General features: G+C 62.3%; 52 protein-coding genes (1 of these 52 running past the window's edge). 15 read left to right on the forward strand and 37 right to left on the reverse strand.

Annotation, left to right across the window (positions count from 1 at the left end; translation table 11 throughout):
* Positions 1 to 184: 184 nt before the first annotated feature.
* Positions 185 to 1,000 (reverse strand): methyltransferase domain-containing protein, encoded by an 816-nt coding sequence (locus C0617_RS07200; protein ID WP_291316341.1) that lies wholly within the window; start codon positions 998 to 1,000, stop codon positions 185 to 187.
* A 300-nt stretch (positions 1,001 to 1,300) separates the two neighbouring features.
* Between C0617_RS07200 and C0617_RS07205 the strand changes: the two genes are divergently transcribed.
* Positions 1,301 to 2,578: an outer membrane protein transport protein gene (locus tag C0617_RS07205; protein WP_291316342.1), complete on the forward strand. Its 1,278-nt coding sequence runs from the start codon at positions 1,301 to 1,303 to the stop codon at positions 2,576 to 2,578.
* 91 nt (positions 2,579 to 2,669) lie between these two features.
* On the opposite strand, the gene C0617_RS07210 is transcribed toward C0617_RS07205, so the two are convergent.
* From C0617_RS07210 to C0617_RS07245, 8 genes are all read right to left on the reverse strand, one after another.
* Complete coding sequence (locus C0617_RS07210; protein WP_291316343.1) at positions 2,670 to 3,746, reverse strand: hypothetical protein; 1,077 nt, start codon at positions 3,744 to 3,746, stop codon at positions 2,670 to 2,672.
* Between the two features lie 238 nt (positions 3,747 to 3,984).
* Positions 3,985 to 4,179 carry a hypothetical protein gene (locus C0617_RS07215; protein ID WP_291316344.1) on the reverse strand — a complete coding sequence of 65 codons (195 nt, stop codon included), beginning with the start codon at positions 4,177 to 4,179 and terminating at the stop codon, positions 3,985 to 3,987.
* 38 nt (positions 4,180 to 4,217) lie between these two features.
* Entirely contained in the window at positions 4,218 to 4,439 is a 222-nt protein-coding gene (locus C0617_RS07220; RefSeq protein ID WP_291316345.1) for a NifU family protein, read from the reverse strand.
* Between the two features lie 99 nt (positions 4,440 to 4,538).
* Positions 4,539 to 5,711, reverse strand: coding sequence for an SAM-dependent methyltransferase (locus C0617_RS07225; protein ID WP_291316346.1), 1,173 nt, complete (start codon positions 5,709 to 5,711; stop codon positions 4,539 to 4,541).
* A 129-nt stretch (positions 5,712 to 5,840) separates the two neighbouring features.
* Positions 5,841 to 6,485 carry an HAD family hydrolase gene (locus C0617_RS07230; RefSeq protein ID WP_291316347.1) on the reverse strand — a complete coding sequence of 215 codons (645 nt, stop codon included), beginning with the start codon at positions 6,483 to 6,485 and terminating at the stop codon, positions 5,841 to 5,843.
* A gap of 7 nt (positions 6,486 to 6,492) precedes the next feature.
* Positions 6,493 to 6,945 (reverse strand): ferritin family protein, encoded by a 453-nt coding sequence (locus C0617_RS07235; protein ID WP_291316348.1) that lies wholly within the window; start codon positions 6,943 to 6,945, stop codon positions 6,493 to 6,495.
* Between the two features lie 184 nt (positions 6,946 to 7,129).
* A complete protein-coding gene (locus C0617_RS07240) occupies positions 7,130 to 7,651 on the reverse strand; it encodes a peroxiredoxin (RefSeq protein ID WP_363324370.1) in 522 nt (173 codons plus the stop codon).
* Positions 7,652 to 7,733: 82 nt separating this feature from the next.
* Positions 7,734 to 8,627 (reverse strand): tyrosine recombinase XerC, encoded by an 894-nt coding sequence (locus C0617_RS07245; protein WP_291316350.1) that lies wholly within the window; start codon positions 8,625 to 8,627, stop codon positions 7,734 to 7,736.
* A 171-nt stretch (positions 8,628 to 8,798) separates the two neighbouring features.
* Between C0617_RS07245 and C0617_RS07250 the strand changes: the two genes are divergently transcribed.
* The 7 genes from C0617_RS07250 to C0617_RS07280 all read left to right on the forward strand — a co-directional run bounded on the left by C0617_RS07250 (position 8,799) and on the right by C0617_RS07280 (position 14,658).
* A complete protein-coding gene (locus C0617_RS07250) occupies positions 8,799 to 9,644 on the forward strand; it encodes an alpha/beta fold hydrolase (protein WP_291316351.1) in 846 nt (281 codons plus the stop codon).
* The gene (locus tag C0617_RS07255) at positions 9,641 to 10,036 is read left to right on the forward strand and encodes a secondary thiamine-phosphate synthase enzyme YjbQ (RefSeq protein ID WP_291316352.1); all 396 of its coding nucleotides are present in this window, start codon (positions 9,641 to 9,643) and stop codon (positions 10,034 to 10,036) included. The genes C0617_RS07250 and C0617_RS07255 overlap by 4 nt, the downstream gene beginning before the upstream one ends.
* Complete coding sequence (locus C0617_RS07260; RefSeq protein WP_291316353.1) at positions 10,033 to 11,160, forward strand: DUF362 domain-containing protein; 1,128 nt, start codon at positions 10,033 to 10,035, stop codon at positions 11,158 to 11,160. The genes C0617_RS07255 and C0617_RS07260 overlap by 4 nt, the downstream gene beginning before the upstream one ends.
* Positions 11,161 to 11,333: 173 nt before the next feature.
* Positions 11,334 to 12,257 (forward strand): NAD(P)H-binding protein, encoded by a 924-nt coding sequence (locus tag C0617_RS07265; protein WP_291316354.1) that lies wholly within the window; start codon positions 11,334 to 11,336, stop codon positions 12,255 to 12,257.
* Between the two features lie 169 nt (positions 12,258 to 12,426).
* On the forward strand, positions 12,427 to 13,239 hold the full coding sequence (locus C0617_RS07270) for a rhomboid family intramembrane serine protease (RefSeq protein WP_291316355.1): 813 nt from the start codon (positions 12,427 to 12,429) through the stop codon (positions 13,237 to 13,239).
* Between the two features lie 19 nt (positions 13,240 to 13,258).
* Entirely contained in the window at positions 13,259 to 13,741 is a 483-nt protein-coding gene (ybaK, locus tag C0617_RS07275; protein WP_291316356.1) for a Cys-tRNA(Pro) deacylase, read from the forward strand.
* A gap of 83 nt (positions 13,742 to 13,824) precedes the next feature.
* Entirely contained in the window at positions 13,825 to 14,658 is an 834-nt protein-coding gene (locus C0617_RS07280; protein ID WP_291316357.1) for a Sir2 family NAD-dependent protein deacetylase, read from the forward strand.
* A gap of 219 nt (positions 14,659 to 14,877) precedes the next feature.
* Here the strand turns inward: C0617_RS07280 and C0617_RS07285 are convergent, their stop codons facing one another.
* From C0617_RS07285 to C0617_RS07310, 6 genes are all read right to left on the reverse strand, one after another.
* Positions 14,878 to 16,068 (reverse strand): Xaa-Pro peptidase family protein, encoded by a 1,191-nt coding sequence (locus C0617_RS07285; protein ID WP_291316358.1) that lies wholly within the window; start codon positions 16,066 to 16,068, stop codon positions 14,878 to 14,880.
* 50 nt (positions 16,069 to 16,118) lie between these two features.
* On the reverse strand, positions 16,119 to 17,783 hold the full coding sequence (locus tag C0617_RS07290; RefSeq protein WP_291316359.1) for an AMP-binding protein: 1,665 nt from the start codon (positions 17,781 to 17,783) through the stop codon (positions 16,119 to 16,121).
* A gap of 561 nt (positions 17,784 to 18,344) precedes the next feature.
* A complete protein-coding gene (locus C0617_RS07295; RefSeq protein ID WP_291316360.1) occupies positions 18,345 to 18,872 on the reverse strand; it encodes a hypothetical protein in 528 nt (175 codons plus the stop codon).
* A 105-nt stretch (positions 18,873 to 18,977) separates the two neighbouring features.
* A complete protein-coding gene (locus C0617_RS07300; RefSeq protein WP_291316361.1) occupies positions 18,978 to 20,585 on the reverse strand; it encodes a multiheme c-type cytochrome in 1,608 nt (535 codons plus the stop codon).
* A gap of 483 nt (positions 20,586 to 21,068) precedes the next feature.
* On the reverse strand, positions 21,069 to 22,589 hold the full coding sequence (locus tag C0617_RS07305) for a TIR domain-containing protein (protein ID WP_291316362.1): 1,521 nt from the start codon (positions 22,587 to 22,589) through the stop codon (positions 21,069 to 21,071).
* Positions 22,590 to 22,762: 173 nt separating this feature from the next.
* Entirely contained in the window at positions 22,763 to 23,401 is a 639-nt protein-coding gene (locus C0617_RS07310) for a hypothetical protein (protein WP_291316363.1), read from the reverse strand.
* Positions 23,402 to 23,532: 131 nt separating this feature from the next.
* On the opposite strand from C0617_RS07310, the gene C0617_RS07315 reads away from it, so the two are divergent.
* Positions 23,533 to 23,733 (forward strand): cold-shock protein, encoded by a 201-nt coding sequence (locus C0617_RS07315; RefSeq protein WP_291316364.1) that lies wholly within the window; start codon positions 23,533 to 23,535, stop codon positions 23,731 to 23,733.
* 558 nt (positions 23,734 to 24,291) lie between these two features.
* Here the strand turns inward: C0617_RS07315 and C0617_RS07320 are convergent.
* The 9 genes from C0617_RS07320 to nadC form a co-directional block, all read right to left on the reverse strand.
* On the reverse strand, positions 24,292 to 24,696 hold the full coding sequence (locus tag C0617_RS07320; RefSeq protein ID WP_291316365.1) for a hypothetical protein: 405 nt from the start codon (positions 24,694 to 24,696) through the stop codon (positions 24,292 to 24,294).
* A 498-nt stretch (positions 24,697 to 25,194) separates the two neighbouring features.
* A partial coding sequence (locus C0617_RS07325) for a multiheme c-type cytochrome (protein ID WP_291316366.1) occupies positions 25,195 to 26,238 on the reverse strand: 1,044 nt, incomplete at its 5' end.
* 599 nt (positions 26,239 to 26,837) lie between these two features.
* The gene (locus C0617_RS07330; protein WP_291316367.1) at positions 26,838 to 27,557 is read right to left on the reverse strand and encodes a TIGR02266 family protein; all 720 of its coding nucleotides are present in this window, start codon (positions 27,555 to 27,557) and stop codon (positions 26,838 to 26,840) included.
* A 114-nt stretch (positions 27,558 to 27,671) separates the two neighbouring features.
* Positions 27,672 to 28,547, reverse strand: coding sequence for a hypothetical protein (locus C0617_RS07335; protein ID WP_291316368.1), 876 nt, complete (start codon positions 28,545 to 28,547; stop codon positions 27,672 to 27,674).
* Positions 28,548 to 28,647: 100 nt separating this feature from the next.
* The gene (locus C0617_RS07340; protein ID WP_291316369.1) at positions 28,648 to 29,703 is read right to left on the reverse strand and encodes an SPOR domain-containing protein; all 1,056 of its coding nucleotides are present in this window, start codon (positions 29,701 to 29,703) and stop codon (positions 28,648 to 28,650) included.
* A 37-nt stretch (positions 29,704 to 29,740) separates the two neighbouring features.
* Positions 29,741 to 31,819 (reverse strand): elongation factor G, encoded by a 2,079-nt coding sequence (fusA, locus tag C0617_RS07345; protein ID WP_291316370.1) that lies wholly within the window; start codon positions 31,817 to 31,819, stop codon positions 29,741 to 29,743.
* A gap of 119 nt (positions 31,820 to 31,938) precedes the next feature.
* Positions 31,939 to 32,742 (reverse strand): type III pantothenate kinase, encoded by an 804-nt coding sequence (locus tag C0617_RS07350; RefSeq protein ID WP_291316371.1) that lies wholly within the window; start codon positions 32,740 to 32,742, stop codon positions 31,939 to 31,941.
* A 115-nt stretch (positions 32,743 to 32,857) separates the two neighbouring features.
* Positions 32,858 to 33,847, reverse strand: coding sequence for a biotin--[acetyl-CoA-carboxylase] ligase (locus C0617_RS07355; protein WP_291316372.1), 990 nt, complete (start codon positions 33,845 to 33,847; stop codon positions 32,858 to 32,860).
* 18 nt (positions 33,848 to 33,865) lie between these two features.
* Positions 33,866 to 34,690 (reverse strand): carboxylating nicotinate-nucleotide diphosphorylase, encoded by an 825-nt coding sequence (gene nadC / locus C0617_RS07360; RefSeq protein ID WP_291316373.1) that lies wholly within the window; start codon positions 34,688 to 34,690, stop codon positions 33,866 to 33,868.
* A 226-nt stretch (positions 34,691 to 34,916) separates the two neighbouring features.
* On the opposite strand from nadC, the gene C0617_RS07365 reads away from it, so the two are divergent.
* Entirely contained in the window at positions 34,917 to 35,822 is a 906-nt protein-coding gene (locus C0617_RS07365) for an OmpA family protein (RefSeq protein WP_291316374.1), read from the forward strand.
* A 117-nt stretch (positions 35,823 to 35,939) separates the two neighbouring features.
* Here the strand turns inward: C0617_RS07365 and C0617_RS07370 are convergent, their stop codons facing one another.
* The 4 genes from C0617_RS07370 to C0617_RS07385 form a co-directional block, all read right to left on the reverse strand.
* A complete protein-coding gene (locus C0617_RS07370) occupies positions 35,940 to 36,608 on the reverse strand; it encodes a hypothetical protein (protein WP_291316375.1) in 669 nt (222 codons plus the stop codon).
* An 82-nt stretch (positions 36,609 to 36,690) separates the two neighbouring features.
* Positions 36,691 to 37,683 (reverse strand): methyltransferase, encoded by a 993-nt coding sequence (locus C0617_RS07375; protein ID WP_291316376.1) that lies wholly within the window; start codon positions 37,681 to 37,683, stop codon positions 36,691 to 36,693.
* Between the two features lie 32 nt (positions 37,684 to 37,715).
* Positions 37,716 to 39,002 (reverse strand): ParA family protein, encoded by a 1,287-nt coding sequence (locus C0617_RS07380; RefSeq protein ID WP_291316377.1) that lies wholly within the window; start codon positions 39,000 to 39,002, stop codon positions 37,716 to 37,718.
* 9 nt (positions 39,003 to 39,011) lie between these two features.
* Positions 39,012 to 40,940 (reverse strand): ABC-F family ATP-binding cassette domain-containing protein, encoded by a 1,929-nt coding sequence (locus tag C0617_RS07385; RefSeq protein WP_291316378.1) that lies wholly within the window; start codon positions 40,938 to 40,940, stop codon positions 39,012 to 39,014.
* 504 nt (positions 40,941 to 41,444) lie between these two features.
* Between C0617_RS07385 and C0617_RS07390 the strand changes: the two genes are divergently transcribed.
* Entirely contained in the window at positions 41,445 to 44,138 is a 2,694-nt protein-coding gene (locus tag C0617_RS07390) for an Rne/Rng family ribonuclease (protein WP_291316379.1), read from the forward strand.
* Positions 44,139 to 44,171: 33 nt separating this feature from the next.
* Here the strand turns inward: C0617_RS07390 and C0617_RS07395 are convergent, their stop codons facing one another.
* The 6 genes from C0617_RS07395 to C0617_RS07420 form a co-directional block, all read right to left on the reverse strand.
* Positions 44,172 to 44,870 (reverse strand): Smr/MutS family protein, encoded by a 699-nt coding sequence (locus C0617_RS07395; RefSeq protein ID WP_291316380.1) that lies wholly within the window; start codon positions 44,868 to 44,870, stop codon positions 44,172 to 44,174.
* A gap of 73 nt (positions 44,871 to 44,943) precedes the next feature.
* Positions 44,944 to 45,600: a hypothetical protein gene (locus C0617_RS07400; protein ID WP_291316381.1), complete on the reverse strand. Its 657-nt coding sequence runs from the start codon at positions 45,598 to 45,600 to the stop codon at positions 44,944 to 44,946.
* Positions 45,601 to 45,691: 91 nt separating this feature from the next.
* Positions 45,692 to 47,413 (reverse strand): LysM peptidoglycan-binding domain-containing protein, encoded by a 1,722-nt coding sequence (locus C0617_RS07405; protein ID WP_291316382.1) that lies wholly within the window; start codon positions 47,411 to 47,413, stop codon positions 45,692 to 45,694.
* 51 nt (positions 47,414 to 47,464) lie between these two features.
* Positions 47,465 to 49,102 carry a GTPase HflX gene (hflX, locus tag C0617_RS07410; protein WP_291316383.1) on the reverse strand — a complete coding sequence of 546 codons (1,638 nt, stop codon included), beginning with the start codon at positions 49,100 to 49,102 and terminating at the stop codon, positions 47,465 to 47,467.
* A 66-nt stretch (positions 49,103 to 49,168) separates the two neighbouring features.
* On the reverse strand, positions 49,169 to 49,936 hold the full coding sequence (gene fabI, locus C0617_RS07415; RefSeq protein ID WP_291316384.1) for an enoyl-ACP reductase FabI: 768 nt from the start codon (positions 49,934 to 49,936) through the stop codon (positions 49,169 to 49,171).
* 91 nt (positions 49,937 to 50,027) lie between these two features.
* Complete coding sequence (locus C0617_RS07420; protein WP_291316385.1) at positions 50,028 to 50,825, reverse strand: DsbC family protein; 798 nt, start codon at positions 50,823 to 50,825, stop codon at positions 50,028 to 50,030.
* 347 nt (positions 50,826 to 51,172) lie between these two features.
* Here C0617_RS07420 and C0617_RS07425 point away from each other — a divergent pair, with 347 nt between their 5' ends.
* Entirely contained in the window at positions 51,173 to 51,739 is a 567-nt protein-coding gene (locus C0617_RS07425; protein WP_291316386.1) for a manganese efflux pump MntP family protein, read from the forward strand.
* Positions 51,740 to 51,816: 77 nt separating this feature from the next.
* On the opposite strand, the gene C0617_RS07430 is transcribed toward C0617_RS07425, so the two are convergent.
* Together C0617_RS07430 and rlmKL are read right to left on the reverse strand one after the other, a co-directional pair.
* Complete coding sequence (locus C0617_RS07430; RefSeq protein ID WP_291316387.1) at positions 51,817 to 52,158, reverse strand: hypothetical protein; 342 nt, start codon at positions 52,156 to 52,158, stop codon at positions 51,817 to 51,819.
* A gap of 247 nt (positions 52,159 to 52,405) precedes the next feature.
* Positions 52,406 to 54,565 (reverse strand): bifunctional 23S rRNA (guanine(2069)-N(7))-methyltransferase RlmK/23S rRNA (guanine(2445)-N(2))-methyltransferase RlmL, encoded by a 2,160-nt coding sequence (gene rlmKL / locus C0617_RS07435; protein ID WP_291316388.1) that lies wholly within the window; start codon positions 54,563 to 54,565, stop codon positions 52,406 to 52,408.
* A gap of 181 nt (positions 54,566 to 54,746) precedes the next feature.
* On the opposite strand from rlmKL, the gene C0617_RS07440 reads away from it, so the two are divergent.
* The 3 genes from C0617_RS07440 to C0617_RS07450 are packed head-to-tail and all read left to right on the forward strand — an operon-like array spanning position 54,747 to position 56,631.
* A complete protein-coding gene (locus C0617_RS07440; RefSeq protein WP_291316389.1) occupies positions 54,747 to 55,502 on the forward strand; it encodes a hypothetical protein in 756 nt (251 codons plus the stop codon).
* Entirely contained in the window at positions 55,502 to 56,104 is a 603-nt protein-coding gene (locus C0617_RS07445; RefSeq protein ID WP_291316390.1) for a hypothetical protein, read from the forward strand. The genes C0617_RS07440 and C0617_RS07445 overlap by 1 nt, the downstream gene beginning before the upstream one ends.
* Positions 56,101 to 56,631: a hypothetical protein gene (locus C0617_RS07450; RefSeq protein WP_291316391.1), complete on the forward strand. Its 531-nt coding sequence runs from the start codon at positions 56,101 to 56,103 to the stop codon at positions 56,629 to 56,631. Before C0617_RS07445 ends, C0617_RS07450 begins: the two co-directional genes overlap by 4 nt.
* A 6-nt stretch (positions 56,632 to 56,637) precedes the next feature.
* Here C0617_RS07450 and C0617_RS07455 read toward each other — a convergent pair whose 3' ends face one another.
* On the reverse strand, positions 56,638 to 56,738 hold the 3' end of the coding sequence (locus C0617_RS07455; RefSeq protein WP_291316392.1) for an O-antigen ligase family protein. It continues 2,152 nt past the right edge of the window; 101 of the gene's 2,253 nt are visible here — the last part of the coding sequence; the start codon falls outside the window, past its right edge — the gene reads right to left on this strand; its stop codon occupies positions 56,638 to 56,640.

A 56,738-nucleotide genomic window follows, 5' to 3' on the forward strand; every position in this document is an offset into this window, starting at 1 on the left:
GCCCGGCTCCACCCACCTCTTCGTGAAAGCCCTCGGCAGGATCGCCTGGGTCAACCATGCCAGCCTCCAGAAAAGCCCTTCCTTTCCCCCCGGCTTCGGTGTCGAGTTCCTCGAAGTCCACTCCGAAACAATCAAATCGATCGAATCCTGGGTCGAATCGGCTGCCGCGTAGTCGCCGGAGGGGTCAGGACTCGACCAGGGGCCGGCGCCCCCGACAGGCGATCACCGGGGTATAAGTGAAGCGGCGCGGGTCGGAAAAAAACGCCTCATACTCCGCCAGGAACTCATCGTAGCCCCCTTCGTAGTCGGTGAATTCATATCCGATCTTTTTCGGTGCGACCTCCACCTTCTTCATCCAGTTAAAAGCATCGGAATCCTTCAACTCCCCATAGATCACGTGGTGAGCCGAGACATCGACGCCGATATCCTCGAAACCGAGGTCATAAAGATAGGAGTAGAGCTTGCGTCCCACATAGGGATCGAAATTGGCCTTCTCCTCCAGGCTCTTCATGACATCGATAATCACCCGCTCCAGCCTTGCCGGCAGGCCGTAATGGCTGAGGCAGTTATGATCCAGATCGATGAGATACAGGGTGCCGCCCGGCTTGACGATTTTGGCGATGTTCTCCACCAGTTCCCGGCTGTCTTTCCGGTAATACTCCAGGACAAACCGCACCCAGACGAAATCGAACAGACCAAGGTCCTCCAGAGGGCCCCTGGCATCCCTGCATTTGAACTCCAGGCCTTCTTCGCCATAGTGCTCGATAGCATACTCGACCCTTTGTTCGGCCAGATCGACCCCCAGGGCCTGTCCGCCCGGCTGAACGAGTTCGAACAGCTTGGAGGTGGTCTTGCCCGAACCGCAGCCGATGTCCGCCACCCGCATCCCGGGGGCCAGACCGGCCCACAAAGCCTGTTTTTCCGTCATCGCGTTGTCTGTTTTTATGTCCAGGCGACGGACTTCGTCCTGGCCCTCCATCAGGTAATCACCTTTCTTCATGTCTCCCCCCTTATCATTCACTATTTATTAGGTAGGTTTCTCTTTTACCTCGCCATCGTTTTCTTTATAATGTCGCAGGCAAACCGAAGAATCTTTTGAACAACCCGCTGCAGGGCGCAGGTTCCGAAAGCTTCGGCTTATAGCACGGGTCCCTTGGGCCGTCAATCGCCAAGGGTTTCCCGACTGCCGGATTTGCCGTGAAGTAACGGCCCTCAAATACCGATATACCTGTGTTGCGCAAAGAAGCGGCCTTTCGCCGGGGCCAGAGAAGAGTACCACTTTCAGGGAAGAGAGATCTCGATGAACAGACGTTGGGCAAAAAAAAGAAACTGCTTTGTTATCTTCCTGGCCGTTCTGTTTTTCTCCGCCGCCCAGGCCCACTCTTCCGGATATGCGGTCTATACCCACGGCGCAGCGGCGCTGGGCCAAGGCAACGCGGTCACCGCCCATGGCTCCGATCCCTCGGTCGTATTCTTCAACCCCGCCCTGTTGAACGGCTTGGAAGGAACCCAGGTCCTGCTCGGCACGACCCTGATCTTTCCCTCCCGCGAATTCGAAAGCGACCTTTCGGGACGCCGTCTCGAAACCGACAGCACCGTCTTCACCCCCAGCACCCTGTACATCTCCCACAAACTCAATGAGCAATTCAGCGCGGGCCTTGGAGTCTTCAACCCCTTCGGCCTGGGAACAAAATGGGATGAGGACTGGGAGGGCCGTTACATCACCACTGAATCGACACTGAAGACCTTCAATATCAACCCCGCCCTCTCCTACCGAGTCGCCCCCCGCCTGACCCTGGCGGCGGGCCTTGACATCCTTCTCCTCGATGCCACCCTGGAGAAGCGCTTGAAGTCCTCCTCCCTGGGGATTCCCCTCTCCTTCGACATCGGGCAGAAGTTCGATGGGGACGGAACCGGTCTCGGCTACAACCTGGGCCTTGCGCTCAGGATCAACGATGACTTTACCTTTGGCGCATCTTACCGCAGCAAGGTCGAAGTCGACATCGAAGGCGAGGCCACGTTCACCTTTCCCGCCGGACTCCCCGATGGAATCCCCTCCGGGAAACAGCCCCCTGTCGATGGAAAATCGGACATAACCCTCCCCCAGCAGTTCCATGCGGGCATCTGCTATGAAGGGTTGGAGGACCTGACCCTGGAGACCGGCCTGCGCTGGGAGGGGTGGTCCGATTTCGAGCGGTTGAAGATCGCGCTCGAGACCGGCCAGACAGACACCACCGACCGGGACTGGAAGGACGTCTTCGCCTACAACATCGGAGCCCGATATCGGCTCTCGCCCGGAGCCTCGGTTCTCGCCGGGTACCTGTACGGAAACACCCCCGTCCCCGACAAAACCTTCGATCCCACCATCCCCGACAGCGATGCCCACGTCTTCAGCATCGGCAGCGAATTGACCCTGCGCCGGTTCAAGGTCGCCGCGAGCTACGCCTACCAGCTTTTCGAGGACCGGAAAAAGAAGAACGCGGTTCCCCTTTCCTCGGCGGAACCGATCGACAAGGCCGACGGCAGCTACGAATCGGACCTGCACATGCTCGGAGCCAGCGTCACCTACTTGTTCTGAGTGTCGAGGCAATCTCCTCCTGCCGCCTCCCCGCCGTCAAGATACCTGCCCCGGCCAGCCTTTTTTTGCCCTGGGATCCGGGGCGCCGCAATCATTCGCCCTCCCGCTCTCCAAGCAATGCGTCGACCGCCCGCCACAGTCGCCAGCGGCTGAACAGGCCGGGGCGAAGGGTCACGTGGGCCAACCCGTCGGCGAGAAAGAGCCGCGCCTGCCCCTGCGGCAGGGCCCCGGCCAGGGCGACGCTTTCGGTGTAGGGAATGATATCGTCGTCGGTGCCGTGCACCAGGATAAGGCGAGCCGAAAGATGTGACAAGTCCTTGCCGGAAAGATCGAGGGCCTCGATGTCATTGCGGATTCCTGCGGGCAGTCCCTGGAACAGGGAAGCGACCCGATCCTGCTGGCCGTTTGCAACAAAGGCGTAGACCGCCTGCCCTTCGGAGCCGAGCATCGCCTCGAGGTCTGAGAGTTCGGCGCCGAGATCCTCCATCCTGCGCCACGCCATCTCCTCCAGCGCCTCCCGGTCCGCCCGTTCGGATAGCCGCCCCGCGTTGCTCAGCACAAAGACCCACTTGCCGTAGGCGTTGGGTTCACGGTATCCCCATCGCTCCGCCTCCCGGAAATAGCCGGTGGTGAAAAAACCGAGCACCGCCGGAAGATCGTAATACCCCCCGACGGCGTGGACGAACTTCACCCGATGCCGGATCGTCGGGTCCATTGCCGCCAACAGGACTGGCCCGGCCGCGTAGCTGAAGGCCGTGATGCCCGCCCTTCCGCCGGGGACAAGCCCTGCGCGGTCGACCAGCCAGGAAAAGGCGTCGACCACCTCCCCCACGTTGCCTGGCCCCACCCGCAACGCCCGCAAGCTTTCCAGATCCGGCACCAGGACGTTAAACCGGGCCCGGGCGAGGGTGCGGGCGTAGGCCACCAGGCGCGGGTCGTCCTTTCCCTTCTCCGCGGCGCCCGGAACCAGAAGCATCCCGGCCAGGGCCTGCTCGCCCGGCCGGTAGAGATCCCCCCGGTAGCCGCGCCCGTCCACGGCGAAGGCGACGGGGGTCACGCGCGGCTCCGGGGTTGTCCGCTTCAGGAGGCTCGGCTTCTCCCCGGCGGCCATGTCCGCCAGCACCAGGGCCGCCTCGTAGCCGCGCCCCGGGGAGCATCCGGCCAACAAGAGCAGCCCCAGCAGAGCCGAGACGACGCAACCAAACCAAAAAAACTTCGTTGCCTTGGCCGGGAGGCCATAAGGGCCTGAGTGATCAGGAACCGATTCCATCAGCCAACCATTGCCTCGCTCCGACCGCCCCATCGCAAAAGCGGGTAACGGCTTCGGCTTTCAATAAATGTCTCCCCGGAAACAGAAAAGGAGCCCGTCGGGCTCCTTTTCTGTTCTGCGTTTCCTTGATCCGGAGTTACTCCTCGTAGACCAGCACCCGCACCAGGCCGATGGTGGAACCGCCCTCGGTGGTCGGGGCATCGCTCACGGAAATGACCTTTCTGACGCCTTTCTCCGCGATAAATGCATTGACCCTTGCATCGAGTTCGTCGAGTTCTTTGTGGGTCTTGAAGGCCTGAAGCGGTTCGCCGAAGGTTTTCACCCTGACCATAACTCCATCCTTTCAGAAAACGGGTTAGACTTCCTCGATCAGACCTGCACCACCTCTTTGACCTCGGGAATCCTCTCTTTGAGGGTCTTTTCGATCCCCATCTTGAGGGTCATGGTGGACATGGGGCACGACCCGCAGGCCCCGGTGAGCTTGACGCTGACGATGCCGTCTTCGGTGACATCCACCAGTTCAACGTCGCCGCCGTCGGCCTGCAGGGCGGGACGAACCAGATTCAGAGCTTCCTGGACTTTCTCTTTCATGCGTGTTTCCTCCTGATTGTTTTTTTGATTATAGCCGCCCCCCGGGGGCGCGCAAGCCGGTCCCCGCAGGAGCGGGGACGATCCTCTGTGCCGAAGTTTTCAAAACATCCCCGCCGGCAGGGAGATGTCGCCGATCGAACGGCTGCAGAGCAGTTGCGGACGACCGACCCCCTTGCCCTGGACCAGGGCCTTGAAGGTCTCCCCCATCCCCCCATCGGGCATAATGAGGTTCTTGAGAGTCAGGCGCAGGGCCCGCGCCCGTTTCTCGTCGGTCTCCCGCGCCTGCAACTGGAGCAGTCCCTCGACAAAGCCGAGCCCCAGGAGAAACTGGTACTGGTGCCCGAAATAGAGAGAGTCCAGACCCGCCTCCTCGCCTGAGTTCTGCAAAGAGGTGAAATCGACGTGAGCGGTGATGTCCTGCAAGCCGACATTCCGGAGAGGGTCCTCGCTGGTCCTGTGGCGATGGTAACACAGCAGGGTGCCTGACCGGCGCAGGGGGGAGTACAGTTCTGCGGCGGGATACCCGTAGTCGATGGTGAGAACGAAGCCGCGGCCGAGCAGGCCCCCGACACGGCGCATCCAGCGAGTCGACTCCAGGTTGACCTCGGCCCGGTTCCCCTCTGCGAGTTCCATCCCCAGTCCGGTGAAGCGCCCGGCGATATCCGGGGTGGAAGGGGCACGCAATTCCTCTGCGAAGCCGTCCCCCTCGGAGACGACGAACACTTCCCGGAGGGCGCCGTCGCGCTTCTCGACAAGGTGAACGGGGAAGGCATCCACGAGTTCATTGGACAGGAAACAGCCTTCCATCCCCTGCAATTCGTCCAGGGTGCACCACTCGACCCGCTCCCTATGGGCGGCCAGCAGCCGTTCCTGCCGGTCGCGGTTGTCGGGGCTGATCTCCACGAGGCGGTAGCGAAGCGTCCGGTAAAACTCGGGACTCTCCTCGGCGAGAGCGTCCAGAATATCGAGGGCCAGGTGCCCCTCCCCGGCCCCCTGCTCGGCGACGGTGAAACCGTCCCCTCCGAGAAGTTCCCCCATCTGCAGGAACTGGCGGCCGACCAGCCGGCCGAAGAGGGAATGCACGCTGGAGGAGGTGAAGAAGTCCCCCCCCTTGCCGATCCGCTCCCGGGGGGCCATGTAGTAGCCGTACTCGGGGTGATAGAGGCAGTGGCCCATATATTCGGCAAAGGTGATTCCCCCTGCCTCGGCGATGCGCCGGCGGATGAACGCCTCCAGCTCCAGCTGGCCGGCTGCAGCCTGCTCTTGACTCATGCGGATACCCCTTTCGATGCTGGACGAAAGGGGCATATTACCCCAGGGTGGGGGGCGAAAACAAGGACTGCGTTCGATGAAGGATCGAGGCGATCCATCGTGAAATAAGAGGCGCGGGAAAAGTATGTCTCAGGGAATGATGCCGAGGAGTTTGTGGATCTGGAGCAGGTCAGAGGTCTCGCCGATCAAAAGCGTGGGGATGCCGAGCGATTCGGGGAGGGACAGGTCGACCTGGCGACGGTCGCCGATAAAGAGAAAGCTCTCCGCGGGGCCTCCGATGTCCTCCAAAATCCGTTGAAGGGTGTCGGGATCGGGCTTGGGAGTCCAGGCGAACTCGATGGTATAGAGGCGCGCGAACTGCTCTTCGACCCCGAGCAGGGCGAGGATCTTCCCGGCCAGCGCCAGACTGTTGTTGGTGTAGATGTAGAGATCGCAGTGCTCGCGCAACGAATCGAGCAGAGCGCAGAGAACCGGGTCGGGAGAGAGATGGCGTTCGGGGTGGATCTGCTGCCGCAGGGCCCGGTGGAACTCGCGAACCTCGATCCCCATCTCCAGGCAGGTCCGGGTCAGGGTCGGCTCCTGCTCCAGTTCCTCGGCCAACCTCCTGCGGGCGAGGCGCAGCAGCTCCCGCCCCTTGCTGCGGGAGACCCCGCGCGAGTCGGCGACCATCATCTCGGCGGCGGCCTGGATTTCCTCGACAATGGCCGGGGACGTGTACAAGGTTCCGTCGAGGTCGAAAACAATCGAACGCACCTGATCGAGGCTGGTCAGCATGGCGGCACTAGTTTTCCTCCAGCACGTTTTCGTCGTATTCCCCCTCAAGGCGGAACTTGTGCCGATGCTCCTGCTCCAGGAGATAGGTGACGAGCTTGCGCCCCTCCTCGTCCTGAACCTTGGCGAGCAGGTGCTCGTAGAGATGGACGGCCTTCTCCTCCCGCTTCATGGCCATGCGCAGGATCTCGTCGTAGTGCATTGTCTCGGTAAGGGGGGGCTCGACAAGGTACTCGCTGATGCGCAGATCGGGAACGTCCTCGGGGTGGCCTTCGGGAGCCGAGCCGGACCCGAGGCCCAGGAGCAGTTTTCTGTGACCGGCCTCCTCGCCGGCCAGCTCCAGGAACATCTCGCGGATTCCCGAGCGATAGGCCATCCGGGCGGCCTTCTGGTAAAATTTTTCGGACTCCTCCTCCTTGCGGATGGCGACCTGGACGATTTCGGTGAAAGAGAGATCTTTCATGGCGGCAAACTCCTGCAGGAGAGGGAAACAGTTTTCAGTCTACCATGGCGGGCCGCGATGTCAAAGCGTTGACCCTGCCTTTTCCTATTGATTTTGGTGACTTGGAATTGCCGGAACGATCCCCTTCCGAGGCGGCCTGCCCCTTTTGCCCCTGGCCTCCCGTGACTTGTTTCGGAATCCCCGGTCAGCCCTTGCCCAGGGTCTTGATGCCCTGCCTCCAGTCGATCGGGCAAAGCTCCCCGGTCTGCAGCGCCCCCAGCACCCTCAGGGTCTCATCGACACTGCGTCCCACGTTCAGGTCGTGGACGAGTTCGTAGCGCAGGACGCCGTCGGGATCAACAATGTAGAGCCCGCGCAGGCTGACCCCCTGCTGCTCGATAAGAATGCCGTAGTTGCGCGCGACCTCCTTGGTGATGTCCGAAAGCAGGGGGTAATGGAGCTCCCCCAACTCCTGGCTGATCCAGGCGAGGTGGGAGAATTTGGAGTCGACGCTGGCACCGAGGATCTCGGCGCCGAGCTTCTTGAACTCGGGGTAACGCTCGTTGAAACCGACGATTTCAGTCGGACAGACAAAGGTGAAATCGAGAGGATAGAAGAACAAGACCACCCACCTGCCGCGGTAGTCGGAGAGAGAAACCTCCCTGAAGTCCTTGCCGTCCACGCCCTCAAGGGTAAAATCGGGCGCCGGTTGACCAACCTGCAACATAGCCATGAGGCGTTCCTCCTTCGATTTTTTCATGGAGTTTAGCCGGGCGACGGTCCCTGTCAAGAGATGCTGACCTTCTCGGTTACTTTTTCCGGCTCCTGGGGTGGGACTGGTCGTAGACGGCCATCAGGCGGTCGACACTGACCTGGGTGTACTTCTGGGTGGTGGAGAGGGAGGCGTGGCCGAGCAGTTCCTGGATGGCACGCAGGTCGGCCCCGCCGTCGAGCAGGTGGGTGGCAAAAGAGTGGCGCAGGGCATGGGGGGTGGCCGGCTTGGCGATCCCGGCCCGAAGAAGCTGGGTTTTGAGGTTGCGCTGGATGCTGCGAGCGGTGAGGCGCCCGCCCCGGACGTTGAGGAACATCGGCTCCCCCCGTCCCGGGGTTCCCCGGGCCTCAAGGTAAAGGCGAAGGGCTCCCAAAGCCTGGCGCCCGACCGGGACGATCCGCTCCTTGCCTCCCTTGCCGAGAACCCGCACCAGGCTCTGTTCCAGGTCGACGCTTCCGACGTCGAGGCCGGTCAATTCCCCCACGCGAAGACCGCAGGAGTAGAGGGTTTCCAGGATAGCCCGGTCGCGCAGGGTCCGGAGGTCGACCTGCTGCGCCCCGTCAAGGAGGACGAAGGCCTCGTCGACGGACAGGGTCTGGGGCAGGTAGCGCTCCTGGCGGGGCGAAGAGGTCATCTCCGCGGGGTTCGCCTGCAGCACCCCTTCCCGCACCAGGTAGCGCAGAAAAGTCCTCAGGCTCGCCAGCTTGCGGCCGATGGTGCTCTTCTTGTTGCGGCCGTGCAGCTCGGCAAGGTAGCGGCGCAGCAGCAGATGGTCGATCCCGCGCACCAGCTCCTCCCCCCGAGCCTCGAGGTGCTTCTCGGCAAAAACCCGGAAGGCCTCCAGGTCCCTCCGGTAGGCGCAGCGGGTGTGCTCGGAGAGGTTCCTCTCCACCCCCAGGTGCCTGTCGAATCGCTCAATCAGTTGACGCAAGGTTCACCCCCTGACCCATTTCGGGCCAGCTTAACACTGTTGGTACGGATTTTCCAGGCATCGCCTCTGCCTGCTTCCGCGAGAGAAATCGCGCCCGGGACGGCCGAGGTGTCTTGCCGCGTTGACGGCTGATCGCGCCCATGCCATAATCGAATCATCTAAGGAGACGATATGTCTATTCTTTTCAGCTTCTTGAGTGGTGTCATGGGGGTGGTCTTCATTGTCGTGGCGGCTGTCGTTGTGCTGAGCTGCACGATCGCCTGGTACGAATACGCCAACCGGGAGCCGCAGCTGGTCGAAGACCGGTTTTCCGGGGGACGCCTCGCCTTCGCCCTGGGGCTGATCGCCTCCGAGACCCTCTGCCTGGCCGCCTCCGTCCTGGTGCATCCCCTCGGCTGGACCGCCCCCCGGGAGAAAATGGTTCGCGCCGAAGAGCAGACTCCGGTGATCTTTCTCCACGGCCTGTTTCACAACCGCGCCTGCTGGCTGTGGTTGAAGTACCGCCTGCGCCGGCGGGGGGTGAACGCCCTCTACACCCTCAACCTGCCCCCCTGGAAGGACGTGGAGACCCTGACCGAGCGCGTCGCCAAGAAGGTCGATGAACTGCGCCACGCAACCGGAGTGGACAAGGTCAGCCTGGTGGGCCATTCGATGGGCGGCATCATCGCCCGCAACTATCTGCAACTTCGCGGGGGGGCCGACAAGGTGGCGATGTGCGTCCTGCTCGGAACCCCAAACGCTGGATCCAAGCTGGCCCCCTTTGCCCTCTCCCCCCTGGGAAAGCTCGTACTTCCCGGATCCCCCTTTCTGCACCGACTGGCCGAGGCGCCCCTCCCCCCGGAGACCCGGGTGACCTCCATCTACAGCCGTCACGACAACATCATCCTCCCCTTTGAAAGCGCCCGCCTGGAGGGGAGCCGCAACGAGGAGCTGGCCGGCATGGGTCACACCGCCCTGCTCTACCGCTCCCGGGTCTTCGAGACGCTGCTGAACGCGTTGCGAAAGGAAGAGCCATGACCGTCATCGAGGTCGTCAGCCGACAGCAGGTCGAGTTGATCGACGTCACCGCCGAGGTACGCCGTGCGATCAGGGAAAGCGGCGCCCGCTCGGGCCTGGCCGTCCTGTTCGTCCCCCACACCACCGCAGCGGTGACCATCAACGAAAACGCCGACCCCGACGTGGTCCGCGACCTGGCCATGGAACTGAACAAGATCGTCCCCTTCGAGGACAACTACCGCCACGCCGAGGGCAACAGCGCCGCCCATCTCAAAAGCTCCCTCGTGGGAGCCGGCGAAACGCTTCTCGTGGAGAACGGGGAGCCGGTCCTGGGAACCTGGCAGGGGATCTACTTCTGCGAGTTCGACGGCCCCCGCAGGCGCCGGCTTCACATCAAGGTCCAGGCCGGATGAAAGAGCGCGTCTCTCTGCTCGCCGTCCCCGGCTACGAGCGTTCCGCGATGGAAGATGCCCTGTCCCGCTTGCTCGCCCCCCTCGGCGGCATGGGGGCCTTCGTGCGCCCGGGGCAGAAGGTCCTGCTCAAGCCGAACATGCTCGCGGGCAAGGCCCCCGAAAAGGCCGTCACCACCCATCCCGAGCTGGTCCGGGGAGTGATCCGTTTGGTCCAGGAGGCGGGGGGGATCGTCTCGGTGGGCGACTCGCCCGGCCTCGGCTCGCCGCGGCATGTGGCCGGCCGGAGCGGAATCCTCGATGTGATAGAGGAGACCGGGGCGCGCTTCGCCCCCTTCGACGAGTCGGTGCGAATCCGCAGCGGGGGGGGCACCTTTCAGGAGCTCGAGCTGGCCCGTGACGTCCTCGAAGCCGACGTCGTCATCAACCTCCCCAAACTCAAGACCCACCAGATGATGGGCATGACCTGCGCGGTCAAAAACCTCTTCGGCGCGGTGGTCGGCATGCGCAAGATCCGCCTCCACCTCCAGGCGGGCACCGACAAGGCCTTTTTCGCCCTGATGCTGCTGGAGATTGCCGAGCGCGTCCGCCCCGCCCTCTCCATCGTCGACGCGGTGGTCGGCATGGAGGGGAACGGCCCGGGCAGCGGCGACCCGGTTCAGATCGGCGCACTTCTGGCCGGAACCGACCCCCTCGCGGTGGACATCGCGGCGACCGAGCTGCTCGGCCTGCGCCCCGATGCGGTCTGGACCCTGAAGGTCGCGAGGGAGCGCCGAGAGCTGCCGGAGGTGGAGAGCGTCGGCGCCGAGCCCAAAGCCCTGCGGCCGCGAAGCTTTCGTCCGGCCAAGTCGACGGACGTCAACTTCGGCCTGCCCCCCATTCTCAAGAACCCCCTGCGCCGGCACCTGACCGCCATGCCGGAAGCGGACCCGGAACGATGCGAGCTGTGCGGGCTTTGCGTGAAGCACTGCCCCCCGCAGGCGATGCAAATCGACCGGGGACACCTGCTCATCGACACCCGGCGCTGCATCGGCTGCTTCTGCTGCCAGGAGCTCTGTCCGCACGGCGCCATCCTCACCCGCCAGGGCCTGCTCCTTCGCCTGGCCCGCTTTCTAGGCGGCCGCTAGCGGATGCCGCCCCGCTCCGGCAAAGAGCCCCAGGAGGCCAATCGCTTCTGCCCGGAGGCCGTCAAAAGCACTCCGCCCCTCTCCCCGCCTCCCCCCCCGGGAAAATTGTTTCGTTTCGGCTAGACTTTGAATCAACCCCTGGAACGATCCCGTTTTTCCGAAGGAGGAAAATAATGGAACCGAGCAGACGGGTCCTCGTGACCGGCGCGACGGGCTTTATCGGCCGGCGCCTTGTGGAGGCGCTTCTGAAGGAAGGGTTCGTCGTCCGCTGCCTGTCGCGCAGAGCGGAAGAGGGCTTTGCGCCCGGGGCCGAAGGGGTCATGGGCGACCTGCTGGAGCCCGCCTCCCTGGAAGGGGCCCTGAAGGATGTCGATACGGCCTACTACCTGGTCCACGCCCTGGGCGAAGGGAGGGAGGGGTTCCGCCGCCGAGACCGCGAGGCGGCGGAAAACTTCGTGGCCGCCGCAGAAGAAGCCGGGCTGCGCAGGACGATCTACCTCGGGGGCCTCGGAGAGAGCGGCAACCACCTCTCCGAACACCTGGCCAGCCGCCTGGAGGTGGCGGAGACCCTGCGCAAGGCGGCATTTCCGGTCACGGTGCTGCGAGCGGCCGTGATCATCGGCGCGGGCGGGGCGTCGTATGAGATCCTCCGCTCCCTGGTGCGGCGCCTGCCCCTGCTGGCCATTCCAACGGCCATCGACACCCGCTGCCAGCCGATCGCGGTGGAGGACGTCATCGCCTACCTGGTCGGCTGCTTGAAGGACGAGCGCACCGCGGGACAGACCTTCGACATCGGCGGCCCGGAAGTCCTTTCCTACCACGAAATGCTCGAGCGCCTCGCCCGCGTGGCCGGGACCCTCAATCTCTACCTGCCCCTGCCCCTGCTTCCGGTGCGCCTCTTCGCCTACGGAGTCGCCCTGGCCACGCCGGTCAAGGCTTCGGTGGCGATTCCCCTCATCGAGGGGCTGAAAAACGAGGTGGTCTGCCGCGACGAGCGCATTCGGGAGCTGCTGCCCCTCAGCCAGACCCCCTTTGACGAAGCGGTGCGCCGCGCCCTGACGGAGGAGTACGCCGCTCGGCCGGCCCGACCCGGCTGAGACTGCCCTGCATCCGGTGCCTCCCCCGCCCCTGTCTCGTCTCCATGCCGGGCTACCCCGTCCGCCGCCGGTCTTTCGAGAACTCCGGGCTTTTCGGGAAGAGAACCTGTTGCCCCGCCGAACCCTTTATGCGATAGTCTGTGGGCAACCCATCCCGGAGGAAACTGTCTTGAATCACAACCCCTTTTTTTCCCGGCCCGGGCCGGCGGGCACCAACTGGCATTGGCGCCTGCGTCGCTGGAAGCGGACCTTCGGCAATTTCTTCCGCTCCGAGGGCGCCCCGGGCCACACCGGCCCGTCCCTGACCCGCATCATCATCTTCGCCAACCTGGCGCTCTACACTCTCATGGTCCTGCAGGGGACCGCCGCCGGGCTCGGCCTGCGCCCGATCCTCAGCCCCACCACCTACCTCCTGATCCACTCCGGGGCCCAGTACTGGCCCCTGGTCCTGGTGGAGGGGGAGTGGTGGCGCTGCCTGACCTACGCCTTCACCCACGGCGGGCTTATCCACCTCGCTTTCAACATGGTGGTTCTCTACCAGGTCGGGCCGCTCGTCGAGTCTGAAATCGGGCCCTCCCGCTTCCTGTTCCTCTATACCTTGGCCGCCCTGACCGGCACTGCCGCAGGCTACTTCTGGCACCCGATGACCCCGGTGGTCGGCGCCTCGGGATCGCTCTTCGGCCTGATCGGATTCGCAGTGGCCTACTACCATCGCATGGGCCCGCCGGGACACCACATCCGCAATTTCATGTTCCAGTGGGCGGCCTTCGCCTTCGTTTTCGGCCTGGTGGTCGGCGCCGACAACGCCGGGCACCTCGGCGGGGCCCTCGGCGGGGCGGCCCTCGGCCTGGTCCTTCCCCTGGGCGTCCGCGGCCGGCGCACGGCGGCCCCCCTGTTCAACCTCCTCGGAGGGCTCAGCCTGGCGGCCGTCCTTGTCAGCCTCGCCATGCTCGTCATCTCGTGGTTCGCCCGCTCGGGCTAAACGAAGAGGAAGCCTCCCCATGGCCAAGGACAAATCCCCCGTCACCCCGGCGATCCGCATGCTTCGCCAGCACTCGGTCCCCTTCACCCCCCGCCTCTACCCCTACGAGGAAAAGGGAGGCACCTCCGTCTCCGCCCGGGAGCTGGGGGTGGAGGAGCACGCGGTGGTCAAGACCCTGGTCATGGAAGACGAGGCGAAGCGCCCCCTGGTCGTCCTGATGCACGGCGACAGGGAGGTCTCCACCAAGGAATTGGCCCGGGTCATCGGGGTGAAGAGCGTCTCCCCCTGCGATGCGGCGATGGCGCAGAAGCATTCGGGCTACCTGGTCGGCGGGACCTCCCCTTTCGGCACCCGCAAGGCGATGCCGGTCTACGTCGAGGAGACGATCCTGGCCCTGGAGACGATTTTCATCAACGGCGGAAAGCGCGGCTTCCTCGTCGAAATCGACCCCGGCGACCTGGCGCGCCTGCTCGACCCGACCCCGGTGAAGGTCGGTATCTGATCCCCCTCCCCCGAAGTGCCGCCCTATCACCTTCACCGTTTGCCGGGCTCCATTTTCCCGGCCCAGCCCAAGGAGGACCGCCCATGGAACTCGCCGACCGTTTCGTCCAGGCCGCAGAGGCGGTCAAGGCCGCCCGGGCCCTGATCGTCACCGCCGGCGCGGGGATGGGTGTCGACTCGGGCCTGCCCGACTTCCGCGGCGACGAAGGATTCTGGAACGCCTACCCCCCCTACCGCCGCCTCGGCCTCTCCTTCGTCGACGCCGCCAACCCGGCCCATTTCGAGCGCGACCCGGCCTTCGGCTGGGGCTTCTACGGCCACCGCACCAACCTCTACCGGCAGACCGTCCCCCACGCCGGCTTCGCCCTGCTGCGCCGGTGGGCCGAACGCTTCGGCCTCGACACCTTCGTCGTCACCTCCAACGTCGACGGCCAGTTCCAGAAGGCCGGCTTCGCCGAAGAGCAGATCCTCGAGGTGCACGGCTCCATCCACCACCTGCAGTGCACCGGCCCCTGCTCCATGGAGATCTGGGACAACACCGAAAAGATCGATATCGACCTCGAGACGATGCGATCCCGCCACGTCCCCCGCTGCGTCCACTGCGGCGAGACCGCCCGCCCCAACATCCTCATGTTCGGCGACTACTCCTGGGTCAGCAACCGCTCCCGCGGCCAGCAGATGCGCTTCGACCTCTTTCTCGACCAGCACCGCGACGCTCCCCTGGCCGTCATCGAGATGGGAGCGGGAACCGCCATCCCCACCATCCGCTCCCTCAGCGAACAGATCGGCGCCCGCCGCGGCGCCACGGTGGTCCGCATCAACACCCGCGACCCCCACATCGGCGGCGGTCATATCGGCCTGCCCTGCGGTGCCATGGAGGGGCTGCGCGGCATCGAGGGCTGCCTGCAAGAGAGGTGAGGCCGGAACGGGGCCTTTTCGCGGTTCTGCGCAAAAAGGGTTAACGACCCGCCCCGCAGGAGTGGGGCGGGAAAACCTTTTACCGACACGGAAAAAGCCCCGGGAGACCGTTCCCGGGGCTTTTCGTCTGGCTGTTGCCTGGGGGTTTCAACCCTTTTGACAGAAGGCCTGCTCGAACCAGGGGCCTTCTCACGGAACACCGGGTTTGTAGACGGAGCCTCAGAGCACCGCCAGCTCCTGATCGGAGAAGGTCAGATGCGTGAGCCCGTCGGGGGCGACCCAGAAGGTGTTATCGATGCCGACCGCCCCGAGGCCGGGGTAGACCGCCTTCGGCTCGAAGGCGAAGACCATCTTGTCCTCCAGCACCTGGTCCTTGAAGCCGCGGGCGACGAAGGGGAACTCGTCGACCTCGATGCCGATGCCGTGGCCGATAAAGGAGACCTGGGCGCCGGCCGCGCCCATGAAGTGATCGGCATAGCCCATCTCGCAGGCCAGGTCGTGGCACCGGTCGTAAAGCTCGCCCCAGGCCACGCCGGGCCGGGCGATCTCCTTGGCCAGGTCTTGGACCCGCAGCATGTCCTCGTAGGCCTTGGCCAGCGGGTCGGGCAGGCCGCCGATGCAGAAGACCCGGGTCTGGTCGACGATGTAGCCGTCGAAGGCCCCCGTGAAGTCGATGATGATCGGCTCGTTGGCCTCGATCCGCTTGTAGCTGGCCCCCTGGCCGACATAGGGGTTGAGCCCGAGGCCGCCGAGGGGCGTGTCGTTGAAAGCCGGCGCGGCGCTGTCGGCCCCGGAGAAGACGTGGCCGTAGAAGATCTCGGAATTGAAGCCGCGCATCCGGGTGAGACCCTGGTGTCCCGCCTTGCGGGCGGTGAACTCGAGCTCGGCGGCGAGCTCGATGTCGGTCATGCCGACGGTGATCACCTCCCGGGCCCGCTTGCAGACCTGGTCCACCTGGAGGGCGGCGTCCTTGAGGATCTCGATCTCGTAGTCGGACTTGACCGCCCGCACGGTGCGGATCAGGGGGGTGGCGTCGGAGATGACGCACCCCTCGAGCACCTTCTGAAAACGCCCGAAGAGCCCCACGGGGAGGACGTCGAGCTCCATCCCGGCGGTCTTGGGCATGGCGTAGCCGAAATCGGCGAGAACCTCGGGGATGTATCGGGGGCTCTTGAAGGGGACGACCTCCTTCAGGCCCGACTCCATCCGGGCCCGCCCATGGTCCTTGCGCACCATGTAGAGGGGCTCGCCTGCGGCGGGGACGTAGAGGACCCCCTGCTGGATGGAGCCGGTGAAATAGAACAGGTCGGCGCTCTGGAGCATCAGCACGGCATCGAGGCCGGCCCCCTGCATCAGGGCCTGGAGTTTCTGGGTGCGGGCCGAAAGCTCGCTTGCGGGGGTGATGCGCATCGGTTTCCTCCTGGGAACAGGTTCAGGGTACGGGGTTCAGGGTACGAGGTTCAAGCCGTCTCGACCTCCGTCGCCTCCTCCAGGTTCATCTCCTCGATGGCCATCTCCCGAAGCTTGAACTTCTGGATCTTGCCGCTGGCGGTCATCGGGAACTCGTCGACGAATTTGACGAAATAGGGGATCTTGTAATTGGCGATCCGGCCGCGGCAGAAGTCCTTGACCTCCTCCTCGGTGCAGTCCACCCCCTCCTTGAGCTTGATGGCGGCCATCACCTGCTCGCCGTACTTGCGGTCCGGCACCCCGTAGACCTGGATGTCGGAGACCTTGGGGTGGGTGTAGAGGAATTCCTCGATCTCCCGCGGATAGATGTTCTCGCCGCCGCGGATGATCATGTTCTTGATCCGCCCGGTGATCTTGCAGTAGCCGTTCTCGTCCATGACCGCCAGGTCCCCGGTGTGCAGCCAGCCATCATGGTCGATGGCACGGGCGGTCTCCTCCTCCATCTTGTAATACCCCTTCATCACCAGGTAGCCGCGGGTGCAGAGCTCCCCCTGCTTGCCGGGCGGCAGGGCCTCGCCGGTCTCGATGTCGACGATCTTGACCTCCACGTTGGGCAGGGCGCGCCCGACGGTGGCGACCCGCAGCTCGATGGGGTCGTCGGTGCGGGTCTGGGTGATCACCGGGGAGGACTCGGTCTGGCCGTAGGCGATGGTGATCTCCGAGGCGTTCATGTGGCGGATGACCCGCTTCATCACCTCGGTCGGGCAGGGCGAGCCGGCCATGATCCCGGTGCGCAGCGAGGAGAGGTCGTAGCGGGCGAAGTTGGGATGATCGAGCTCGGCGATGAACATCGTCGGCACGCCGTGCAGGGCCGTGCACTTCTCGGCGGCGACGGTCTTGAGGACCTCCTCGGGGTTGAAGGTCTCGACCGGAACCATGGCCGAGCCGTGGGTGACGCAGGCCAGCACTCCGAGGACGCAGCCGAAGCAGTGGAAGAAGGGGACCGGGATGCAGAGCCGGTCCTTCTCGGTGAACTCCATGCACTCGCCGATGTTGTAGCCGTTGTTGGCGATATTGTGGTGGGTGAGCATGACCCCCTTGGGAAAGCCCGTGGTCCCCGAGGTGTACTGCATGTTGATCACCTCGTGCTCGTCGAGGCCCGCCTTGGCCGCCTCGAGGTCGGCGTCGGAGACCGACTGTCCCATTTTTTCGATCTCCCCGAAGCCGAGCATCCCGGCAGGGGCGCCGGCGCCGATATAAACGACATTCTTCAGAAAGGGGAGCTTCTCCGAGGCGAGGGCCCCGGACTGCCCGGCCTTCAGCTCCGGCACCACGTCGTAGGTGGTCTGCACGTAATCGGTATCCTTGAACCCCTGCACGAGAAAGAGGGTCGTGGAGTCGGACTGGTCCAGCACGTACTCCAGTTCGGCGCTCTTGTAACTGGTGTTCACGGTGACCAGGACCGCCCAGATCTTGGCGGTGGCGAACTGGAGCATCACCCATTCGGGGACGTTGGTCGCCCAGATGGCGACGTGATCCCCCCTTTTTATCCCCAGTTTCAGGAGCCCCTTGGCGAGCCGGTCGCAGAGGGCGTTGAATTCGCGGTAAGTGTATCGAAGGCCCCGGTCGGGATAGACCAGGGCGTCGTTTTCGGGGAAGCGCCGGGCGGTGTCTTCCAGGAGCCCGCCGAGGGTGAAGTGCAGGGTTTCGGCCATTGAAGTCCTCCTTCTGTTTGCTATCCAGAAACTTTTGTGTGGCGGGCCCGAATATTCATCGGCCCACCTAACTATTCGTTTTTTATGCGGTTTTTGAATATCACAGGGAGCGGTTTGTGTCAATCCCAAAAGGTTCGGCCCGACTTTCAGGGGGCAGGAGCCCCCGACCAGAGGGGGGCCTCGGCCGGATCCCGAATTCGAATTCTTAATATAGTGATCTTGCGGATATTTTAAATTTTAGGCATCCCCGACCCGGCTGTGTTTTTTCTAGGCAAAAAGCTAAATCGCCTGAGAGTTTCGCTCCCTTAATCTTCCCCAAGGTACTTATCCACACCCCTGTCCACATTTTCTGTGGACGGCGTACTTCTTGGTTTGAGTCAAAACCAAATCGCTAAATGCGGCTTTGCCATCAACCCCATGGGGCCATCGGCTACCGCTCCTCCGCGGCCAGGTTCGACCCCGGATTCCCGGCGCGGCCGCCGCGATCCAAAAGCAAATCGGCCGGGGAAGTTCCCCGGCCGACTGCCGACGCGATCATCGTTGCGACAGGGTGCCGAACGCCTAGTCGAAATACCGGATGTCATGGCCCATGCGCACCTTTGCAATGAGGGCTGTCATCAGCTCGGCCTTTCGGAGCGATGCAAGCTCCCGCTCGGCCACCTTCTCTGACGCCACCCTCTTCGTCTTCATGTAGCCCTCCACCTCCTCGGCCGAAACGCGCACCCTGCCCTGGACCTCGCTTTTCAGCAGCGCGGTGAGAACCATGGCGGACTCATCGACGCTTCGGGCGTTGTGGTTTCTGACCATGACGTCTTCTCTGTCCACCGTCTGCCGGGCGTAGTCGAGCAGGAGGGCCCGGTTGATATAGAAGTCGGCCAGGGTCCGCAGCCCCTCCCCGTCGTTCAGCAAAGGCGCGTATTTGTCCCCGGCCACCTCACTGACATAATCGGAAAGGGTCGCGACCGTGATCTTTTCCCCGTCCAGGCTGGCGACCACGCCGTCACTGAAGGCATGGCCGGTCGAGACGATCAGGATGGCGGCCGCCAAAACCGCCGCAGCGTTCAAAATCTTGCCCTTCATACCCATCACGCGCGCTCTCCTCGATGTTGTCGTTCGGTGAAACCGCTCCCGGCGGTGTCAAGCGGGAGGGGGTTCGGCCCTCCCGCTTGACGCTGCGATAAGCAGGAGCCGGAGTTACTTGATCTTCTCCTCGGCCGGGGACGGAGACGGCAGGCCGACCTTGATCGCCCGGGAGAGGGGCGAGTTGGGATCCTTCAGGTTCAGCTCCCTGGCCTTGCGCTTCTCGTAGGGCGCGTAGATCGGGTGGTCGCCGTACTTGGTGCAGTCATAGTGGTCCTTGTTGTCGTAGCGCTCCATCCAGCGCTCCCAGGCGGCCTTGGAGAGGAGGCCCTGCGTGAAGGCCTGCTCGACGTTGGCCTTGACCTTCTCCCAGTAGTCGGGGATGTACTGCTGGACCGTCGCCACCGCCTGCTGCTCCCTGGTCGCGACGGAGTAGGCGCCGCCGGGGTAATCGTAGAGCTTGTAGGTGAAGAACCTGGCCGGAGAGTCCGACTCGGCGATCTTCTTCGCTTCCTCCACGCCGTGCTCGGCGCCCCAGCCAATCATCTCCTGCAGGTCGTGCTGCAGCTCCCAGATGCCGTGCCACTGCACGTAGTCGGCGCCGCCCATGGCCGAGCCGTGGCGGAAACGGCGGCCCTCATGGTGCCAGCCGTTGTACATCAGCTCGGAGGCGGCCGTGTACCAGCCGGCGTTGATCACCAGGGCGGACTGGTTGCGCTCGGTGCCGTCGTTGAAGGTCTCCTTGAGCGGCTTGATCAGCCCCTTCTCGGTATAGAGCTTGGTCCACTTGAGGAACTCGCGGCGGATCTCGTTGTACTGCAGGTTGACCAGGTCGAAGGCGAGGAAGTGGTCGCCGATAAAGGTCGGGGCGTGGCAGTTGGCGCAGACGGTCTGCATGCGGTCGCTCTTCTCCTCCCAGCTGCCGAGCTCCTCCTCGAACCAGACGGTGCGGTAGGACCAGGGGGCCTGGGATTCCCAGGCGAGGCGCTCGGAGACGTTGTGGGTCGACTTCACCTCGCCCACGGCGTCCATGTGGCAGGTGGTGCAGACCGGGGCCTCGATCGGCACGTTCTTGTGGTCCTCGGAGCGGTAGGAGAGGTCCCACTTGTCGCCCTGCGCGGCGTAGATGTTGCCGTGCTTCGACTCGTTGTAGATCTCGATGTGCGGATGGTCGGGGCCGAGGTGGCACTCGCCGCAGGTCTGCGGGGTGCGGGCGACCTCGACCGAGAAGCTGTGCTTGGGATGGCAGGCGTCGCACTCGCCGACCGAGCCGTCCGGCCACAGGTTGGAGATGTTGTGGCACGACTCGCAGCCCTGCTTGGTGCCGACGATCGGCTCGAAGATGGCGCGGTCGGCCGGGGCGTAGAGCCAGAAGGGGTAGGCGTGCTTCGACTTGGTGTGCTCGGTCACCTCTTCGGCGTGGCAGGCCGAGCAGTCCTTCGGCGTCGGGTAAAGGCCGACGGTGTAGCCGTTGTGCGCGAAGGCGTCGAAGTCGCCCTCCTCGGCCCCGTGGCAGGAGAGGCAGCCGACGCCGTTTTCGGCGTGCTTCGACTTCTCCCACTGCTCGATCATCTTGGGCGCCATGCCCGCGGCCTCGTGGCAGGCGATGCACTTCTTGGAATCCTTGTCGACCTGCGGCGCGGCCAGGGCCGTGCCGGCCCCCACCAGGGCGACCAGGGCCAGCGCCATCATTACCGAAACCCCCAAATACCACTTCTTCATCTATTTACCTCCCCTGAGTTTGGTGGGCGGACATCCGCCAGCGACTGTTGCCTGCCGTTGAAATAGCGATAAACATTCAGGTTCTTTAACACCGTGGGCCATACCCTACCAATCTTGTTTTGTTTAACATTTGACGTGGGTCAAAGAACCGGGGTTTTCTTGATCCGTTGGAAACGGATGCAGATCATCGGATTGGTTGTCGCGGGGGAGGAGAGGCCGGGGATGAGGCGGGGACGGTTTGTCAGAGGAGAATTGGGGGATGCGGGACGAGGGGTTGTGTGACCTTTGCTGTAAACCGCAATAAAGCATAAAGGCCCGACCTGTTTCCAGGTGGGCCTTTTCTGTTCGACATTTTGGGAGTTGGTGGAACGGGTTTTTCTACAGCCTCAACGGATTACGATAACCTGCGACGAAGAACCGGGGCGCGTACCACCGAGATATTCGGGAAGCACACTTGTCAATTTCGTCCGGTTGATTAACGTGTTAGCCTTGCTCTATTTTTTCAATCAATGAATTGGTTAAGTCAGCTATAGAGCATCTTCTGAGGTCAATATAACCAACATTTGAGGAAAGCCCAACGATTGCCACGTCATCAATCTTTACTGGAAGCAAATACGTCTCGGTTCTCTTTCCTCGTGCCTCCTTGCCTATCTCAAACTCAAAATTCGTCCAGTCTTTTTCTGGATAATAATTGGACAAAAAGATAACCATATACTGCGCATCATTAGCATAAACATCGGACAATTTGACTCTAAGGTCTGCCCCCCATAGCTGATGCTGTACATCAAAGTCATAAAAAACCGTATAACCAGCATCATTTAGAATGCTTTTGACCTGCTCTACAACGTCTCTATTTTCACCTGCAAATGAAACCGCAACATCCCATGGGTAACCGGTACGCCTTAGCTTTATAGATTGTCCGATCTCGTCGATATCTATTAAGTTTAAATACAACCCGAAGGACGGATCTTCAATAGATATGCTATCGGAGCCACGATTAACATAAATGGCATCATCAAGCCCCCTCTCTTCAATCACAGAAGGTAAATATTTAAGGCAGTTATGAAATGATGTTGTTTTCTTTGCTTTCTCTTTTGGGTCAGCAATCGGCGCTAACAATCTCTGCTGAATCTCTTGGAACTGAATCTCTCCTTTACCAATAATGCTTATAATCTTAATTATATCAAAATAGGTATTATGGACTGACCGGGCCTGCTGTTTCCCCTTACATAAGCCTACTAGCTTGTTATGGTATTTGCCCTTGTAAATCCTTAGAACACCATCTTTAATTTCTTCCATTTTGCAAGATACATCCTTGCATTCAACTTCAGTTTTTAATACCTTATTTCTAATGCAAGCAACTCGACAAATCACCTGTATAGCTGATGGTATGCCATCGGCAGCCAAAACAAACTGCCTACGAGATTCTTCAGAAATTTTTATATTTAAATGCTTCTCTCCTAGTTCGATAACCTTTCTGCAAAAATCATCCTCTTGTCGTTTCATTTCGTAAACATCGTTTCTAATCCCTAATTCAGAATCGATGTCGAGCATCTTTTTACTAGAGCTTGCAATGCCTATTATAAAAAAACGAATTTTTTGTTCATTCCATCTCTTTAATTTGTAACCAATCTCATTTCGGACATTTTCATCAAGATGGTGAAAGTCATCTAATACAACTATGCCTGCGGCCTGCAAATATTCTAATATTTCTTGGTCGTTATCCTCGCAAGAGAATTCTTTGCTGAACAGTTCGATGATTGAGGTTGCACTAGAATAGTCTCTACCAGAGATCCAATGTGTATTGCCTGGTCCAAAGCCAGCATCATTAAGGGATTTTTTTGCTAGTGTTGTTTTGCCACACCCCGATGGTCCGCTTAAAGTCACGTGTTTTCCACTAGTAACCAATGACCCAACAATGTCATTAAATTCTTTAGGTTCAACAAAGGTGAGCACCGGAACATCACTTTCGTTAAACACATCGGAAACGCTATAAACGTCCATTCAAACTCCTGTTGATTATATTTGGTTGGCTAACTATTTGATTATGCGACATGCGTTAAAATTATAAAATCCGCCCCGAGGTGTCAGCCCCAGATGGGAAACCACCAGCAATCTCCCCACAACTGTTAGAATTTTGCATTCACAATCCGCGCAGGGCGGTCTCATGTTGCATGTCAACATAAGAACGGAGGGGAGTTCTGCTCGAGTGCTTCCAGCAGGAGTTGCCCGCCGACGCTTCGCTTCATGAAAAATACGTTCCGCATTATATCCGATAGGTTAGAGAATGCTATTCTTTTCTTTCTGTCCCGCCGGCCTCCCGAATCTCCCAAGAGCAAAAGAAACTCTTCCTTGCCCACCTGCAAAAGCGCCGCGAAGACTGGCAGGAAAAACAGGCCGATGTGGCTCTGCGGCGCTTTGATTTTCTTTTCTCCCAAGCAGTCCATTCCTCGCCCGCACCTCCGACCGACCAAGGAGGATGGGCCGCCATTGCAAACAAGTCCCGCGAGGTTCTCCGCCTTAAACATCATGCGCTGAATACCGAGAAAATCTACCCTGGCTGACTGAAACAGCTCCAGGGGATTTTCCGGCAGCAGGCGTATCAACCGATCCCCGCAGCAGAATTGTGCGTCGTCACTTTCAGCCCCCATCCAGGTTCCAGCGTGCTTTCCGTGATGCCGCTCGAAAGGCCGGGAGCAACGGGCCAACCCCTGTCCTGAAAAATTCTTTTTCTCCATGGGCATTTTTGTGTTGATTTTTAAAAACCGTCGTGTTACCTTTCTAGGACTTAAAGTAAGTTTGTGTAAGTTTTTCATCGCTCCACAGGTTGACAAGGTGTCAACTTGGATTTAAAACACAGGCCCGCTTGGGTTTGTGTTTTTTCTTTTTGGGCGGTCGTGATTTGCACAACAAAAAGTCCCCACAGAGGGGACATGGAGAGAAAAAAATGGCTGAAGGTACAGTGAAGTGGTTTAACGACGCAAAGGGTTTTGGTTTCATCGAGCAGGACAATGGACCTGATGTGTTTGTTCATTTTTCCGAGATCCAGGGCGAAGGTTTCAAATCTCTCGCCGAAGGCGATCGCGTGAGCTTTGAAGTCACCCAGGGCCAGAAAGGCCCCCAGTCGTCCAACGTGCGCAGAATTTAAGTAAGATTTTGCATATGTTCGAAAAAAAGCCCCGCGGATTTCCGCGGGGCTTTTTTGATTTCCCTTCGCCCGCATAGCTTGACACCTGCCCCAGGCCCCACGCCCCGAATTCCGCGACGACAATGCCCTCGCAGTAAGTTCCGCCCCGCCCGGCAACAGATAATGCCGGTTCGCCAAAGAGGGCCAAAGAAAAAGGCAGGCTGCTCGTCCGAAAGCAACCTGCCCCTTTAGTGTCTTTATCCCGTGCCGAACCTTCGTCCACTCACCCCCGCCAAAGCGTCCATGCCAGATCGTTTTTATCTGTACTCTGGGTAAATTTCGACTTGCAGGTTATGCACTGGTAATCCTGCTCTTCGAAGCCCCGCGGGGGCGCCCCCTTGAAAATGCGGACCTCATCCACCTTCATCAAGTGTTCATGGGGTTTCCCATTGCGCGATTTCTTCGATTGTGTTTCACACAGGTCGCAAATGTCCATTTCGATATCTTCCCACCATACGTCCGGCAAACCCGCCCCCTGGACGCCCCCGCCGAAGGGGACGGCCACCGGGCCGCACAGGTTTACTTGCAGCGCATCGTTTTCTTGCCGTCCTCAAAGAGGACCTCGACCTTTTGCGAACCGGCCAGGCGCTGAACAAGCCCGAGGCCGAAGACGGGATGGTTTATCAGGGCCTTGACCTTGTAGGCGGAGGTCATGGAATAGTCCGTCGCCTCGGCGGTTTTCATGCTCGGCCTCAAAAGTTCCCACTCTTTGCGCTCGGCGACCTTCGGATCGACAACTCTTCGCACTGCAGGCTTTCTGGGAGCAGTCGGCGGCCGATACTTGTGCTGGCGCTCGCAGGTTTTGCATTGCACCTTGACGGGCGCCTCTTCTTCCATAGTGACGATGATGTGGTCGGAATTTTTGCGGCACTTGGTGCAGCGGGCTTCGATAGGGTCACCGGCTGAAAGCGTGGTGTTTGACAAAGCGGTCCTCCCTTGCTTTGGGGTGGCCAAGATATGTCCAATAAAACCAGGGAGATCTCTGGAATCTACGGGCAGGCTTGACAATTGACGTGATGAAACATCCGGCACGACCGTCGGATCTCTTCACTCCGCAACCTCATCTCCGTACGGTTTGAAGGGTGGAAATTTTCTGAAAGGGGATCTGGGATGGCCGTACTTCTTTCCATAATACACTTTTCCCCGGGCAAAAGATACCGGGCGGGCCAGGAAAATATGCGGCCCATGACAAATCAAAGGGTTCCCCTCTTAAATTGCCAAAAGAAATAGAGATCAAGTTCACAATTCAGCGACCACCATCAAGATCAACACCTCAACCCAATGAAGGCATGACAAATTCCCTTTCGAGAAATCCTTGTCCTCGGATGTCAAAAAAAAAGGCCCCGCTTTTGGCAAAGCGGGACCTTTCGAAATCATAATGGGGAAGGGATTGAAAACATCCTCCCTGCCCGCCCTCTCAGTCTATTTCGTCGTGCTCTGATCAAACAGTTTCATGTAGATCTTCTGGAACTCGCCGCTGCCTATCGCCTTCTTGATCTCCCCGGTGTTGGTGCTCAGCCACTTGTGCATCGGGTCGGTCGCCAGCAGGTTGTCGATGTAAGCGTTGACCTTGGCGTTTTTATAGTGGCGCGCCTCGGGGATGAACTTGAAGTAGAAGTTGTGGGCGACGTCGTAGATGCCGTGCCACCAGGCGTAGTCGGGGCCCATCATCGCCGCGCCCATGCGCGCACGCCGCCCCTCGTGGTGCCAGAGCTCCCAGTACTCCCACTCGATCTGGTTGGAGAAGGCCGCCGGGCTCTCCATCAGCTTCTCGTCCTTGACCATCGTCATGATCGCCCCGGCGGGCTTGGCGAACTTCTCGTTGTACAGCTTGACCAGGGCGTCGTACTGGAAGTAGTGGCCGTTGACGAAATTCTCCTGGTGGCAGCTGCTGCAGACGTCTTTCATGTTCTGGCGCTTCTGCTTCCAGTTGTCCTTGGTCTTGGAGACGGGCGGGCGCAGGGTCCAGGAGATGCGGTTGCCGACGTCGTGGGTGATCGGCTGGTTGGAGGTGGCGGACATGTGGCAGGTCGCGCAGGTGGGGGCCTCGTAGTAGTCTTCGCCGACGACCCACTCCTTGCTGTCGAGGGCCATCTTGTCCTTGAAGCCGGAGTAGGCGATGCCGTGCTTGGACTCGGCGTAGATCTCCTTCTGCGGGTGGTCGGGGCCGAGGTGGCACTTGCCGCAGTTCTCGGGCTGGCGGGCCTGCTTCTTGGAGAAGGAATGCCGGGTGTGGCAGGCGTTGCAGGCCCCCTTGGAGCCGTCCGGGTTGAGCCGGCCGATCCCGCTGTTGGGCCAGGTCAGGGGGGAGAGCTTGTTCGGCGCGTTCTGGTCGATGATCATCTTTGCGCCGTGGCACGACTCGCAGCCGACGATGACGATCGGCAGGCCGCCGGCGGCATGGGCGAGGTAGGCGTCCTTGGACTGAAGGATCTCGCCTGCGTGGGCATGGTAGGAGTTGGAGGTNCCGTTGTGCTCGAAGGCGTCGACATCGCCCGGGGCGGCCTTGTGGCAGTCGTAGCAGCCGACCCCGTTCTGGCCGTGGCCCGAGTCCTTCCACTGCATGTACAGCGCCGGGTTCGACGCCTTGTGGCAGGAGATGCAATCGACCGTTGCGGCAAAGCCGCCTGTCGCCGCCAAGAGCAGCCCTGCGACGGTCACGATTCCTACGAGAGATAACCTTTTGAGCATGATGCGTCCTCCTTGGCCGGTGGCGTACTTCCTTTCGATGACGGGCAGAGCCTCGTAGCGACGACCGACGCCGCAGCGACTCAAGACAAACGAGCGATGGGGATGCCGTTGCCGGCACAACATTAAGAGCCTACCATCTCGCTGCCGGATGGCAACAGGCCGACAATGGAAGGGGGGCTTCGAGGAGAGAGGCGCCTTTCTGGAGGAAGAACGCGAGCCAGGGCACATCGACCACAGAGCGAAGGGAAATATCCATACGTCATCTCTGTGTCCTCTGCGTCTCTGTGGCAAAAGTGACTCTTGGGGCGCCGGGGGAGAAAAAAAGGCCCGCCTAAAAAACGGCGGGCCTTGGCGGGTCTGGAAGAGAGAGGGTCTTACCAGTGGGGAGTGATGGACTCCTGCTTGACGAACTCCTGGATCGCCTCCATGTCCTCCGGGGCGATCTCGGTAAACTGGACGCCGAAGCCGCAGGGCAGCCCGGGCCGGTGCGCGGCCCCGTTCGCCTTTACCCAGGCCACCCTCCCCCGGCAATGAACGTCCCGCTCGACCTTTTCGGAGAGCTCGAACTTCAGCGCCAGAGAGGTGTCGACCGCGAGAGGCTGATCGGTGGCGAGAAAGAGCCCTCCGGTGCAGACGTTCACCGCATAATCGGAGAGGAGGTGCTGGCCGGTGGTGCCGTAGCGGACACGGAGGGTCGTCCGGACGCGCGGCAGGGAGCGGTCGGCGATGCCGAGGAGCCGGCGCGCCGTCGCGACGAAATGGTGGCGGTTGATCGGTTTGGGCAAAACGTCCTCGCAGCCGAACCGGCGGCACCGCTCGATATCAGCCTCGCTTCCCCGGGTGGTGACCATGACCACCGGAATGTCGCTCAGTTCCGCGTCCGCCTTCATCATTCGGCAGCACTCGTCCCCGGCGAGTTCAGGCATATGGAGATCCATGAAAACCAGGTCCGGTTTTTCCGCCTTGGCGATTGCGAGGGCCTCTTTACCGGTTCTGGCAATCAGCAGGTGAAAGTCCTCCCGCCGGAAAAAGGTCTTTTCCAGTTCAAGGAACAGTTCGACGTCATCGACGAGAAGAATCTTTTTCTTAGCCACACCACCCTCCATCGGGAAATACCCACTGCTCTTTACTTCATAACATGTCTGCATCATGAGCCTGAAAAAACGCACCCTCAAACAGCCGGCGTCAGGCGGGCCCCCGGCCGCCGGCTACCGCCGGCTCTCCTTGGCCGTCAGAAGCCGCCGGGCGTTGTTGACCAGGACCTGGGCCACCGACCGGCTGCGAACCATGTTCTTGAGATCCCTGTCCGTCAAAGCGTCCATAAAACGCAGGGCCTTGGGTGGAGGGGTGCGGGGATGCATGACAAGGGCCTTCTTGATCTCGCGGTTCTTGACCCACTCGCGGTTCAGCGCAATGAGCCGGATCAGCTCCTCCTGGGAACTCTTGTTCTTGACCAGGGTCAGAACCTCCCCCTCGGTGATGCGGGGGTTCTTCAGCGCGGCGGTACAGACCAACTTGTTGGTGTCCTTGAGAAAGATGCTGCGCCACTCCTTATCTCCGGTCATGGCGACCTTGATCTTCTCGGCGACCTCCATCTCGAGGGAGAGCTGGTACTTGGACAGGTTGAGCTCTTCGCCTTCGTCGAAGAACTCTTCCCCGGACTCTTCTCCGTCGGACGCCTCCGGACCCGGAGGCGCCTCTTCGGGGGGACCTTGGAGCTGCGCCTTGAGGTCCGGGGCGGCCTGGGCGTTGCCGAGAAGGGCCTCCGTCAGCTCCCGGTCCCCCTTGTCGAACCGCCCGCTTCCCACCACAAGTGAGAGGACCTGCGCGGGCGCCGCGGCGGCCACCCGCAGCAGGGTCCCCCGTTCCAGGACCGGGCTGGACAAAACCCGAGCCATGAGCGCTCCGTCCCCGAGACGAACTTTCGCAAGGAAGTCGAGAAGCTGGGGATGCACCCCCGGGTCCTCCACGACCGGGATCAGTTCGTTGGCGGGTATTTCGGCCAGGGTCTGGCGGGCGGCCGACTTGACCTCGGCATCCCTTCCGTGACCGAGCAGGAAAAGGAGCAGGGCGAAGTCTCGCATCGGAAGAGAGAGCCCCCCGCGGGCAGCGGCTAACTGCTACTCCCGCGGGGCCTCCCTGACGATCCTCGCCACGCGGGGGGAGACCTTGAGACGCAGGTTCTTAGTCTGACTGGGCATGCCGGTTCACAAGGGCCGTATCCCCGTTTTCCAAAGCCCCCCCGGGTACAACGTCCACCTCGAGTCCGGCCTCCCGGGCCAGGGATGCCGCCTTTTCGGCGGCGGCCCGATCGGGAAAGGCCCCGAAGCTCAGGACAATCAAGGGAAGCTCGACCCGGGTTCTCTCCTCCTCGACCGCGATGCCCTTCCGGGCCAGTTCTTCGGCATATTCCCGCGCCCCGCGCAGATCGTGAAAGGAAGCGGCGTAGACCGCCCAGTCGCCGCCCCGGGGAAGGTGAAAGGCCTGGGGCACCGACTCGGCCAGTTCGTCCAGCCTGTTTTTGGCTTCGGCGGCAGGAAGGATGCCGATCCGCAGCCGGGTCATCTCCACCGTCTTGTCCTTTTTGCGAGAACGGGGCTCAAAGCCGAGCTCCCGGACCTTCCGGGCCACCTCGGCGCTATTGGCCTCAACAAGGAAAGCGCCCGCCTGCAGAGTGAAGGCCCCGGTTCGGGCGGAGGCTGCTTCGGAGCGCCCGACCGGCTTCTGTGCCGGGGGAGCCGGGCCTGCGACCGGCTCCGGCTTGGAAGCCTGAACTGGGGCAGGCTTCGGCTTGGAAGCCTGAACTGGGGCAGGCTTCGGCTTGTAAGCCTGAACTGGGGCAGGCTCCGACTTGTGGACCTCGACGATCACCCCCCGCTCCAGAGCAGGCCGGTTCGCGGGGTCCGAAAGCTTTTCCCGCCCGGGCTCGCCGGTCGGCGAGGCGGGGATTGCGATCGGCTGTCGCTGCGGCAGCTCTGGGCGGACCGACTGCCCGGGAGCGTCCTGCCGTCCGGAATAAAGGTAAAGACCGGCCGAGGCCGCCACGACCAGCAGCAGCACCGCGCCCAGGATCCGGGGCAGCGGGCTCTTTTTACGGAGCGGGGCGCCCTCAGGCCCCGGAGACTCCTCCGGGGCCTGCAGTCCGTCCTCCGGAGTCCGAACCGATTCGTATTCCGGCCCGGTCACCTCCTCCAGTTCTTCCAGTTCTTCATCGAAATTAAATTCTTCTTCGGCTGCCATGGTCGGGCAGACCTCCTTTGGTCAGGGCATTCGACAGCTACTCTCCCTGCTTGAGTTCAGCCAGGATCTTTGCCGTCATGTGCGAGGGGACCTCCTCGTAATGGGAGAACTCCATGGTGAACAGGCCGCGGTCGGAGGTCATGGAGCGCAGCTCGGGAGCGTACTTGAGAACCTCGGCCATGGGCACCGTGACCGAGACGACCTGGTTGGTGCCGAGCGGCTCGACGCCGAGCACCTTGCCCCGCCGGGAGTTCATGTCGCCGATGACGTCCCCGACGCAGTCGTCGGGAACCGTGATCTCCATCTGCATGATCGGCTCGAGCAGGACCGGGCTAGCCGCCTCCGAGGCCCGCTTGAAGGCCATGGAGCCGGCGATCTTGAAGGCCATCTCCGAGGAGTCGACCGAATGGTGGGAACCGTCGAACAGGGTGATGCGCACGTCCTGCACCGGGAAGCCGCCGAGGGGGCCCTTGCGAATCGACTCGTGGATCCCCTTGTCGACCGCCGGGATGAAATTCCGAGGGATGACCCCGCCGACGATCTTGTCGACGAATTCGTACCCTCCGCCTCTGCCGAGGGGCTCCATCTTGATCTTGACGTCGGCGAACTGGCCCCGGCCGCCGGACTGTTTCTTGTGCCGGTAGTGCTGCTCGATGCTCTTTTTGATAGTTTCCCGGTAGGGGACCTTGGGCTCCTTGAGAATGACCTCGGCGCCGAACTTGCGCTTGAGTTTCTCAACCGCCACCTCGACGTGAACCTGGCCCATGCCCGAGAGGATCATCTCCTTGGTCTCCTCGTCGCGCTGGATGTGCAGGGTCGGGTCCTCTTCCATGAGGCGCTGCAGGCCGCCGTAGATCTTGTCCTCGTCCCCCTTGCTCTTCGGCTCGAGGGCGAAGGAGATGACGGCCTTGAGGCTCATGGGGCTTTCGAAAAGGATGGGCTTTGCCTCATCGCACAAGGTATCTCCCGTGGCGGTCACCTTGAGCTTGGCCACGGCCACGATGTCCCCGGCCGCCGCCTCGGGGACCGGCTTCTGCTTTTTCCCCTCCATGACGAAGATCTGACCGATGCGCTCGGTCGTCTCCTTGTTGGGGTTGTAGAAACTCGAATCGGATTTGAGGGTGCCGGAGTAGATCCGGAAGAGGGAGAGCTTGCCCGTGTAGGGGTCGCTGATGGTTTTGAAGACCATGGCGGAGAAGGGCTCGGCCGGATCGGGGCTGCGCTGTTCCTCCTCGCCGGTCTTGGGACTCGTTCCGTACTGGACCCCCTTGTCGAGCGGAGAGGGCAGACAGGCGACGATGTAATCGAGCAGCTGCCTTACCCCGATGTTGGCGGTGCCGCTGCCGCACAGGACGGGGGTGAAGACCCGGGTCAGCGTCCCCTCGCGCAGGCCGCGCAGGATTTCCTCGTTGGAGAGCTCCTCGGTCTCGAGGTATTTCTCCATCAACTCGTCGTCGGCTTCGGCGGCCGCCTCTACCAGCATGAAGCGCAGCCGTTCCGCCTCATCCTTGTACTCGTCGGGGATTTCGGTTTCCTCGTAGGTCCCCTTCTCGTCGAACTGGAAGATGCGGGCCTTCATGGCGATCAGGTAGATGATCCCCTTGAAGTCGCTCTCGGAGCCGATGGGCATGTTGACCGCCACCGCCCGGGTGGAGAGGGTCTTCTCGACGTCGTCGACGGCCTTGAGGTAATCGGCCCGCTCCCGGTCGAGCTTGTTGACAAAGACGATCCGCGGCACCTCGAACTCGTCCGCCCACTTCCAGATGGTCTGGGTCTGGGCCTTGACCCCGTCGACGGCGGAAACGAGCAGAACCGCGCCTCCGAGTATGCGCAGGCAGCTGCGGGTATCGTGAAGGAAATTCGTGTAGCCGGGAGTGTCGACGATGTGCAGGTCGTGACCGTTCCACTCGCAGTGATGAAGGCTGGAGCTGATGGTGATTCCGCGCTTGATCTCCTCGGGCTCGAAATCCATGGTGGAGGACCCGTCGTCAACCCTGCCGAGACGATCGGTCATTTCGGTGTTGAACAGGATCGCCTCGGTGAGGGAGGTCTTGCCCGCGTCGCCCTGGCCTACAATTCCGAGGTTACGTAGATTTGCCGTTTGAAACTTCGCCATGATCGCTCCTTTCATTCCAGCCGCAATAGGGGAAAATACGGTTATGAGATCACACCTCTTAAACCTGTGGGTTCACCTGGCACTGCTTAGAACTCGGGCATTCTGGAAAGTCGGACTCTCTACTGGCTCCTCCTTGGTGCCGATTCGCTCTGATTCGATGGCGTGTTGCGGGTGTAGATAATGCGCAGCCCCTCCAGGGTGAGGCAGGGGTCAACTGCGTCGATGGACTCCGAAGCCCTGGCGATCTGCTCGGCCAGCCCGCCGGTCCCCACGACTCTCGGCTCATCCCGGGCCTCCATCTTCATGCGGGCCACGATGCCGTCGACGAGGCCGACGTAGCCGAAGAAAAGCCCGGCCTGTATGCTGTTGACGGTGTTCTTGGCGATGACCTGGGGAGGCCGGGCAAACTCGACCCGGGGAAGCTTGCTGGCCCTTTCGAAAAGGGCCTCCGAGGAGATGCCCAGCCCCGGGGCGATGGCCCCTCCCTGGTATTCACCGCGCGCCGAAATGTAATCGAAGGTCGTCGCGGTTCCGAAATCGACGACGATGAGGCTGCCGCGCCACTTCTCGTAGGCCGCCACGGCGTTGACGATGCGGTCGGCCCCGACTTCGCGGGGGTTATCGTACTGGATGGGCATGCCGGTCTTGATCCCGGGCCCGACGATGTAGGGCTTGAGCTTGAAATACTGCCGGCAGAGCCCTTCCAGGGCGGTGAGCATGGGAGGAACGACGCAGGAGATGATCACGTCGGCGATATCGGTGAAATGAAATTCGGAGAGGCGAAACAGCTCGTGGATGAGCATGGCGTTCTCATCCACCGTCCGGGAGGTATCGGTGGTGATGCGCCAGCTTCGAAGCAGCTCTTCGCCGCGGTAAAGGCCCAGAACCGTATTGGAGTTGCCCACATCGATAACAAGTAGCATAGGCCTCTTTCCCGGCAAATCCGAGGGTCCGCGAAGATCGCGGGGGGAGTTACCAGCTTCTAATCCTAGACCATCCCGCGGGGAAAACCAAGAAGGTTTTCATCCCGCCCGGTCCTCAGCCATCCAGGAGCCGCACATCGCCGGCAAGGATCTTTTCCCGTTCGCCGCTCTCCGCTTCCAGCAGGAGGGCCCCGTCGGATTCGAGCCCCAGGACGATACCCCTCTGGATGCGGCCCTGGGTGTCGACCTCGACCCTTCGGCCCACCACGTCGCAGAGGTCCTGCCACTTCTGGCGAAGGGGCCCGAAGCCCTCCCGGAGGAACGTGGCGTAGAGCTCGTCGAGGCGGCGGTACAGGGCCCTGGTGAATTCCAGCCGGGAGATTTGACGTCCCCCCTCCAGGGCCAGGGAGGTGGCCGGGTAGCGGAGGTCGTCCGGGAACTGCTCGGCGCCCATGTTGATATTGACGCCGATGCCGAGAACGACGTAGTGGACCGCCTCGGTTTCGGCGCTCATCTCGTTGAGCAGGCCGGCCACCTTCTTTCCCCCGAGGAGGATGTCGTTGGGCCACTTGACAGCCGCCGCCAGCCCGGCGACCTCTTCGGCGGCCAGAGCCACGGCCACCGCGGAGAGAAAGGTCAGCTGGGGAGCCAGAACGGGAGGGATGGGCGGACGCAGCAGCACCGAGGTGTACAGGTTGACTCCGGGGGGGGAGGCCCAGCGGCGCCCCATCCGCCCCTTGCCGCCGGTCTGGCGCTCGGCGACAACCACGGTCCCCTCGAGGGCTCCCTCCTCGCCCAGTGCGCAGGCCCGGGCGTTGGTCGAATCCGTCTCCTCGAAGTAGATCACTTCCCGGCCGATCACGCCGGTGTCGAGACCGGCCTGGATCTCGACGGGGGTCAGCGCGTCGGGAATCCCCGTCAGGCGGTATCCCCTGGAGGTCACGGCCTCGATAGTATAACCCATCTCCCGCAGCAGGCCGATCTGCTTCCAGACGGCGGAGCGGGAGACCCCGAGGCCCCGGCTGATCTCCTCCCCGGAGACGAACCCTCCGCCCTTCTGCCGAAACAGTTTAAGAATCTCTTCCCGCGCACCGCCTGCCGTCATTTTTCGGTCCTTCCCGCCCTAGCGAAACAGCATTGAGATATCGGCGGCCAGGTACGAGTGGGTCATCGCCCCCACCGAGATGAGATCCACCCCGGTCTCGGCGATCTCCCGAACTGTCTCCAGGTTGACCCCCCCGGAGGCTTCGGCGAGGGCTCGGCCGTCGATCAACTCCACCGCGCTGCACAGGGTCTCAAGATCCATATTGTCCAGCAGGATGATGTCGGCCCCCGCCTCCAGGGCTTCGCCCACCTCCGCGAGATCGCGGGTCTCCACTTCGATTTTCAGGGTATGGGGGGCGTAGTCGCGGGCGCGTCCGACGGCGGTGGCGATGCCCCCGGCGGCGGCGATGTGGTTCTCCTTGATCAGAACGCCGTCATAAAGGGAGGTGCGGTGATTGCGCCCCCCCCCCGAGCGTACCGAGTATTTTTCCAGGATCCGCAGGCCCGGGGTGGTCTTGCGGGTATCGACGATGGTCGCCCCGGTCCCCTCGACCGCCTTGACGAAGCGGGAGGTCAGGGTGGCCACCCCGCTCATGCGCTGCAGCAGGTTGAGAGCCACCCGCTCGCCCTGAAGAAGGAAAGAAGCCTCGCCCTTCAGCCAGGCCAGCACCTCACCGCGCCGGACGCTCTGGCCGTCCTCGATGATCTTCTCGAAGGCCACCTCCTCGTCGAGCAGTTGAAAGACCCGGCGAGCGACGTCGATGCCCGAGAGGACGAAATCTTCCTTGGCCACGAACTCGGCCCGGACCACCTTGCCCGGGCTCACCGTGGCGAGGGTGGTCACGTCGCCGAGACCGATGTCCTCCTGCAGAGCATTGCGGATAATGCGATCGATTTCCAGCATCGTAGACTCCTGAGTGGCGGCTAACATATTGAAAATGCTTTTTTATAGCACAGCAGACAAAGCCCCCGCAACCGAAAAGCCCGGAGCGCGGGACGGGGGAATTTTTCTTTACTTTTGCGGCTCCCTGCCGGAAAATACGGGGATTTTGACAGCGGCTAAAACGGTCCCCTCGGCTCCCCTCGCCGGGACCGCCTTACCGCCCCGCCGTTGAAAAAGGAGGTAGGCCATGCGTTCAACGTGGATACTCGCCCTTATTGCTCTCATCACCCTGACTTCGCCGGGTTGCGTCAAGAAATCGACCTATCTGCAAAAAGTCGATGAAGCCGCCCTCCTGGGCAACCGCTTCGAAGACCTGCAGTCCCGCCACAGCCAGCTTCAGCAGCAGAGGGACGAACTCGCCGCCCGCAACGACGACCTGGACCGGCGCCTGGCCGAATCCCTCGCCAAGGGAACCGCCCTCGAGCAGGACCTCGAGAGGGCCCGAAACGACATCGGGCGCCTGGAGAAGGTCCTCTCCGACCGCAGCGCCGAGGCCGGGGCGGCCATGGCCGAGATGCGCCGCACCACCGACCGCCTGGAAGAGGAGAACCGGGGTCTTCACCAGCAGGTCGAAAAAGAGCGACTCGCCCGGGAGGCCCGCCTCGCCCAGATGAAGAGCACCTACGACGAGTTGGTGGACAAGATGGAGTCCGAGATCGAGCGGGGAGAAATCACGATCTCCGAACTGCAGGGCAAGCTCACCGTCAACCTGGTGGAACGCATCCTGTTCGATTCGGGCAAGGCGGACATCAAGCCCGAAGGCCTGAACGTGCTGCGCAGGGTGGGGGACATTCTGGGCGGGGTCAAGGACAAGGCAATCCGGGTCGAGGGGCACACCGACGACGTCCCCATCAGCCCCCGCCTGCAGACGACCTTTCCGACCAACTGGGAACTCTCCACGGCCCGGGCCGCCAACGTCGTCCACTTTCTCCAGGATCGAGTCAACATCCCCGGCGAGCGCCTCTCTGCAGCCGGTTTCAGTGAATACCGCCCCGTCGCCGACAACGGGTCCCCCGAGGGGCGGGCGCAGAACCGCCGCATCCAGATCGTCCTGGTCCCTTCGGATGCCGAAACGATCCAGCCGCTGCAGTAGATCCGCCCATTCACAGGAAACAAAAAGCCGGGGCCACAAGGCCCCGGCTTTTTGTCAACAACTCGATGCCGTCCCGCCGCTGCGGGATCGGTCCCTGGCGAAAAGAGCAGATCGCCCCTAGGTGCGTCCCTGCCTGACAGCCATATCGAGGGCCTTCTGCCACAGGGCTCCCATGCCAGGAGAATCGAGCAAGTCCCCGGCGTCCTCCCCTTGTCCCTCCCCGCTGGACAGCACGTCCAGCTTGGCCTCCGGAAGTCCGGCCACAGAGCGGGAGAGATCGGCCTGCGTCTCCAGGGTCTGGCCCCCGTCATGGAAAAAGCCAATGGGCAGCCCCTCCCGAAAGAAGATAAGGGCGGTGCGCTCTCCGGAGTAGACCCGCAGACAGCCGCTCAGGCGTTCCTCCCGAACAATTGCCAGAAGACGTTCGAGATCGATGAATTTGAGGGCCTGGCCCCGGTAGAGGACCTCTCCGTTCTGGAGGCCCCGCAGGAGCCTGACCAACTCGGGGGAAAGGCGGTAAATGCCGAGCCGCATCCCTCCCTCGATGGAACGCTCGAAAATCCGCGCGATGGCGTCGTAGGCGGTCAGCCTCTCCCGCTCGCCCTCGAAGAGGGCGTTGGTCAGCCGGCCCTGGGCGAAAAGGAGAATTCCCCTCTCCCTGCGCCCTGCGAAGTTGAGGTAGCCGGTGAAGGTCCCGCTGCGCAGCTTTTCCAAGGCTTCGGGAAGGTTCACCCTGCCCGGATCGATATCTTCCTTGACGGCATGGCCGCGGGGCAACAATGACATGGGTCAGCCTCGATAATCGGGAATAAAATTCGACCAGACAGTAAGCAAAATCCCCATCCCTGTCAACAGCAACGAGCCCATCTCAGGGTTTGCGGGCCAAGACCATGCCGGTTTCGGGCCCGGCAGGGAGAATCTCCGGCGCCTCGAAACCCTGCTCGGCCATCCAGGCGGCGACCTCCGCCCCGCCGTAGGCCCTCCCCCCCTCGGTCATGACAAGCATGTGTACCGAGAAAAGGGCCGCGTTCAGAGGCGAGGTCATTCCCTCGTCGAGGAGGAACTCGTGCACCGCCAGGGTCCCGCCGGGGTTGAGGGCTCTCCAGGCCTTTTCGATGAGCATCCGGCAGCCGGGCTCGTCCTGCGAATGGAAAACCTGGGAGATCCAGACGAAGTCGACCCCCGAGCCGAGTTCGTCCCGGCAGAAGTCCCCCTCCACCAGCCTGACCCGCTCGAGAAGCCCCTGCGCGGCAAGCCTCTCCCGGCCGACGGCCAGAGCGCCGGGCAGGTCGAAAAGCCGAACCTCCTCCAGGTGGGGATGGGCATCCAGGAAGGCCGACGCGTAGGTGCCGGGTCCGCCGCCGACATCGAGGACCACCTTTGCCCGGGACAGGTCGAGCTTGCGGGCCACCTGCGGCGCGAGCTCGCGGGTGACATCGTCCATGCCCCGTATGAAGTCCCGGGTCCACTCCTCTTTCGTGCCGAGGATGGCCTCCTCCCGAGGGCGGGCCGGGCGGCCGTCACGGATCACCTCGCCGAGATCGTTCCATGCCCCCCAGCAGTGGTGAATGTGCTTGAAGATGCTCCCCCGGAAGGCCTCCCCCTGCACCAGCCACCGGGAGGCCGCGGGGCCGTTGCGGTACAGGTCCCCCTCTTTCTGCAGCAGGCCCACCGCCACGAGGGCGTTCAGGAGGATGGTCAGGGCGCGGCCGTCCCGTCCCAGTTCGGCGGCCAGGTCATCGGCCACCCTCCCCTGCCCCACCCGGCTGAAGAGGTCGAGGTCGTTGGCCACAAAAAAGATCTTGGCCGCTTCGAAGCCGTGCGCCAGGCGCATCAGGTCGTGAAAAGATTCGAGTGTCATCGCCCTGCCTCCATCGGTTTGACCTTGCCTGATCAACGCGCCAGGATCTCCCGCAGGACCCTGCGCCTCATGTCGGAAAAATGCCCATACCCCGCCTCGCCGAGGAAACTCTCGACGGGGCCGGTCTGAAGGGTAAGGAGGAGCGTCTCCCGGTAGAACTCCTCGGCGAAGCGCCCGGTGGCGCCTTCCAAAAAGGGTCCGTAGGGGGCATCTGACGGGCTGCCGACCTCCTCTTCGACGACCTTGTTCCCGGAGCCCTGGAACAGGTGAACGGTCAGGCTGGCCTCCGGTCCGAAAACCGCGGCCCCGCGGGTCTCGAGGGCGATGAGACCCTCCTCCGAAAGATAGGTTTTCAGGTCGGTGCCGCTGAGCATATCATCGAGGCAGGGGCCGTGCACCAGGCCGCGGCGCCGGCTTCGCATGTCGAAGAAGAAATGTCCCTCCGCACCCCCGGTCGTCTCCCCGCAAACCGGGCATCCCCCCTGAAGGCGCCGGGCCCGTCCCCGGGGTATCGCTCCGCCGGCCAGCGCGGCACTCCGTTGGCTCAAAGGGCGGTCCGTGTCGTCGAAGCGCTCAAGGACGAAGCCCGCCAGGTCTCGGAGCTGCCGGTGCACGACGGTCGAGCGGGCGTGGGTCAGGACAGGGTAGACCCGGCTGGAGAGGTTGGTGGCCAGTCCCTCCACCTTGGGGCTCTTGGCGATAAAGGTCTCGAGCACCTGGTAGCCCCTCTCCCGGGCGGAAAAGGACAGAAAGTCGCGCATCCCGATCTTGCCCCGGAGCCGCAACCGGGCATCGATGAGACTCGGCAGGAGCCACATCCTTTGCCCGTCGCCGCTGCTCCCAACGAGGGCCTGCTGCAGGGACGCCGCGTTGACCAGGGAAGCCCGGTCCTTGACCGGCACGAGCGCGAGATCGGCGGCCACCAGGGCGCTTCGGGTAAAGTAGTCGAGGATGGGGCGGGTATCGAGGATCAGGATGCCGGGCAGGTTTGAGGCGGCGAGGGCTCTACGAAGATGGTTCAGGTCGTCGTCGGGCGGGGAAAGCTCCCGCTCCGATGCCAGGAACTGCACACCGTACTCGCCGAGCTGGGCCAACCCGGCAGCGGGCGCTCCTTCGAACAGGCCGGCCACGGAAGCGCCCCGGTGGGTGCCGATGGCGAACATGCTGTCGACGCTGAAATGGTTATCGAAGGAGGCGATGGTGACCGGCAGGTCCTCGCGCAGGGCCTTGAGGTAGACGGCCAGATTGGTGGCGATGGTGGTCTTGCCCACCCCCCCCTTTTCGCTGGCGATCGTGACCACGAACGGAAACCCCTTCACCCCACCCCCTCAGGCGCTCTCCTGCAGCTGCAACCCTTCCCAGCGGCCGTAGAGCACTTCGATCTCGTCCTTCAGTTTTTCGTGGCGGGCGCTCACCTGCCGCCAACGGTCGGCGTCTCCGTACAGGTCGGGGTCGGCCATCTCCTGCTCGACGGCGGCGAGTTCCGCCTCGCTCGTCTCGATGGCGGCCTCCACCGCGGCAAGTTCCTTCTGCCGCCTCTTCTCGGCCCGCTGGGCCTCCTTGCGCTCGGCGTGCTGGAGGCGGCGCGTCTCCTTGTCGGCGGGGCCGTCCGCGGTGCCTTCGTCCGTTTTTTGTTCCACCCGCAGGTCCGAGTGGCTGGCGTCCCCCTCGGCGGACTTGGCGCGCAGGAAGTCCTCGTAGTTGCCGAGGTAGGAGACCGCCCGTCCGCCGCCGACCTCGCCCACCCTGGTTGCAAGGGCATCGACGAAATAGCGGTCGTGGGAGACAAAGACCAGGGTCCCCTTGTAGCCCTTGAGGGACTGGAGCAGCACCTCCTTCGATTGGAGGTCGAGGTGGTTGGTCGGCTCGTCGAGAAGCAGAAGATTGGCCGGGCGCAGCAGCAGGATGGCCAGCGCCAGGCGGTTGCGCTCGCCTCCGGAAAGGACATCCACCCTCTTCTCCACGTCGTCGCCGGTAAAAAGGAACGAGCCGAGGATGTCGCGGACCTTGGGCACCATCTCGAAGGGCGCGGCGTCGGTGATCTCGCGCAGCACCGTCTTTCCCGGATCGAGGACTTTGGCCTGGTCCTGGGCGAAGTAGGCCAGGTGAAGGTTGTGCCCCTCCTCCCGGATGCCGCTTCGGGGGGCCTCCACCCCGGCCAGCAGGCGCATCAGGGTCGACTTGCCGGCTCCGTTGGCGCCGACCAGGGCGACCCGCTCGCCCTTCTCCACCGCCAGGTCGACGCCATCGAGAACCTTCAGCTCGCCGTAGCTCTGACAGGCTCCCTTCAGTTCCAAGGCCAGACGCCCCCCCTTGGGCGGATCGGGGAACCGGAATGCGATCTTCTTGCGGGCCGGAGGCACGGCAATGCGCTCGATCTTCTCGAGCTGCTTGACCCGGCTCTGCACCAGGGATGCCTTGTTGGCCTGGTAGCGAAACCTGTTGATAAAGGCCTCGATCTTGGCGACTTCCTCGTCCTGGCGACGCTTGGATTCGAGAAGGGCGGCCACCCTCCTCTCCCGTTCATCGAGGTATTTGGAGTAATTGCCGGGATACTCGGTCAATGCGCCGTTCCAGACCTCGACGATGCGCCCGATCACCTGGTCGAGAAAGTACCGGTCGTGGGAGACGAGGACCACGGCGTAGGGATAGGCTCTGAGGTACTCCTCCAGCCAGTTGCGGGCGGGGAGATCGAGGTGGTTGGTCGGCTCGTCGAGCAGCAGCAGGTTGGGACGCTGCAGCAGAAGCTTGGCCAGGGCGATCCGCATCTGCCAGCCGCCGGAGAAATGCTCGCAGGGCTTTTCCCAATCGCCTTCGGCAAAACCGAGGCCGCGAAGCACCTTGCCGATCTCCGCCTCCATCTCGTAGCCGCCGCCCTGGCGGAAGCGCTCCTGGACCTCGGCGTAGCGGTCGAGATCGGCGGCCTCGTGCTTTTCCGCGATACGCTCCTCGAGTCGGCCCAACTCGGCTTCCATCCCCAGAAGCTCGGCAAGGGCGGCCTTGACCTCGTTAAAGAGCGAGCGACCGCTGTGCTCGAGGCCGTCCTGGGGCAGGTAGCCGAAGGTCGTCCCCTTGGCTGCCTGCACCTCTCCGCCGTCGGGATGAACCGTCCCCGCCAGCATCTTGAGCAGGGTCGTCTTGCCGGCACCGTTCTCGCCGCACAGGCCGATACGGTCCCCGGGACGGATGTGCCAGTTGATGGCGGCGAAGATGCGCCGGTCGGCGAAGTCCTTGACAATGTTGCGAAGCTGAAGCATGGAGCATATATACCACAGGGAGCAGGGGCGGGGGAACGGGAAATGCCGGGGAGAAAAGAGTGGGCCCGAAGCAGGGGCGGCTTTTTTGAGCCCCCGCCGGGCGGCTGCCGTCGACTCGAATCCCCGAAACGCATCTTCCCCCTATCCAAAACCCCTTTTACCTGATATAGTTGGCGGAATTTTGGGAGTGTCTCCTCCTCCCTTTTGGAAAGACCGCACCGGGCCACCGGCCCTGGCGATATACAACGCACAGTTTCAGCAGACCCCGGATCCGATTCCAGGCCCGAAAGAGGCCGGAAAAGACGGGGGAAGCATCCGCCCAGCACCCCCTTCCGTTTGGCGCAGCGCCATTTCCGGGCACGAGGGCGTGCGGGCAAAGATTTTCTGAGACGGATTCGGCCCAGCCGTCCCCCCAGGGGCGCCAGAGGAGAACCGTCCCGGCGGCGACCGCGCCGCATCACACCCCATTTGAGACCGTCCTGCGGGGCGGCCGGAAGGATTCACATGAGCAGAAAGATGCTTATCAACGCCACTCTTCCCGAAGAGAACCGGGTGGCCATCGTCGAAGAGGGTATCCTCACCGAACTCGACATCGAAATTGCCGGCAAGGAACAGACCAAGGGCAACATCTACAAGGCGGTCGTTGTTCGGGTGGAAACCGGACTTCAGGCCGCCTTCGTCGATTTTGGAGGGGAGCGCCTCGGCTTCCTGCAGATAGGGGAGATTCACCCCTCCTACTACCAGTCCAGCGGAAACGACGGTGAAGGCAACCGACGCCCCCGGATCGGCGACGTGCTGCGCCGCGGCATGGAACTGCAGGTTCAGATCGTCAAGGAAGAGCGCGGCACCAAGGGGGCGGCGCTCACCACCTACCTCTCCCTTCCGGGCCGCTACATGGTGCTCATGCCCGGCAGCGACACCCGGGGCATTTCCCGCAAGATCGAAGAGGAATCCCAGCGCAAGAAGATCAAACAGGCCATGGCCTCGCTGGAGTTGCCGGAGAAGATCGGCTATATCGTCCGCACCGCCGGCATCGGCCAGAAAAAGGAAGAACTGAAGCGCGACTTCCAATACCTGCTGCGGGTCTACGAGAACATTCAGGCCCTGAGCAAAAAAGTCAAAGCGCCGGCCCTGGTCTACCAGGAATCGAACCTCGTCATCCGCTCGCTGCGCGACTACTTCAGCGCTGACGTTGACGAGGTGTTGGTGGACGATGCGGCGGTCTTCCAGGAGGCGCGGGACTTCTTCCAGCAGGTGATGCCCGAGTACGCCAAGCTGGTCAAGCTTCACCAGGAGCGGCGCCCCATCTTCTCCCGTTACCAGATCGAGGAGCAGATCGAAACAATCGCTCAGAACAAGGTCGCCCTCCCCTCCGGCGGCTCCATCGTCATCGACCCCACCGAGGCCCTCGTCGCCATCGACGTCAACTCCGGCAAAATGGCCGGCGAGCAGGGAATCGAGGCGACCGCCACCCGGACCAATCTGGAAGCGGCCACCGAGGTCGGCAGGCAGCTCCGGCTCCGTGACCTGGGGGGGTTGATCGTCATCGACTTCATCGACATGCGTGACCGCAAACACATCCGCGATGTCGAAAAGAACCTCAAGGACGCTCTCAAATCCGACAAAGCGCGGGTGACGGTGGGGCGCATCAGCCAATTCGGCCTCCTTGAGATGAGCCGCCAGCGCATCAAGTCGACCCTGGCGGCAGGCGCCTACCTCGGCTGCCCGCACTGCAACGGTACAGGCAAGGTCAAGAGCCCCGAGGCACAGGCCGTGGCTCTGCTGCGCAGAATCCATGCTGGAGTAGCCAAGGGACAGGTTGCCAGGGTAAACGCCGAGGTTCCCCTGGAGGTATCCACCTACCTGCTCAACACCAAACGCGAAGAACTTCTTCAGCTGGAACGGCAGTACGACATCACCATCCACATCAAGGGGCACCCCGGTTTCGTCGCCGACCAGGCCGACATCAGCCTCGCCAAGCGCGACAAAGATGCTGAAAAGACCGGCGACGTCGCCCAGGTCGTGACGGCAGCTGCCGGACTGGAGGCCCCCCCGGCCCCTGCCGCCGAAACCGCTCCAGCGGCCCAGGGCGAAGGACAGGAGGCCGCCCAGCCCCCTGCCGAAGGGGAAGGGGGCAAAAGGAGACGCCGGCGCCGGCGCAACAGGAAAAGACCCGCGGAAACCACACCGGGGCAGGAGTCGGCCGCCGCGGAAGCCGCGCCGCAAGAAGAAGCCATGCCCGAAACGCCTCCTGAGGCCGCTCCCACAGCGGATGAGAAGGGTCCCGAAGGAGAAGAAGAGGAAAAACCGAGAAGCCGCAGACGCCGCCGCAGGAGGAGGTCCGAAAAGACCCCTTCAGCTGAAACCGTCGAGACCGGGGGCGCTGACAAGACCGAAGCGACGGCCCCCGTCGAGCCGCCTTCTCAGCCCGAGGCCCTTGTCGAGCAGCCTTCTCAGCCCGAGGCCCCCGTCGAGTCGGCCCCCGAGTCCGTGACCGAGGAAAAGCCCAAGCCTGCGCCCAAGCGCCGCGCTCCCCGCAAGAAAGCCGAGAAAAAACCGGCCGAAGCGGCCGCCCCGGAAACAGCGGTGGGCGAAAAAGCGGCCCCCCCAGAGCAGACGAGCGAAGCGGCCCCCGAAGCCCCGGCCGAGGAGAAGCCCAAGCCTGCGCCCAAGCGCCGCGCTCCCCGCAAGAAGGCCGAGAAAAAACCGGCCGAAGCGGCCGCCCCGGAAACAGCGGTGGCCGAAAAAGCGGCCGCCCCAGAGCAGACGAGCGAAGCGGCCCCCGAGCCCCCGGCCGGGGAAAAGCCCAAGCCGGCGCCCAAGCGCCGCGCGCCCCGCAAAAAGGCCGAGGTAAAACCGGCCGAAGCGGCCGCCCCGGAAACAGCGGTGGCCGAAAAAGCGGCCCCCGAGCCCCCGGCCGAGGAGAAGCCCAAGCCGGCGCCCAAGCGCCGCGCGCCCCGCAAGAAGGCCGAGGTAAAACCGGCCGAGCCTCCTGCGGAGGCGACTTCTCAGGCGGAGCCCTCCTCAACGGCTGAAGTGAAACCTGAGGGCGCGTCCGAAGAGAAACCCAAACCGACCCGAAAGCGCCGATCGCCGGCCAAAAAGACCGAAGAGAAAGCGGCCGAGGAGACCGCGGAGCCAAAACCCAAACCGGCCCGAACGCGCCGACCGGCTCGCAAGAAAACCGAAACCGAATAACAAATGAAAAGGCCGGGGCAATTGCCCCGGCCTTTAACCTTCCTGTTTCGCCCCTTTGAGAAAGACCAGCAGGGCCCCCTCCCCGCCATACTGGCGGGGGGCCCTGCCCCATTCCAAGGCCCATTTGCGCCCCTCCTGTTCGAGAAGGCGCTCCACCTCTCCCCGCAGGACGGGTTCCCCCCCGGAGTGGTTTCCCCGGCCAGTCACGACAACAACGGTCCTCAATCCCTTATAAAGTGCGTCCTCCAGAAAATAACGCACCTTCTGCCGGGCTTCCTCACGGGTCAAACCGTGCAGATAAAGCTCGGCCTCGGGGGTCAATGCCCCCTTGCGCACCTGCTTCATGCGCCGCGGCTGGGCCTTCGGTTCCTTGTCCGGCTCGGGGATCTCGTCCCGGAAAGTGACGTCCATCTTCCCCAGGGCCTCGAGAAAGAGTTCCCCGTCAGAGCCCAGACCCGGGCTCGGGGGAGCGGCGTCCGCTCGAGTCGATTCTTCAGAAAGAGGCCTGTCCTGTCGCCCCTGCCCCTCCCCCGTCGTTTTCACCCCAAGCTTGGCCATCTCCAGAGCGAAAGCTTCCGCGTCGGTTGTTCTCCCCTGCGGCGCTGCGGGCGCGGGGGGAACGACGGGGCCGGACTGCGGCTTTTCCTCCTTAAAGCCAGACAGCCCCTTCAAGGTCTTGAAGGGGCTGTTCTGAAAGGCCTTTCGACCTTGGTCTTTGTTTTTCTTGGCCATCGTATCAGCGCCGGACGATTTTGCGCCGTCCCTGAACCGCGCGGGTCTGCTGCTTGATAAGGGCGCCGGGCTTCTAGAGGTGAAATTGGTACCACAGGTAGCCGTAGGCCTTCATTTTCATTTTCCGGCCCTCCTTGAGGGCCTCGAGGTTGGCCAGCAGGGCCTCGTTGCTTCCGACCTTTTTGGCCCCCTTTTCCATGGCGGCGACGGCCTTGTCCCTCTCGCCCACCTTCTCCAGGCAGTAAGCGTAAAGGTTCCAGAGCAGAGGCTCCTTTTTGCTGGCGGAGCAGGCCTTCTCAAAAGTATCGATCATCTTGCCGGGCTTCTGCCGCTTCATGTAGCAGATCCCGAGCATCCCCATGGCCACCCAGTTGCGCACGAACCCCTTATCGAGGTAGCCGAAGGCCTTGGCGAAATCCCTTTTCAGGTAGTAGATGGTGCCGATCTGGGCGTTGAGGTTCTGCTTGACGAAGAACTGCCAGCCGCTGAACCTGAAACCGCTCTCCATGACCTTCACCGCCTTGTCGAAGCGGCTGGCCTGGAGGTCCCGCTGGGCCTCTTCCATGAGGGCGGAAAACTTCTTCATAACGATGCGGGAGATGAGGAAAAAACAGAGCGCGAATACCGCCGCGGCGATCATGGAGACGTACAGGATATTCATCCAGGCCGCGAATGTGAGCCCGGCGGCGACGGCGGCGGCGAGCAACAGCGAAATGGCGAGGGTAAACATGAGGAGGCCGATCCTTTCCTGGCAAAATTCAGAGGCGGGGATACTATCAACCCTGCCTCGAAATGTCAAAGGAATCCCAGCGAGCGAGGTATCAGCTGCGCTGACGGGCCTGCACCAGAAGAGTCAACTGATCCCCCGGGCGAAGCACATGATTTTTCGGAAGGTTGTTCCAATTTCGGATCTGGCGGGTGGCCACCTCGAACTGGCGCCCGATCCCCCACAGAGTGTCCCCCTTGCGCACCTCGTAGACGATCTTGCGCGGGGCTCCATCTCCGTTGCCGGTGGTTTTTCTGCCCTTGGCCCCGGAAGCAGAAACCGCCAGAGTCTGCCCAGGGCGGATGACATTGCTCCAGCCGAGGCGGTTCCAGACCCGGAGTTCCTTCTCGGAGACACTGAATTTGCGCGCGATCTTCCACAGGCTGTCGCCTTTGCGAACGGTATAGGTGCGGCGACGACTGCGGACGTAATCGTCCTCCATCTCATCGACGGGCAATCGACTGTAACCCTTCTTGAGGGGAAGGATCAGGTCGGTCCCGATGCGCAGGGCACGGGGATTCTTGATCCCGTTGAGAGCGATGATATCCTTCACCCGGATGTTGTAGCGCTGGGCAAGGGCAAGGAGGGTATCGCCGTTGCTGACCCGGTGACGCTTGTAGTTGGCACGGTCGGCAGGGGGGAGCTGGGCGTAGGCCTCGGTGAACCTTTGGGCGCTCCCGGCGGGAACCCGGACGGGGTAATTCTTGATTTCGGGGGGAGTACACCAGCGCTTCAGCTCGGGGTTGAGCCCTTTGATTTCCTCGTAGGGGACATCGCAGAGTCGGGCGACCACGTCAAGGTCGGTGGCGGTGGGCAGCAAAACGACGTCGTAGGCGAGGGGCGGCTGGAACTCCAGATCGGTAAAGCTGTACTTGGCGGGTTCCTTGGCGATTTGCAGTACAGCCAGAAGCTTGGGGACGTAGTTCTTCGTCTCCGTTTGCAGGTGACTGCCCCGGCTCAGCTCCCAGAAATCGCGGGTCCGGTATTTCCTGATGGCCCCGTTGACCTTGCCGCCGCCGGCGTTGTATGAAGCGACCGCCAGATACCAGTCCCCGTCGAAGCGACGATGGAGGTCCTTGAGAAAACGAGCGGCGGACCGGGTGGCCTTCTCGAAATCCCGGCGCTCGTCGCGCCACCAGTTGCTCTCCAGGCCGTACATCCGGCCCGTGCTTTCAATGAACTGCCAGGGACCGACCGCATGGGCCCAACTGTAGGCCCGGTCGTTGAACCCCGATTCGACCATGGCCAGATAGGCCAGGTCCAGCGGCAGACCCTCCTCGGCGAAAATCTGCCGCATCATCGGCAGGTAGCGACCCGAACGCTGCAGCCAGCGGGCAAAGGTCCTGCGACCCGGTCCGGTGTAATAGTCGATGAAATAGCGAACCTTGTCGTTCTCCACCACGGGGAAATCGAAGACCACCTTCTCTGCCGGGACGGTCTCGCCCTCGTCTTCAGGGGGCAGCTGGCCGGCACCAGTGAGCAACCGGTTGTCCTCGAGGGTCTCCGGATCAACGGCGGGCGCCTCTTCCGGGATGAACGCCTGGCCCTGGTCGGGTTCCGCGAGTTCGACGCCCGTAGGAAATTGCTCCGCAGAAGAATCGTCAGCGGTCACCGAAGGGGGGATATCAGAAACGAGGGGGGCGCCCTGGGCGGCAGCCGAGACAGCGGGGTCTGCAGGGGCGGTCTGCTGCTGCGTCCGGGACCAGAAATACGGGTCTTCGGCGGGCAGACAACCTCCAAAAAAAACCAAAAGGGCAAGGGCCCATAACTTCCTCATAAACGTGCCTCCGTAGGAAGTTTTCAGGCTAAAGGAAAAGCCCATCCAGTGTCAAGGCCCCTCTCCCTGTCCGGGCCAGAATCGGTGCTCAAGCTCGGCCAGGAGGGTGACGAAGGTGGGGCGCTCCCTGGCGCTGATGGGAACGGCCTGGAACCTGCGGCACAGGGGGGCGACCTCCTCGGCGGGCACCAGGTCGGTCTTGTTGAAGACCAGAAGGCGGGGGATGCGGCCGAGGTCGAGATCCTCGAGGATGCGTTCGACCGCCCCGATCTGTTCCTCGAAACGGGGGTTGGAGAGGTCAACCACCTGCAGCAGCAGATCGGCATCCTCCAGCTCCTCCAGGGTCGATTTAAAGGCCCCCAGGAGGCTCTTGGGCAGATGGCGGATGAAACCGACGGTATCGGTAATGATGACCTCGCGCTCCTGCGGAAAACGCAAGCGCCGGGTGGCGGTATCGAGAGTGGCGAAAAGGAGGTCCTCGGTGAGGACGTCGCTCTGGGTCAGGGCGTTGAGAAGGGTCGATTTGCCGGCGTTGGTGTAGCCGACGATGGAGACGATCGGCACTTCGGCGCGGATACGCCGTTGCCGGCGTTGCCGGCGCCCCCGGGCCAGGCTCTGGAGCTGCTTCTCGAGCCGGGATATACGATCGCGGATGCGGCGCCGGTCGATCTCCAGCTTGGTCTCGCCGGGGCCGCGACCGCCGATGCCCCCCATAAGGCGGGACAATGCGGTCCCCTTTCCGGAGAGCCGGGGGAGGATGTATTTGAGCTGGGCAAGCTCCACCTGGACCTTGCCGTCGAGGGTATGGGCCCGTCGGGCGAAGATGTCGAGGATCAACTGGGAGCGGTCGACAACCTTGACCTCGGTGATGGCGGAGATGGCGCGCGCCTGGGCGGGGGTGAGGTCCTGGTCGAAGATCAGCAGGGTCGCACCCTGCTGAAGGGCCCGGATGACCACCTCCTTGATCTTCCCCTCGCCCATGAGGAAGCGGGGGTTGATCTTGCGCGGCCGCTGAACGACCCGGTCCAGCACGACCACGTTGGCAGTGCGGGCCAGCTCGGCCAACTCATCGAGAGAATCCTCCACCTCGCCGCGGGAGGCGTGGCTGACGGAGATGAGGATCGCCTTTTCCCTGGTGTCGGAGAGATCGACGGTCTCGCCCATCTTCCGCTCGAGTTCCGCCTCGAGGGAACGGACAAACCCGGCCATGTCCAGGTCCAGATCGTAGACCGAGGGTGCGGAGAGGACCTCGACGCTCTTGCCTTCGGGGTTGGTCGGCAGGATGTGGGCGTAATGGACCCTGTCGGGCAGCCCCCCCTCGCCGACCCCGACGGCCGCCATCAAGTCGAGCCGCAGCAGCGCCAGGTCAGTCAGGTCGTACTGGGACAGGGGCTCCCCTTTGAGGTGGGTGTGGATGCAGCGCAGCCCCCGCAGGCCGCTGCGGCCGAGACCGTAGCCGGAGAGGTCGGGGATGACGATTTCACGGTCATCGCCGATAATGACGTGCTTGACCTCTCCCAGGCGGTCGATAATGACCCCCACCTGGCGGCGCATCTCGAAGGATCGCTCGCTCAGGAAGCGGGCCAACTCGGAGGTGATCACCTGCTCCGCCGGCACGCGGCGCCGGTAGATGCGTTCCAGGGCCTTGATCTGGCTGGCCTTGAGGCCGGAAAGGTTGCCGTGAATCACTGTCTAAGCGTCTCCAACGAAAAAAGACCCTGGCGGGCCTTTTTTCGTGTGCGAATTAATCTGTCGTCAAGCCCCTTGGATATTGTACCCGGCATCGACATAATGAATTTCTCCGGTCACTCCGCTCGCCAGGTCGGAAAGGAGGTAAAGGGCCGAGCCGCCGACCTCGTCCTGGGTGACGCAGCGCTTCAGGGGGGCGCGCTCGTCCATGAGCTTGAGTTTCTCTCGGAAATTGGCGATGCCCGAGGCGGCCAGGGTCTTGATCGGCCCGGCGGAGATGCCGTTTACCCGGATCGCCTTCTCACCGAGTTCGGCAGCCAGGTAACGCACCGAGGCCTCGAGAGCGGCCTTGGCCACGCCCATGACGTTGTAGTTCGGAATCACCCGCGCGGCGCCGAGATAACTCAGGGTGACGATGCTGCCGCCCTCTTTCATCAGAGGAGCCGCATAGCGTGCCACCGCCACCAGGGAATAGGCACTGATGTCCATGGCGAGCGCGAAACCGTCGCGACTTGTCTGGCTGAACGGCTTTTTGAGGTCCTCCCGATTGGCGAAGGCGATGGCGTGAACGACGAAATCGATCTCCCCCCACTCCTTGCCGACTTCCTCGAAAACCGCCTCGACCTGGTCGTCGCTGGCCACGTCACAGGGAAGGATCAGCTTGGCATCGAGACTTTCGGCCAGCGGGCGAACCCGCTTCTCCAGGGCCCCGTTGAGATAGGTGAAAGCCAGTTCGGCCCCCTCCGCCCTCAGTTTCTGGGCGATCCCCCAGGCAATGCTCATATCGTTAGCGACACCCAGAATGAGGCCGCGTTTTCCGTCCATCAAACCCATACAACATTCCTCCTTGACACCATGAATTGAATAGGCACTTCTAGCAGAAAGATGGAATTAAGGCAAGCTGTTTGCGACCGGCCGGGCGAGACTAGTTCTGGCTCCGCTGGGCGGCAGTCCGGGGGGCAAGGAGCTCGAGCAAATCATTTGCCTTGCGAAATCCCGAAAAGACCCGTCCGTCGGGCAGGACCAGAGTCGGGGTGGATCGGATTCCGAGCTCTTTGACCAGGGCGATGGTCTGATCCACGGCATCGGTTTCGCAGAGGGGGGGCGGGACGGTTTTGCCCGCAAAGTTGTCCTCGAGCATGGCCAGGGAATCGTTGCAGAGGATGCTCTTGGAAATGGTATAGGCGTTGGGATGCATCTTCAGGGGATAGAGCTTGATCAGGAAAGCGATGTCCGGGTCGCGCCGGACCACCTCTCGAAGTTCTTCGTGAAGGCGTTTGCAGTAGGGGCATTCGGGATCGGTAATGACAACCGCCTTGGTCTTGGCGTCCTCCCTGCCGAGCAAAAGAGCATCATCCAGGGGAATTTTGCCGATGTCCACCCTGGTCGGCCGCGCCGATTGATCGTTGTTGATGTTCTTTCCGTCCTTCAGGCGCACGATATTGCCCGCCACCAGATAAGACTTGGAGAAATCGACGTAAAGAGGGAACTTGCGGCCGCCCTTTTCCACCTCCACCGCCCAGACACCGGGCATCTCCCCCAACTCGACGCTGAGCACTCGATCGACCGTCCCCTTGAGCAACCCGGTCGCCTCTTCCAGTTCCAGGCTGTGGCAGTCGGTGCACTGCCCCGCGCCGCAGCCGTCTCCGGACATCGCCGCGCAGGGAATCGCCAGAAGAACCAGAAGGACAAAGGCCACCAGGGTTTCAAACAACCGTCTCATCAATAAAGTTCCTTTCACGAGTCAAACAGTCTCCTGCGAGCCTGCCTGTTATTCCTATCGACGGCACGGGCCGAGCCCGGTCTGCGCCGAACGAATCCGTTCCCTCTCCCCCCGGGCATGCCGGGTTGGAGAACCATGGTGCAATTTTACAATTGCACGCCCCTCTTTGGCAACCCCAAAGGCTTTCCGGCAAAACGCTTTGCGGTTGACATTCCCTTGTCGCGAGGGGAAAATCCTACCCGTCAACCACCCGCAAGAACAAAAAAACGAGCCCACATCCCGAGTTCTTGAGCCGCCCGGCTGCCCTTGCGAGCGCTTGGGGACAGGGCCTCAAAAAAGGTCAGCCGATGGACTGGATCACCCTGCTTGGCATTGCCCTGGCCCTCGCCATGGATGCCTTCGCCGTCGCCCTGGGGGCGGGGCTGACCCTGCCCCGCCTGACCGGAAGGCACCTTTTCCGACTCGGCTTTCACTTCGGTCTCTTTCAGGCGCTCATGCCCGTCCTTGGCTGGCTCGCCGGCCTCACGGTGCAGCAATGGATCAGCGCCTACGACCACTGGATCGCCTTCTGCCTTCTGATGCTGGTGGGGGGGAAAATGATCTACGAGGCCTTTTCCGAGAAAGTCGCAGAGAAAAACGCGCCGGACCCGACCCGGGGGATGACCCTTGTGGTCCTCTCCGTGGCGACCAGCATCGATGCCCTGGCCGTCGGCCTGTCTCTGGCCGTGATCGGCGTCGAGGTCTGGGTTCCGGCGGCGGTCATCGGACTGGTCGCCGGGGGCCTGACCGTCGCCGGGATGCTCCTTGGACGCCGGATCGGAGAGATTTGGGGAGCGCGGGTGGAGGTGCTTGGAGGGCTTGTTCTCTGCGCAATCGGGATAAAAATCCTGCTGGAGCACACTCTTTTGGCCTGACCACCGGCCGCCCGGCCCGAATCGAAAAGAGGTCCGCTGGCGGCCGAATCAGAGAGCGCCACAGCAGGGGGGCAAGCTCAATGGAGAACGTCCTGAAGGTAGGCCCTGGCCCGGGCACCGATCTCTTTCGGCTGGGCCTCCATTTCCAGGGCCGGCTTCCGCTCATCCCCGCTGACGTATCCCATCCGACTTATGCAGTGCCAGTCCTTGCCGTAAAGAAGTTCATGGGGAGCCATTTCCCGCCAGACCTTGGGACACTCCCCCTGCTCCAGCATTCTCAGAGCGTCGGACAGAAAATTCTCCCCCTTTCGGGTTCCGACCTCCTGGTAAACCCTTTCTCCCGGAAAACGAATCGCCAATTCCCCGAACCTGTTTTCATACAGCTCAGCATTGACGTTGAAAGAGACCCTTTCCCCCATTCCTTCCTCCTCTGTTTTCGCTCTTGCCCGACAGCCGAACACCCAGGCGGCTGGGCTCCTGAGAAGAGCCCCTCCAGCTTGGCCACCAAGGAAAGTTTCCGACGGGAAACCGATCCTGTCTGTCAGCTTACCATTTTCCAGAGGATTGGCTACCGGCGGTTGAGGTCCTCCCACCTCTCTCTTGTTTCGCGCTCCCGCGCGGCCGATCCAGTCTCCCTTGGGGGGGGGCAATGGGCGCAAGGGCGACCTAGGGCAAAGACACGCGCCAGCAGCGGTGGATCCGGGGGTTGCGCTGAAAGTCCTGTGGAATGGTCTGGGAGGAAATGTCCTCGATATTGAACCGGGAGAAGCCGCCGGGGTCGAGCCTGAAGCCTCGATTGTTGGTGGAAAAGAACAGCTCCCCTCCCGGAGCGAGAAGCCTTGCGGCGGCCTCCAGAAGAGCGACGTGGTCCCTCTGCACGTCGAAGTCACCCTCCATCCGCTTGGAATTGGAGAATGTCGGGGGATCGAGAAAAATGAGATCGAAGCGGCGGGACTCCTTCTCAAGCCAGCTCAGGCAATCGGCCTGGACCAGTTCGTGCCGGGAGTCGTCGAGTCCGTTGAGCGCCAGATTGCGCCGCGCCCAGTCGAGATAGGTCGCTGAGAGGTCCACGGAGGTTGTGGAGGCGGCCCCCCCCAGGGCCGCATGAACGGTAGCGGTCCCGGTATAGGCGAAGAGGTTCAGAAAGCGCTTACCGCGGGCCATTTCCCCGATTTTGAACCGCATCGGCCGGTGGTCGAGAAAGAGTCCGGTGTCGAGGTAATCGGCGAGGTTCACGAGGAACCTGCACTCACCCTCGCGCACCTCGTGGAAGCGACTCTGCCCGTCCAGCTTGACGTACTGGGCACGCCCTTTCTGGCGCCGCCGGACCTTGAGAAAGACCTGCTCCTGCGGAACGTTCAGAATCTCCGGAAGAACCGCCATGACCTCCTTCAAACGCGTCCGGGCCTTTTCGGGGTCCACTGTATTGGGGGCCTCGTACTCCTGAACATGAACCCACTCGCCGTAAAGATCGACCGCCACCGCATACTCCGGCAGGTCGGCGTCATAGAGCCGGTAACATGAGATGGCGTTGCGGCGCGCCCAGCGCCCGAGGTGGCGCATGTTCTTGCGCAGGCGGTTGGCAAACATCAGGGCCCCCTCCCCCAGAGGGGACGGGGACGAAAGGCGCCCGGCCCGGGGGGAGGACCCCCAGTACCAGCGGGGATCAATCTCGAAATGCAGAAGCTGGCACTTCAGGGCGCCATTGAACAGAGTATGGATTTTGCAGGCCCTCAGGCCGATCTCCTTGCCCAGTTCCGGATTGCCGGTGAAAACCGCCGCCTTCCACGCCGGGAAATGCTCCTTCAACCGGTCGCCCAGGAGAGCGTAGAGAGGCCTCAGGCCGTCCACGTCCCCAAGTCTTTCCCCGTAAGGAGGGTTGACGACCACAAGGCCGGGAACGGCTCCCGCCTTATTGCCCGGGACGACCTCTTCCAAAGCGCACCGTTCGAAACGGACCACGCCGTCCAGGCCGGCCCGCCGGGCATTGCTTCTGGCCGCCTCGACGGCCCGGCCGTCGACATCGGTGCCGTGAATGGGGGGCAGACCGGCCAGACCCGCCTCCCGCCGTTGGCCCGCCTCGGCGAGCAGTCGCTCCCACAGGGGACGGTCGTGTCCCTTCCAACCGATAAAGCCGAAATAAGTCCGCAGCATCCCCGGCGCCACATCCCCTGCCATCAGGGCCGCCTCGACGGGCAGGGTCCCGGAGCCGCACATGGGGTCCACCAGGCCGCCGCCCTGCAGGGCCACCGCCGGCCAGCCGGCCCGTATCAAAAGGGCCGCGGCCAAACTCTCCTTGAGCGGAGCCCTGACACCCTCCTCGCGGTAGCCACGGCGGTGAAGACTTTCACCGGAGAGGTCGATACTGACCGTCGCCTGGTCCTGCTTGAGAAAAAGATTGATCCGCACATCCGGCCTCTCCAGTTCCACGTAGGGGCGCACCCCGAAACCGTCCCGAAAATGGTCCACAACCGCGTCCTTGACCTTGAGAGCGGCGTAATGAGAGTGGCTGACCTGGGAGCGGACGACATTGGCATCGACGGCCAGGCTTCCTTCGGGGGTCAGATGTTCATGCCAGGCAATGGAGCGGACCCCGTCGTAGAGTTCCTCCGGTGTCGCTGCGGGAAAGCTCGCCAGGTTCAGAAGAACCCTGCTCGCCACCCGGGACCAGAGACAGGTCCTGTAGCCCAGTTCAAGGTCGCCCCCGAAGGAGACCCCCGCCCTGGCCTCTGTGGCCCGAAGTCCGCCCAGTTGGCGCAATTCATCGGCCAGAAGAGGTTCCATCCCCTTGGCGGCGGTGGCAAAAAAGGTAAGGTTCTGCGTCATGGTGTTCCGATTCGAAGGTTGGGTTGATGTTCTTCCCTCTTGGGATTTGGCTCTCAGACCATATCACAGACCCGGTCCGGCGGAGAACCCTCAATCCCTGCCCGAGCCAGTGAAAAGCTTGAAATACCGCCGGCCATGGCATAAACTGGCGGGGCATTTAATCCCCAGAGAGGTCCGTCCCATGAAATACATCATGTACATCGTCTCCATCACCCTCCTCCTGACCCTGGGCATCTGGGGGTACGATTTCCTGAGCACCCCTTCCGCCCCACCGGACGGCGCGCTCGTCATCAATGACCGGGTCATCTCCCCCCCGGAACTGGAAATGAAGAAGAAATACTCTTCCTACCACCAAGGCAGCCAGGAGGAGTTCATCGAAGGTGTCGTCACCCGCGAACTCCTCATTCAGGAAGCCCAGCGGGCCGGCATCGACCGCGAGGAGTCCTTTCGCCTGGCCATTCAGGACTTCTTCGAACAATCCCTGATCAAAGTGCTGATGGATCGACAGTACCGGGACATGGAGGTCTCCGTCGGCCCCGAAGAACTGGAGGCATACCGCGACAACATCGGGAAGTTTTTTCACCTGACGGTTTTGAACTATCCGAGCGAGAAAGAAGCGATCGCGCAACGGGGGGAAAGACCGGAAGCAGTGCAGGAGTTTTTCGGCGACCTGCCCTGGCCGCTGCGGGACCGCCTGCTCCATTTGCAGCAGGGCCAGACCTCGGAGCCCTTCTCCCTGGGGGAGGAGTTCGTGCGGCTCAGACTGGACAAGGTCGAGCGGACCGAAGGACAGCAGGTCGAGCCGGACGGGGAGATGCTGCGGACGACCCTGCTCGAGGAGAAAAAAAGAAAAGCCATGGACTCGTGGCTGAATGAACTGCGTCAGAAGGCGGCGATCACTCTGCCGGAAGCCATCAAAGATTTGGGGACGGACTAATGGCCAAAAAGTACCGCAGAAGAACCCGCAACTTCTTCATCAAGAAGGACATGCAGGGCAAACTCCTTTACCAGCATTTCCTCATGACCATTCTCGGCGTGATCGTTTTCGCCCTCATTTTCAGCCTGCTCTCGGCCGACAACCTGACCATCACCTATGAGAATCAACACATAAGGATCGGCCAGACCCCGCTCATCCTGCTCAAAGAGATGCTGAAGGCGCACTGGATCTTTCTGATGACGGTCGGCCTGCTGGTCCTGGCGATGAACCTCATCCTGTACCACCGCTTCGCCGGGCCCGCCTATCGCTTTGAAATGACTTTTGGCGGTATGGTCAGCAAGGATCTCGACCAGCACATCTACCTGCGCTCCAAAGACATGATGAAGGAGCTGGCCGAACAGATCAACACCTTCAACCAGGACCTCTCGGACGAGATGCGCACAATCCGCCGCCATTGCGAAGCGGTCGAGGACCGCCTGGACCGCCTGGAGCCGGACACGAAAAATGCCCAGGCGACGGAGATGCTCAACCAGGCCAGGGAAGAAAACCGCCAGATCCAGAACCTTCTGGCAGCATACAAGCTGAAATCTGCGGACAAATGATGAGAGCCGCCCGGCTTGCCTTGGCGACCCTCCTTTGTGTCGCCCTGGCAACCAACGCATTCGGTCTGGAGCTCAAGACCCGCTTCGCCACCGTCGAATACGAACGGCCGGAAGACCTCAGAACGTTCAACAAGAAGCTGCGACTGGGGTCCTTTTCCTTCCTGTTCGGCAAAAGAAACCAGCTCACCGTCGAGGAGGAGGTCGGCAGCAAGGTCGACAAGCTCAACGGAAGGGTCCAGGAGATCCTGGAGATGTTTCCCCGCCGACTGCGCTACAAGATCGTGCTGGTCCCCTCAAGGGGCGAGGTGCAGCAGGTCTACCGGCGGCAGTACGGGACCAATGTGGACTTTATCGCCTTCTACGCGCCGGAGACCGACACGGTCTACGTGTCGGTCTCCGATATCAAGCTCACAGTCCTCGCCCACGAGCTGGCCCACGTCGTCATCAACCACTACTTTGAAAACGCCCCCCCCGTCAAGATCCACGAAGTCCTCGCCCAATACGTGGAAGCGCAAATGGAATTGTAAACGCCCTTACCCTCCCCCCTCGGTCAGGATTTCCAGACGCTTGCGCACCCAGCCCTTCCCGGGGTCTAGAAGCAAAGATTTCCGGTACTCCTCGATGGCCCGGTAGG

This window comes from Desulfuromonas sp. (genome assembly GCF_002868845.1).
Lineage (GTDB): Bacteria > Desulfobacterota > Desulfuromonadia > Desulfuromonadales > BM501 > BM501.

Bases quoted from the DNA above. Each gene is read 5' to 3' on its own strand.
- C0617_RS07200 (WP_291316341.1), bottom strand. From the start codon at position 1,000: ATGAAGAAAGGTGATTACCTGATGGAGGGCCAGGACGAAGTCCGTCGC.
- C0617_RS07205 (WP_291316342.1), top strand. From the start codon at position 1,301: ATGAACAGACGTTGGGCAAAAAAAAGAAACTGCTTTGTTATCTTCCTG.
- C0617_RS07215 (WP_291316344.1), bottom strand. From the start codon at position 4,179: ATGGTCAGGGTGAAAACCTTCGGCGAACCGCTTCAGGCCTTCAAGACC.
- C0617_RS07220 (WP_291316345.1), bottom strand. From the start codon at position 4,439: ATGAAAGAGAAAGTCCAGGAAGCTCTGAATCTGGTTCGTCCCGCCCTG.
- C0617_RS07225 (WP_291316346.1), bottom strand. From the start codon at position 5,711: ATGAGTCAAGAGCAGGCTGCAGCCGGCCAGCTGGAGCTGGAGGCGTTC.
- C0617_RS07230 (WP_291316347.1), bottom strand. From the start codon at position 6,485: ATGCTGACCAGCCTCGATCAGGTGCGTTCGATTGTTTTCGACCTCGAC.
- C0617_RS07235 (WP_291316348.1), bottom strand. From the start codon at position 6,945: ATGAAAGATCTCTCTTTCACCGAAATCGTCCAGGTCGCCATCCGCAAG.
- C0617_RS07240 (WP_363324370.1), bottom strand. From the start codon at position 7,651: ATGTTGCAGGTTGGTCAACCGGCGCCCGATTTTACCCTTGAGGGCGTG.
- C0617_RS07250 (WP_291316351.1), top strand. From the start codon at position 8,799: ATGTCTATTCTTTTCAGCTTCTTGAGTGGTGTCATGGGGGTGGTCTTC.
- C0617_RS07255 (WP_291316352.1), top strand. From the start codon at position 9,641: ATGACCGTCATCGAGGTCGTCAGCCGACAGCAGGTCGAGTTGATCGAC.
- C0617_RS07260 (WP_291316353.1), top strand. From the start codon at position 10,033: ATGAAAGAGCGCGTCTCTCTGCTCGCCGTCCCCGGCTACGAGCGTTCC.
- C0617_RS07265 (WP_291316354.1), top strand. From the start codon at position 11,334: ATGGAACCGAGCAGACGGGTCCTCGTGACCGGCGCGACGGGCTTTATC.
- ybaK (WP_291316356.1), top strand. From the start codon at position 13,259: ATGGCCAAGGACAAATCCCCCGTCACCCCGGCGATCCGCATGCTTCGC.
- C0617_RS07280 (WP_291316357.1), top strand. From the start codon at position 13,825: ATGGAACTCGCCGACCGTTTCGTCCAGGCCGCAGAGGCGGTCAAGGCC.
- C0617_RS07285 (WP_291316358.1), bottom strand. From the start codon at position 16,068: ATGCGCATCACCCCCGCAAGCGAGCTTTCGGCCCGCACCCAGAAACTC.
- C0617_RS07290 (WP_291316359.1), bottom strand. From the start codon at position 17,783: ATGGCCGAAACCCTGCACTTCACCCTCGGCGGGCTCCTGGAAGACACC.
- C0617_RS07300 (WP_291316361.1), bottom strand. From the start codon at position 20,585: ATGAAGAAGTGGTATTTGGGGGTTTCGGTAATGATGGCGCTGGCCCTG.
- C0617_RS07305 (WP_291316362.1), bottom strand. From the start codon at position 22,589: ATGGACGTTTATAGCGTTTCCGATGTGTTTAACGAAAGTGATGTTCCG.
- C0617_RS07310 (WP_291316363.1), bottom strand. From the start codon at position 23,401: ATGAAAAACTTACACAAACTTACTTTAAGTCCTAGAAAGGTAACACGA.
- C0617_RS07315 (WP_291316364.1), top strand. From the start codon at position 23,533: ATGGCTGAAGGTACAGTGAAGTGGTTTAACGACGCAAAGGGTTTTGGT.
- C0617_RS07335 (WP_291316368.1), bottom strand. From the start codon at position 28,547: ATGCGAGACTTCGCCCTGCTCCTTTTCCTGCTCGGTCACGGAAGGGAT.
- C0617_RS07340 (WP_291316369.1), bottom strand. From the start codon at position 29,703: ATGGCAGCCGAAGAAGAATTTAATTTCGATGAAGAACTGGAAGAACTG.
- fusA (WP_291316370.1), bottom strand. From the start codon at position 31,819: ATGGCGAAGTTTCAAACGGCAAATCTACGTAACCTCGGAATTGTAGGC.
- C0617_RS07350 (WP_291316371.1), bottom strand. From the start codon at position 32,742: ATGCTACTTGTTATCGATGTGGGCAACTCCAATACGGTTCTGGGCCTT.
- C0617_RS07355 (WP_291316372.1), bottom strand. From the start codon at position 33,847: ATGACGGCAGGCGGTGCGCGGGAAGAGATTCTTAAACTGTTTCGGCAG.
- nadC (WP_291316373.1), bottom strand. From the start codon at position 34,690: ATGCTGGAAATCGATCGCATTATCCGCAATGCTCTGCAGGAGGACATC.
- C0617_RS07365 (WP_291316374.1), top strand. From the start codon at position 34,917: ATGCGTTCAACGTGGATACTCGCCCTTATTGCTCTCATCACCCTGACT.
- C0617_RS07370 (WP_291316375.1), bottom strand. From the start codon at position 36,608: ATGTCATTGTTGCCCCGCGGCCATGCCGTCAAGGAAGATATCGATCCG.
- C0617_RS07375 (WP_291316376.1), bottom strand. From the start codon at position 37,683: ATGACACTCGAATCTTTTCACGACCTGATGCGCCTGGCGCACGGCTTC.
- C0617_RS07385 (WP_291316378.1), bottom strand. From the start codon at position 40,940: ATGCTTCAGCTTCGCAACATTGTCAAGGACTTCGCCGACCGGCGCATC.
- C0617_RS07390 (WP_291316379.1), top strand. From the start codon at position 41,445: ATGAGCAGAAAGATGCTTATCAACGCCACTCTTCCCGAAGAGAACCGG.
- C0617_RS07395 (WP_291316380.1), bottom strand. From the start codon at position 44,870: ATGGCCAAGAAAAACAAAGACCAAGGTCGAAAGGCCTTTCAGAACAGC.
- C0617_RS07400 (WP_291316381.1), bottom strand. From the start codon at position 45,600: ATGTTTACCCTCGCCATTTCGCTGTTGCTCGCCGCCGCCGTCGCCGCC.
- C0617_RS07405 (WP_291316382.1), bottom strand. From the start codon at position 47,413: ATGAGGAAGTTATGGGCCCTTGCCCTTTTGGTTTTTTTTGGAGGTTGT.
- fabI (WP_291316384.1), bottom strand. From the start codon at position 49,936: ATGGGTTTGATGGACGGAAAACGCGGCCTCATTCTGGGTGTCGCTAAC.
- C0617_RS07420 (WP_291316385.1), bottom strand. From the start codon at position 50,825: ATGAGACGGTTGTTTGAAACCCTGGTGGCCTTTGTCCTTCTGGTTCTT.
- C0617_RS07425 (WP_291316386.1), top strand. From the start codon at position 51,173: ATGGACTGGATCACCCTGCTTGGCATTGCCCTGGCCCTCGCCATGGAT.
- C0617_RS07430 (WP_291316387.1), bottom strand. From the start codon at position 52,158: ATGGGGGAAAGGGTCTCTTTCAACGTCAATGCTGAGCTGTATGAAAAC.
- rlmKL (WP_291316388.1), bottom strand. From the start codon at position 54,565: ATGACGCAGAACCTTACCTTTTTTGCCACCGCCGCCAAGGGGATGGAA.
- C0617_RS07440 (WP_291316389.1), top strand. From the start codon at position 54,747: ATGAAATACATCATGTACATCGTCTCCATCACCCTCCTCCTGACCCTG.
- C0617_RS07445 (WP_291316390.1), top strand. From the start codon at position 55,502: ATGGCCAAAAAGTACCGCAGAAGAACCCGCAACTTCTTCATCAAGAAG.
- C0617_RS07450 (WP_291316391.1), top strand. From the start codon at position 56,101: ATGATGAGAGCCGCCCGGCTTGCCTTGGCGACCCTCCTTTGTGTCGCC.